The sequence below is a fragment of the Streptomyces sp. NBC_00224 genome (assembly GCF_041435195.1).
GTDB lineage: Bacteria > Actinomycetota > Actinomycetes > Streptomycetales > Streptomycetaceae > Streptomyces.
Genome location: NZ_CP108106.1, coordinates 4,685,796 through 4,742,284 on the forward strand (window position 1 = coordinate 4,685,796; position 56,489 = coordinate 4,742,284).

General features: G+C 71.8%; 51 protein-coding genes (2 of these 51 cut by a window edge). 22 read left to right on the forward strand and 29 right to left on the reverse strand.

The annotated features are described in order from the left end of the window. The 3 genes from OG965_RS20860 to OG965_RS20870 form a co-directional block, all read left to right on the forward strand. Nucleotides 1-899 carry the 3' portion of an APC family permease gene (locus tag OG965_RS20860; protein ID WP_371653602.1) on the forward strand. 583 nt of this gene lie to the left of the window's left edge, so only the last 899 of its 1,482 coding nucleotides appear in the window; the start codon falls outside the window, past its left edge; its stop codon occupies nt 897-899. Between the two features lie 54 nt (nt 900-953). Continuing rightward, nucleotides 954-1,913 (forward strand): hypothetical protein, encoded by a 960-nt coding sequence (locus OG965_RS20865; protein WP_371653603.1) that lies wholly within the window; start codon nt 954-956, stop codon nt 1,911-1,913. A gap of 208 nt (nt 1,914-2,121) precedes the next feature. Next, a complete protein-coding gene (locus tag OG965_RS20870) occupies nt 2,122-3,414 on the forward strand; it encodes a VWA domain-containing protein (protein WP_371653604.1) in 1,293 nt (430 codons plus the stop codon). Nucleotides 3,415-3,609: 195 nt separating this feature from the next. Here OG965_RS20870 and OG965_RS20875 read toward each other — a convergent pair whose 3' ends face one another. Next, nucleotides 3,610-4,740 (reverse strand): sensor histidine kinase, encoded by a 1,131-nt coding sequence (locus OG965_RS20875; RefSeq protein ID WP_371653605.1) that lies wholly within the window; start codon nt 4,738-4,740, stop codon nt 3,610-3,612. Continuing rightward, complete coding sequence (locus OG965_RS20880) at nt 4,737-5,390, reverse strand: response regulator transcription factor (protein WP_371653606.1); 654 nt, start codon at nt 5,388-5,390, stop codon at nt 4,737-4,739. Before OG965_RS20880 ends, OG965_RS20875 begins: the two co-directional genes overlap by 4 nt. 157 nt (nt 5,391-5,547) lie before the next feature. Between OG965_RS20880 and metG the strand changes: the two genes are divergently transcribed. Together metG and OG965_RS20890 are read left to right on the forward strand one after the other, a co-directional pair. Further along, nucleotides 5,548-7,155, forward strand: coding sequence for a methionine--tRNA ligase (metG, locus tag OG965_RS20885; protein ID WP_371653607.1), 1,608 nt, complete (start codon nt 5,548-5,550; stop codon nt 7,153-7,155). A gap of 131 nt (nt 7,156-7,286) precedes the next feature. Then, nucleotides 7,287-7,436, forward strand: coding sequence for a hypothetical protein (locus OG965_RS20890; protein ID WP_371653608.1), 150 nt, complete (start codon nt 7,287-7,289; stop codon nt 7,434-7,436). A gap of 15 nt (nt 7,437-7,451) precedes the next feature. Here OG965_RS20890 and OG965_RS20895 read toward each other — a convergent pair whose 3' ends face one another. The 4 genes from OG965_RS20895 to aspS all read right to left on the reverse strand — a co-directional run bounded on the left by OG965_RS20895 (nt 7,452) and on the right by aspS (nt 11,620). Further along, nucleotides 7,452-8,267 carry a L,D-transpeptidase family protein gene (locus OG965_RS20895; protein WP_371657010.1) on the reverse strand — a complete coding sequence of 272 codons (816 nt, stop codon included), beginning with the start codon at nt 8,265-8,267 and terminating at the stop codon, nt 7,452-7,454. Between the two features lie 35 nt (nt 8,268-8,302). Next, nucleotides 8,303-9,106: a hypothetical protein gene (locus tag OG965_RS20900; RefSeq protein ID WP_371653609.1), complete on the reverse strand. Its 804-nt coding sequence runs from the start codon at nt 9,104-9,106 to the stop codon at nt 8,303-8,305. Continuing rightward, nucleotides 9,099-9,605: a SigE family RNA polymerase sigma factor gene (locus tag OG965_RS20905; protein ID WP_371653610.1), complete on the reverse strand. Its 507-nt coding sequence runs from the start codon at nt 9,603-9,605 to the stop codon at nt 9,099-9,101. The genes OG965_RS20900 and OG965_RS20905 overlap by 8 nt, the downstream gene beginning before the upstream one ends. Nucleotides 9,606-9,841: 236 nt before the next feature. Further along, nucleotides 9,842-11,620, reverse strand: a complete 1,779-nt coding sequence (gene aspS, locus OG965_RS20910; RefSeq protein WP_371653611.1) for an aspartate--tRNA ligase — start codon at nt 11,618-11,620, stop codon at nt 9,842-9,844. Between the two features lie 107 nt (nt 11,621-11,727). Between aspS and OG965_RS20915 the strand changes: the two genes are divergently transcribed. Continuing rightward, nucleotides 11,728-13,896 carry a SpoIIE family protein phosphatase gene (locus OG965_RS20915; RefSeq protein ID WP_371653612.1) on the forward strand — a complete coding sequence of 723 codons (2,169 nt, stop codon included), beginning with the start codon at nt 11,728-11,730 and terminating at the stop codon, nt 13,894-13,896. Here the strand turns inward: OG965_RS20915 and OG965_RS20920 are convergent. The 3 genes from OG965_RS20920 to OG965_RS20930 all read right to left on the reverse strand — a co-directional run bounded on the left by OG965_RS20920 (nt 13,830) and on the right by OG965_RS20930 (nt 16,732). Continuing rightward, a complete protein-coding gene (locus OG965_RS20920) occupies nt 13,830-14,927 on the reverse strand; it encodes an AI-2E family transporter (protein WP_371653613.1) in 1,098 nt (365 codons plus the stop codon). The genes OG965_RS20915 and OG965_RS20920 overlap by 67 nt on opposite strands. 278 nt (nt 14,928-15,205) lie before the next feature. Continuing rightward, nucleotides 15,206-16,162 carry a pirin family protein gene (locus tag OG965_RS20925; protein WP_371653614.1) on the reverse strand — a complete coding sequence of 319 codons (957 nt, stop codon included), beginning with the start codon at nt 16,160-16,162 and terminating at the stop codon, nt 15,206-15,208. Nucleotides 16,163-16,282: 120 nt separating this feature from the next. Then, a complete protein-coding gene (locus tag OG965_RS20930) occupies nt 16,283-16,732 on the reverse strand; it encodes an SseB family protein (protein ID WP_361376051.1) in 450 nt (149 codons plus the stop codon). Nucleotides 16,733-16,854: 122 nt separating this feature from the next. On the opposite strand from OG965_RS20930, the gene OG965_RS20935 reads away from it, so the two are divergent. Together OG965_RS20935 and OG965_RS20940 are read left to right on the forward strand one after the other, a co-directional pair. Then, nucleotides 16,855-18,684 (forward strand): acyl-CoA dehydrogenase, encoded by a 1,830-nt coding sequence (locus tag OG965_RS20935; RefSeq protein ID WP_371653615.1) that lies wholly within the window; start codon nt 16,855-16,857, stop codon nt 18,682-18,684. 121 nt (nt 18,685-18,805) lie between these two features. After that, a complete protein-coding gene (locus tag OG965_RS20940) occupies nt 18,806-20,095 on the forward strand; it encodes a M18 family aminopeptidase (protein ID WP_371653616.1) in 1,290 nt (429 codons plus the stop codon). Nucleotides 20,096-20,327: 232 nt separating this feature from the next. On the opposite strand, the gene OG965_RS20945 is transcribed toward OG965_RS20940, so the two are convergent. Next, nucleotides 20,328-22,118, reverse strand: a complete 1,791-nt coding sequence (locus tag OG965_RS20945; RefSeq protein WP_371653617.1) for an NHL domain-containing thioredoxin family protein — start codon at nt 22,116-22,118, stop codon at nt 20,328-20,330. Nucleotides 22,119-22,158: 40 nt separating this feature from the next. On the opposite strand from OG965_RS20945, the gene OG965_RS20950 reads away from it, so the two are divergent. After that, nucleotides 22,159-22,662 (forward strand): LURP-one-related/scramblase family protein, encoded by a 504-nt coding sequence (locus tag OG965_RS20950; RefSeq protein ID WP_371653618.1) that lies wholly within the window; start codon nt 22,159-22,161, stop codon nt 22,660-22,662. 64 nt (nt 22,663-22,726) lie between these two features. On the opposite strand, the gene OG965_RS20955 is transcribed toward OG965_RS20950, so the two are convergent. Next, the gene (locus tag OG965_RS20955; protein WP_371653619.1) at nt 22,727-23,524 is read right to left on the reverse strand and encodes a carbon-nitrogen family hydrolase; all 798 of its coding nucleotides are present in this window, start codon (nt 23,522-23,524) and stop codon (nt 22,727-22,729) included. 140 nt (nt 23,525-23,664) lie between these two features. On the opposite strand from OG965_RS20955, the gene OG965_RS20960 reads away from it, so the two are divergent. Then, complete coding sequence (locus OG965_RS20960; RefSeq protein WP_371653620.1) at nt 23,665-24,489, forward strand: maleylpyruvate isomerase family mycothiol-dependent enzyme; 825 nt, start codon at nt 23,665-23,667, stop codon at nt 24,487-24,489. A gap of 28 nt (nt 24,490-24,517) precedes the next feature. On the opposite strand, the gene OG965_RS20965 is transcribed toward OG965_RS20960, so the two are convergent. The 5 genes from OG965_RS20965 to pdhA (OG965_RS20985) all read right to left on the reverse strand — a co-directional run bounded on the left by OG965_RS20965 (nt 24,518) and on the right by pdhA (OG965_RS20985) (nt 30,178). Then, complete coding sequence (locus OG965_RS20965; RefSeq protein ID WP_371653621.1) at nt 24,518-25,831, reverse strand: nitrate/nitrite transporter; 1,314 nt, start codon at nt 25,829-25,831, stop codon at nt 24,518-24,520. Further along, complete coding sequence (locus tag OG965_RS20970; protein ID WP_371653622.1) at nt 25,828-26,511, reverse strand: GntR family transcriptional regulator; 684 nt, start codon at nt 26,509-26,511, stop codon at nt 25,828-25,830. Before OG965_RS20970 ends, OG965_RS20965 begins: the two co-directional genes overlap by 4 nt. A 126-nt stretch (nt 26,512-26,637) precedes the next feature. Continuing rightward, entirely contained in the window at nt 26,638-28,029 is a 1,392-nt protein-coding gene (locus tag OG965_RS20975; protein ID WP_371653623.1) for a dihydrolipoamide acetyltransferase family protein, read from the reverse strand. 14 nt (nt 28,030-28,043) lie between these two features. Continuing rightward, complete coding sequence (locus OG965_RS20980; protein ID WP_371653624.1) at nt 28,044-29,024, reverse strand: alpha-ketoacid dehydrogenase subunit beta; 981 nt, start codon at nt 29,022-29,024, stop codon at nt 28,044-28,046. A 2-nt stretch (nt 29,025-29,026) separates the two neighbouring features. Beyond that, entirely contained in the window at nt 29,027-30,178 is a 1,152-nt protein-coding gene (pdhA, locus tag OG965_RS20985) for a pyruvate dehydrogenase (acetyl-transferring) E1 component subunit alpha (protein WP_371653625.1), read from the reverse strand. A gap of 332 nt (nt 30,179-30,510) precedes the next feature. On the opposite strand from pdhA (OG965_RS20985), the gene OG965_RS20990 reads away from it, so the two are divergent. From OG965_RS20990 to OG965_RS21000, 3 genes are all read left to right on the forward strand, one after another. After that, nucleotides 30,511-31,170, forward strand: coding sequence for a response regulator (locus tag OG965_RS20990; RefSeq protein WP_371653626.1), 660 nt, complete (start codon nt 30,511-30,513; stop codon nt 31,168-31,170). A 274-nt stretch (nt 31,171-31,444) separates the two neighbouring features. Further along, the gene (locus tag OG965_RS20995) at nt 31,445-31,861 is read left to right on the forward strand and encodes a pyridoxamine 5'-phosphate oxidase family protein (protein ID WP_371653627.1); all 417 of its coding nucleotides are present in this window, start codon (nt 31,445-31,447) and stop codon (nt 31,859-31,861) included. A gap of 15 nt (nt 31,862-31,876) precedes the next feature. Continuing rightward, entirely contained in the window at nt 31,877-32,878 is a 1,002-nt protein-coding gene (locus OG965_RS21000; RefSeq protein ID WP_371653628.1) for a phosphotransferase, read from the forward strand. Nucleotides 32,879-32,897: 19 nt separating this feature from the next. Here OG965_RS21000 and OG965_RS21005 read toward each other — a convergent pair whose 3' ends face one another. Beyond that, complete coding sequence (locus OG965_RS21005; protein WP_371653629.1) at nt 32,898-34,646, reverse strand: protein kinase; 1,749 nt, start codon at nt 34,644-34,646, stop codon at nt 32,898-32,900. A gap of 298 nt (nt 34,647-34,944) precedes the next feature. On the opposite strand from OG965_RS21005, the gene OG965_RS21010 reads away from it, so the two are divergent. The 3 genes from OG965_RS21010 (at nt 34,945) to OG965_RS21020 (ending at nt 37,686) form a co-directional block, all read left to right on the forward strand. Continuing rightward, a complete protein-coding gene (locus OG965_RS21010; protein ID WP_371653630.1) occupies nt 34,945-36,561 on the forward strand; it encodes a protein kinase in 1,617 nt (538 codons plus the stop codon). Nucleotides 36,562-36,634: 73 nt separating this feature from the next. Further along, nucleotides 36,635-37,069 (forward strand): hypothetical protein, encoded by a 435-nt coding sequence (locus OG965_RS21015; protein WP_371653631.1) that lies wholly within the window; start codon nt 36,635-36,637, stop codon nt 37,067-37,069. Nucleotides 37,070-37,158: 89 nt separating this feature from the next. Then, entirely contained in the window at nt 37,159-37,686 is a 528-nt protein-coding gene (locus OG965_RS21020; RefSeq protein ID WP_371653632.1) for a bacterial proteasome activator family protein, read from the forward strand. 301 nt (nt 37,687-37,987) lie between these two features. On the opposite strand, the gene OG965_RS21025 is transcribed toward OG965_RS21020, so the two are convergent. The 7 genes from OG965_RS21025 to pdhA (OG965_RS21055) all read right to left on the reverse strand — a co-directional run bounded on the left by OG965_RS21025 (nt 37,988) and on the right by pdhA (OG965_RS21055) (nt 46,004). Continuing rightward, nucleotides 37,988-38,965 (reverse strand): NAD(P)H-quinone oxidoreductase, encoded by a 978-nt coding sequence (locus tag OG965_RS21025; protein WP_371653633.1) that lies wholly within the window; start codon nt 38,963-38,965, stop codon nt 37,988-37,990. A gap of 10 nt (nt 38,966-38,975) precedes the next feature. Then, nucleotides 38,976-40,055 carry a TrkA family potassium uptake protein gene (locus OG965_RS21030; protein ID WP_371653634.1) on the reverse strand — a complete coding sequence of 360 codons (1,080 nt, stop codon included), beginning with the start codon at nt 40,053-40,055 and terminating at the stop codon, nt 38,976-38,978. 111 nt (nt 40,056-40,166) lie between these two features. Continuing rightward, entirely contained in the window at nt 40,167-41,534 is a 1,368-nt protein-coding gene (locus OG965_RS21035; protein WP_371653635.1) for a molybdopterin molybdotransferase MoeA, read from the reverse strand. Further along, complete coding sequence (locus OG965_RS21040; protein WP_371653636.1) at nt 41,501-42,352, reverse strand: DUF6457 domain-containing protein; 852 nt, start codon at nt 42,350-42,352, stop codon at nt 41,501-41,503. Before OG965_RS21040 ends, OG965_RS21035 begins: the two co-directional genes overlap by 34 nt. Before the next feature lie 147 nt (nt 42,353-42,499). Continuing rightward, nucleotides 42,500-43,858 carry a dihydrolipoamide acetyltransferase family protein gene (locus OG965_RS21045; RefSeq protein ID WP_371653637.1) on the reverse strand — a complete coding sequence of 453 codons (1,359 nt, stop codon included), beginning with the start codon at nt 43,856-43,858 and terminating at the stop codon, nt 42,500-42,502. Next, nucleotides 43,858-44,862 carry an alpha-ketoacid dehydrogenase subunit beta gene (locus tag OG965_RS21050; RefSeq protein WP_371653638.1) on the reverse strand — a complete coding sequence of 335 codons (1,005 nt, stop codon included), beginning with the start codon at nt 44,860-44,862 and terminating at the stop codon, nt 43,858-43,860. Before OG965_RS21050 ends, OG965_RS21045 begins: the two co-directional genes overlap by 1 nt. Beyond that, entirely contained in the window at nt 44,859-46,004 is a 1,146-nt protein-coding gene (gene pdhA / locus OG965_RS21055) for a pyruvate dehydrogenase (acetyl-transferring) E1 component subunit alpha (protein ID WP_371653639.1), read from the reverse strand. Before pdhA (OG965_RS21055) ends, OG965_RS21050 begins: the two co-directional genes overlap by 4 nt. Nucleotides 46,005-46,178: 174 nt before the next feature. On the opposite strand from pdhA (OG965_RS21055), the gene OG965_RS21060 reads away from it, so the two are divergent. After that, nucleotides 46,179-46,685: an Lrp/AsnC family transcriptional regulator gene (locus tag OG965_RS21060; protein WP_371653640.1), complete on the forward strand. Its 507-nt coding sequence runs from the start codon at nt 46,179-46,181 to the stop codon at nt 46,683-46,685. Nucleotides 46,686-46,828: 143 nt separating this feature from the next. Here OG965_RS21060 and OG965_RS21065 read toward each other — a convergent pair whose 3' ends face one another. Both OG965_RS21065 and OG965_RS21070 read right to left on the reverse strand, forming a co-directional pair. Continuing rightward, nucleotides 46,829-47,422 carry a TetR/AcrR family transcriptional regulator gene (locus OG965_RS21065; protein ID WP_371653641.1) on the reverse strand — a complete coding sequence of 198 codons (594 nt, stop codon included), beginning with the start codon at nt 47,420-47,422 and terminating at the stop codon, nt 46,829-46,831. After that, complete coding sequence (locus tag OG965_RS21070; RefSeq protein ID WP_371653642.1) at nt 47,419-48,945, reverse strand: 3-hydroxyacyl-CoA dehydrogenase; 1,527 nt, start codon at nt 48,943-48,945, stop codon at nt 47,419-47,421. The genes OG965_RS21065 and OG965_RS21070 overlap by 4 nt, the downstream gene beginning before the upstream one ends. A gap of 121 nt (nt 48,946-49,066) precedes the next feature. Here OG965_RS21070 and paaN point away from each other — a divergent pair, with 121 nt between their 5' ends. Next, a complete protein-coding gene (paaN, locus tag OG965_RS21075) occupies nt 49,067-50,740 on the forward strand; it encodes a phenylacetic acid degradation protein PaaN (protein WP_371653643.1) in 1,674 nt (557 codons plus the stop codon). 37 nt (nt 50,741-50,777) lie between these two features. Here the strand turns inward: paaN and OG965_RS21080 are convergent, their stop codons facing one another. The 3 genes from OG965_RS21080 to OG965_RS21090 form a co-directional block, all read right to left on the reverse strand. Next, a complete protein-coding gene (locus tag OG965_RS21080; RefSeq protein ID WP_371653644.1) occupies nt 50,778-51,476 on the reverse strand; it encodes a TrmH family RNA methyltransferase in 699 nt (232 codons plus the stop codon). Continuing rightward, nucleotides 51,473-52,672, reverse strand: coding sequence for an HTTM domain-containing protein (locus tag OG965_RS21085; RefSeq protein WP_371653645.1), 1,200 nt, complete (start codon nt 52,670-52,672; stop codon nt 51,473-51,475). Before OG965_RS21085 ends, OG965_RS21080 begins: the two co-directional genes overlap by 4 nt. 206 nt (nt 52,673-52,878) lie before the next feature. After that, entirely contained in the window at nt 52,879-53,811 is a 933-nt protein-coding gene (locus OG965_RS21090; protein WP_371653646.1) for a DUF5819 family protein, read from the reverse strand. A gap of 154 nt (nt 53,812-53,965) precedes the next feature. Between OG965_RS21090 and paaA the strand changes: the two genes are divergently transcribed. The 4 genes in view from paaA to paaD are tightly spaced (each overlapping or abutting the next) and all read left to right on the forward strand, a layout consistent with a single transcriptional unit that may run on beyond the window. Next, entirely contained in the window at nt 53,966-54,970 is a 1,005-nt protein-coding gene (paaA, locus tag OG965_RS21095; RefSeq protein WP_371653647.1) for a 1,2-phenylacetyl-CoA epoxidase subunit PaaA, read from the forward strand. Beyond that, a complete protein-coding gene (paaB, locus tag OG965_RS21100) occupies nt 54,967-55,254 on the forward strand; it encodes a 1,2-phenylacetyl-CoA epoxidase subunit PaaB (protein WP_101389119.1) in 288 nt (95 codons plus the stop codon). The genes paaA and paaB overlap by 4 nt, the downstream gene beginning before the upstream one ends. Further along, the gene (paaC, locus tag OG965_RS21105; protein ID WP_371653648.1) at nt 55,251-55,997 is read left to right on the forward strand and encodes a 1,2-phenylacetyl-CoA epoxidase subunit PaaC; all 747 of its coding nucleotides are present in this window, start codon (nt 55,251-55,253) and stop codon (nt 55,995-55,997) included. The genes paaB and paaC overlap by 4 nt, the downstream gene beginning before the upstream one ends. Beyond that, nucleotides 55,991-56,489, forward strand: the 5' portion of a protein-coding gene (gene paaD, locus OG965_RS21110) for a 1,2-phenylacetyl-CoA epoxidase subunit PaaD (RefSeq protein WP_371653649.1). The gene runs 20 nt beyond the window's last position; the window shows 499 of its 519 coding nt (coding positions 1-499); the start codon lies at nt 55,991-55,993; its stop codon lies beyond the right edge, outside the window. Before paaC ends, paaD begins: the two co-directional genes overlap by 7 nt.

Consider the following 56,489-nt stretch of genomic DNA (forward strand, 5'->3'; position numbering starts at 1 on the left):
GTTTCGGCCACTTCGACGGCCTGCGCGGCTTCGCCTCCGGCACCCTGATCGCCGCGTTCTACTACTGGGGCTGGGACGTCACCAGCAACCTCAGCGAGGAGACCCGCGACAGCCGCCGCACCGCCGGGCTCGCCGCCCTCGTCGGCCTCGCCGTCGTCTTCCTGCTCTTCGTCGGCTTCACCGTCGCCGTCAACATGACGCTGACGCCGGGCGCGATCGAGCAGCACGAGTCCAACGTCCTCGCCGTGCTCGGCGAGACCATCTGGCCCGGCGTCGGCGGCAAGCTCATGGTGCTCGCCGTGGTCCTGTCCACGATCGCCACCCTGGAGACCACGCTGCTCCAGGTCACCCGCTCGCTCTTCGCGATGGGCCGCGACCGTACGCTGCCCGCCGTGCTCGGCACCGTGCACCGCCGCTGGAACACGCCCTGGGTCGCCGTCGTGGTGGTCGGCGCGGTCGCCCTCGCCCTGTTCGTCGCCTCCAACGCGCTGGGCTCGGTCGAGGACATCATGGCCGACGCGCTCGCCGCGATCGGCCTCCAGACCACGTTCTACTACGGCCTCGCGGGCCTGGCCGCGGTCGTCGCGTACCGGGGGACGCTGACCAGGTCGGTGGGCTCCTTCGTCTTCGGCGGACTGTGGCCCGCGCTCGGCGCCGTCTTCATGTTCTGCGTCTTCGTCGCCTCCCTCACCCAGCTCAGCGGCGCCGCGATCGCCATCGGCCTCGGCGGACTTGCCGCCGGGCTCGCCCCGATGTTCTGGTACTGGCGGCGCGGCAGCGCCTACTACCGGCCTGCCGCCCTCGACGCCGGCCGGGCCATCGCCGTCGACGAGGGGTACGCGGCCTCCGGCGCGGGCCGCCCCGAGTACGCGGGCGCGGCCCTGCCGACGGACTTCTGATCGCCGGTCCCCGATTCGTAGACTCTCCGACCCATCGACCAGAGAGGGGTGTTGATGGCCGCTTCCCGCCGCCGGTCCTCCGCCGTCCGCTTCTGCCCGGACCTCGGTGACCGCGCGCTCGCCACCGCCCGGCACGACATCGTGATCGGGCGCTGGCAGGGCGTACGGGACCTGCTGCGGGCGACCGGCGAGAACTGGCCACTGCGCACCCACCGGATCCGGCTGCTCGCGCCCGCCGTCGCGGGCTCCACCGTCGTGGAGGCGTGGCGGGCCGCCGAGCCCGACAGCGCGGACGTGGCCGTACTGCGGGCCGCCACCGAAGTGGTCCGGGTCTTCCACCTGGCCATCGCGGCGGGGCGCGGCGCGGCGCCCGACCGGGACCGGCTCGACGTGGCGGTGATGGCCTGCCTGGGCGCGGCGGACGCGCACCCCGCCGACCCGATGCCGTGGGCGTCGCTGCTCACGGTGGCCCGGCTGTACGAGGGCGGGGTGGGGCGGCGCGATCTGCGCGGCTGGTGGGACGAGTTGCGCCGGCGCGACCCGTACCACGTGGAGGGCCATGTGCAGATGCTGCGCTACTTCTCGGCCCGCTGGCACGGGACGCACGGCACGATGTACGACTTCGCCCGGGACGCGGCGGGCGCGGCGCCCGCGGGCTCCGCGCTGCCGGTGCTCGTGCAGATCGCCCGGGTGGAGGAGTACCGGTACGCCGCCGAGGGCGCCAAGGGGCAGCCGGTGCGGGGGTTCGGGCAGCACTGGAGCGGCGAGCTGGCGGTCACCGAGCTGCGCCGCACCTACGACCGCTGGCTGGGCGGCCGCCCGCCCGGCCCGGTGCCGGTCGCCGAGGCGGCCGAGCTCAACTACCTTGCCCACGCCGCGTGTTGTGCCGGGCTGAGCCTGGAGGCGCGTTCCCTGGTGGGGCTGCTGGGGGAACGGGCGGCGCGGGTGCCGTGGGTGTACACGGGCGATCCGGAGCAGCAGATCACGCGCTGGCGGATGCCGTCGGGGACGTAACCGGTACGGCGTCGTCCGCCCCCTGCCGAGGTTGACCGGATCGGATCGCTAACCTTACGTGTCCACGCTCGTGGTCCCGCTCACGCGGCGTGGATGCGTGCGGATACGTAACTGGATAGCAACTGGATACGTAACGCCATGCAACGCACATCGCACCCAACTCATGCGAAAGGCCTCGCCCATGGGCATTCGGAGCTTGCTGCGCAAAGTGTTCGGACGCGATCGCGACGCGGAGAGCGCCGACCTGACGGCGGCTCCGGCGGCGGAATCGGCACCGGCCACGGCCACCGTGCCGGCCCCCGCCGAGGAGTCCGCACCCGCGACCCCGACGGTGCCGGCCCCGGCCCGGCGCGACCTCTCCCCCGCGGAGGAACTGGTCGCGGCGGCGTTCGACGCGTCCCCGTCCCGCCCGGCGGTCCCGGCCCCGGCGCGCCCGACGGAGGACACCTCCCCGGCCGAGGCCCCGGCCCCCGCCACGACCCCGGCCGGCTCCGACGTCCCGCAGCCGCGGGCCGAGTCCCCGCTGACGGAGCCCGCCCCGGCGGAGGAGCCGGAGGCTGTGGAGCCCGAGCCCGAGCCGGTGGTGGCGGAGGCGGAGGCCGTTGCGGTCGAGCCCGAGCCGGTGGCGGAGGCCGTCGAGCCCGAGCCCGTGGTGGCTGAGCCCGAGCCGGTGGCTGTTGTGGCCGAGCCCGAGCCTGTCGTCGTGGCCGAGCCCGAGCCCGTACAGGCCGAGGCCGAGCCGGAACCGGAGCCCGAGCCGCAGGCCGTGGAGCCGGACCCGGAGCCCGTCGCTGTCGTGGCGGAGCCCGAGCCCGAGGCCGTGCAGCCCGCCGCCAAGGCGTCCGCCGCCGTGGCCCTCCCCCGTGTCAAGTCCCGGGCCCCCGGCCTCGTGGAGCACTACAAGGCCGCCGGGGCGCAGCTGCGCAAGGCCGGGCTCGTCGGGGCGCGGGCCAAGGTGTACCTCGTACTCGACCGGTCCGGGTCGATGCGGCCGTACTACAAGGACGGCAGCGCCCAGCAGCTCGCCGAGCAGACGCTCGCGCTCGCCGCGCACCTCGACGAGGACGCCGCGGTCCACACCGTGTTCTTCTCGACCGAGCTCGACGGCACCGCCGACCTCTCCCTCGCCTCGTACGAGGGCGTCGTCGACGACGCGCACGCCGCGCTCGGCCGGATGGGCCGCACCAGCTACCACTGCGCCGTCGAGGCGGTCGTCGAGCACTACGAGAAGAGCCAGTACGACGGCCCCGCGCTGGTGGTCTTCCAGACCGACGGCGCCCCGGACGCCAAGGTGGCCGCCCGCCAGGCGCTCGCCGACGCCTCCGGCAAGCAGCTGTTCTGGCAGTTCGTGGCGTTCGGCGAGGACGACAGCAAGGCGTTCGACTTCTTGCGGAAGCTGGACGCCGAGAACGCCGCGTTCTTCCATGCGGGGCCCGTGCCGCGCGAGCTCGCGGATGCCGCGCTGTACGCCGGGCTCGTCGGCGGGTTCTCCCGGCGGTAGCGCTCCGCGCGGGTTCTTCACCTGCGGGCCGGTGGGGGCTGGTCGCGCAGTTCCCCGCGCCCCTAAAACCACCGTTCGTCTGCGGACCGTGCTGGGTTGCTCGCGCAGTTCCCCGCGCCCCTAAGGTGCGTCCCTTCGGGCCGTCCAGGGGATTGCCGCGCAGCGGCATTTCTAGGGGCGCGGGGAACTGCGCGCTCAGCCCACGGCGGGCCGCAGACGAGAACCGGGCAGACAGACCGTCACCGTCAAACCCCCCTCCGGGAGCGGCGCCGCCACCGCCGTCCCCCCGTGCGCCTGCGCGATCGAGCGGACGATCGACAGGCCCAGGCCCGCCCCCGGGCCCATCCGGTCGCGGCCCTCCCCCCGGCGGAACGGTTCGAACAGGGCGGGCACCTCGCCCCCGGCCACCTCCGCCCCGCCCGGGTTGGACACCATCAACCCGCCCTCGGAGACGGCCACTTCCACCCTTCCCCCCAGCCGGTGGTAGGCCACCGCGTTGGCCAGCAGGTTCGCGGTGAGGCGGGCCAGGAGCGCCCGGTTGCCGTGGACCGGGACCGGCCGCTCCGCCATGACCGTCACCGTCGGATACCGCGCCGCCTCCTCCCGTACCACCTCCGCCAGATCCACCTCCTCGCGCTCCGCCAGGCCCCGCTCGCCGCGGGCCAGCATCAGCAGGCCCTCGATCAGGGCCTCGCTGCGGCGGTTGTTGTCGAGCAGGGTCGCGCGGGTACGGGCGAGGTCGTCCGGCGTCGGGTCGTCCAGGCCGATCTGGATCGCCGCCCTCTGAGTGGCCAGCGGGGTGCGCAGCTCGTGCGACGCGTTGGCGATGAAGCGGCGCTGGCTGTCGAACGCCTTCTCAAGGCGTCCGAGCAGGTCGTCGATCGTGTCCCCGAGCTCCTTGAGCTCGTCGTCGGGACCGGTCGCGCCGATGCGTTCGTGCAGGTTGTCCGCCGAGAGGCGCTTCGCCCGCTCGGTCATCACATGGACCGGGCGCAGCAGCCGGCCCGCCGTGTACCAGCCGACGGCCACCGCCAGGAACGCCACCCCGAGCAGCGCCATCGACGACCACACCAGGGTCTGCCGGGAGGCCGCGTCGCTCACGTCCTCGCTGACCTGGCGCACGGTCAGCGGGGCGAGCACCGCGCCCTGGGTGCCGTGCGCCGCCGTGAACGGCTGGTCCACCGCGACCGTGGTCGCCCGGGTCGCGATGGTGGCCGCCTGCTCCTGCGTACCGGCCCGGGACAGCAGGTTCACCACCCCGAGCAGCACCGCCCCGAGCACCAGGAAGACCGCGCCGAAGACCAGCGCGACCCGGGTGCGGATCACAGCGCGTACCCGACGCCCTGGACGGTACGGATCAGGGCGGGCTCGCCCAGCTTGCCGCGCAGTTTGCTGAGGCAGACGCGGACCGCGCCGGTGAAGGGGTCGGCGTGGGCGTCCCAGGCCCGCTCAAGGAGCTCCTCGGCCGAGACCGTGCCGCCGTCCGCCTCCAGGAGGATCTGGAGCACCGCGAACTCCTTCGGAGAGAGGTCGAGCGAACGGCCCTCGCGGTCCGCCGTGCGCCGTACCGTGTCGAGCCGCAGTCCGAGCCGCTCCAGGACCGGCGGCACCGGTCGGGCGCTGCGCCGCCGCAGCGCCCGCACCCGGGACACCAGCTCGGGGAAGTCGAACGGCTTGCCCAGATAGTCGTCGGCCCCCAGGTCGAGCCCCTCCACGCGGTCCTCGGTGGACGCGGACGCGGTGAGCATCAGGATCCGGGTGCGGGAGGCGTCCGCGACCAGGCTGCGGGCCACCTCGTCGCCGTGCACCCGGGGCAGGTCGCGGTCCAGGACCACCACGTCGTAGTCGTGCAGCCCCAGATAGGCCAGGGCCGCGTCCCCGCTGTAGACGGTGTCGACGGCGAAACCGGCCCGCCGCAGCCCGGTGGCGACCAGCTCCGCGAGGACCTCCTCGTCCTCGGCGACCAGTACCCGCATGCTCTGTTCCCCTTGCCGTTCCCCGCTCACGTACGCGCCCCTTCTCCTCCCAGGATGCGTCCTTCGTACGGGAACGGATGTTTCGCGGACCTCTCCACCGGCCGCCGCGGGTTTATCCGGGTGAGTGGAGCTTCCCGCGGCCGTTAGGATTTCGACCATGGCGGCCACTGGATCCGAGAAGCAGGGGGCGAAGGCGTTTTACGTCTCGACCCCCATTTACTACGTCAACGACGCTCCTCACCTGGGCCACGCCTACACGACCGTCGCAGGCGACGTGCTCACGCGCTGGCACCGTCAGCGCGGCGAGAAGGTGTGGTACCTCACCGGCACGGACGAGCACGGTCAGAAGATCATGCGCACTGCCGACGCCAACGGGGTGACCCCGCAGGAGTGGTGCGACAAGCTCGTGGAGGAGGCCTGGAAGCCCCTCTGGGAGCACCTGGAGATCGCGAACGACGACTTCATCCGTACGACGGAGAAGCGGCACACCGACCGTGTGCAGGAGTTCGTCCAGGACCTGTACGACAAGGGCGAGATCTACAAGGGCGGCTACGAGGGCCCGTACTGCGTGGGCTGCGAGGAGTACAAGCTCCCCGGCGACCTCGTCGAGGCCGAGGACGGCACCAAGCTGTGCCCGATCCACAAGAAGCCGGTGGAGATCCTCAAGGAGGAGAACTACTTCTTCAAGCTCTCCGAGTACGGCCCGAAGCTCCTTGAGTTCTACGAGGCGAACCCGGACTTCATCCAGCCCGAGTCGGCCCGCAACGAGGTCATGAACTTCGTGAAGCAGGGCCTGCAGGACCTGTCGATCTCGCGGTCGGCCTTCGACTGGGGCGTCCCGATCCCGTGGGACGACAAGCACGTCATCTACGTGTGGGTCGACGCCCTCCTGAACTACGCCACGGCCGTCGGCTACGGCGCGAACCAGGAGAAGTTCGAGGAGACGTTCCCGGCCAATGTGCACCTGGTCGGGAAGGACATCCTCCGCTTCCACGCGGTCATCTGGCCCGCGATGCTGATGGCCAACGGTCTGCCCGTACCGGGCCAGGTCTTCGGTCACGGCTGGCTGATGGTCGGCGGCGAGAAGATGTCCAAGTCGAGCCTGACCGGCATCAAGCCGCAGGACCTGACCTCGCACTTCGGCGTCGACGCCTACCGCTGGTACTTCCTGCGCGCCATCGCCTTCGGCCAGGACGGCTCGTTCTCCTGGGAGGACTTCACCGCGCGGTACACCTCGGAGCTCGCCAACGACTACGGCAACCTCGCCTCGCGCCTGGCGGCCATGGTCGGCAAGTACTTCGGCGGCACGCTGCCCGCGGCGACGGCCTCCGGCCCGGCCGAGCAGGCCATCGCCGACGGCCTGACCAGGGCCGTCACCGAGGCGGACCGCAAGATCGGCGAGGAGCTGGACTTCCAGGGCGGCATCCTGGCGGTCTTCGACTTCGTGAAGCAGGTCAACGGCTACATCACGGAGCAGGAGCCGTGGAAGGTGGCCAAGGACGAATCGGAGGAGGGCCGGGCGCGCCTGGCGACCATCCTCTACACGGCCGCCGAGGCGCTGCGCGCCGTCGCCGTCCTGCTGAACCCCGTCATGCCGGACACCTCGCAGAAGCTGTGGGAGTCGCTCGGCGCCGAGGCCGCCGACCTCGGGCCGCTGGCGGACCAGCGGGTCCAGGACGCGGCCCGCTGGGGGCAGCTCCCGGTCGGCGCGACGGTGACGAAGGGCGCGGTGCTGTTCCCGCGTCTGGAAGAGAAGCCGGCTTAGGCATTACGCACGTGTGAAGGGCCCGGAACCGGACAGGTTCCGGGCCCTTCGCGTGCTCCGCGCGGTTGCGAGGCGCGTTCGGTGCGCGCACGCTGCACGTGAATGTGTACGTGCATGAGGGGGTGCGCGCCATGACCAGGAGTACGGACCAGCAGCGGGCCGAGGAAGAGGCCGAGCGCCGCGAGGAACTCATCCGCAAGGTCCGCGAGGCGAATCGCCAGAGCGAGAATCGCCCCACGGGCCCACCGTCCCCGGACTTACCGTCCCGCGACGAGGAGTGAGGCGGGCGAACAGGATCAGCGGGACAGGGCCGCCGCGTCCCCCATCACGACCACCGGGGTGCGCGCCGGGTCGAGCGCGCGCAGCAACTGCCGCATGCGGTCCCGGGGAAGGGCCACACAGCCGTGCGTCGGGCCGCCGTGGTCGACGTGCAGCCAGATCCCGCCGCCACGCCCGGCGCCCAGCGGCCGGGTCCAGTCCAGCGGGGTGGTGCCGGGCTTGCGGTTGTAGTTGACCGCCACCACGTAGTCGAAGGACCCGGCGAGCGGCTCGCCCTCGACGCCGGTGCCGCGCGCGGTGAAGGCGGAGCCGTGGTCGTACGGCAGCCGGGTGCCGGGGTCGGCGAGGCGGCCGCCCGCGTCGGTGAGGCCGAACACCCCGACGGGCGAGCGCAGATCGCCCGCCCGGTGCTCGCCGGTCCAGCCGCGCGCCGCGTTGCGGGCGGGCCAGGGCCCGTCGGCGGGCAGCCAGCCCTTGACCCGGTCGCGGGTGTAGAGGACGGCGGTGGCCCGGTCGGCGTCGGGCCCCTCGCCGGTGACGACGAGCGCCTGGGTGCTGGCGGCGGGGATACGGGCGCGGGTGGCGGGGCCGAGCGCGGGTATCTCGCGGGGGCGTACGGGTTCGGGCGCGGCCCGCCCGGCGTGCGCGCCGCCGCCGGAGTCGGTGACGGGGTCGGTGACGGGGTCGGTGACGGCGTCGGTGCTCACGTCGGCGAGCGTGCCGGTGCCGTCGCCCTCGTCCCGGACGCCCTGGCCGTCGTGGCCGCACCCGGTGAGCAGCAGGGCCGCCAGCGCGAGGGCGACCGAGACACCCCGGGCGGTACGAACGGACATGGCGGAGCCTCTCTTCGCGGCGCGGTCGATGGCGGTCACCTGCCCCTCCTCTTGGGGGTGGGGGCCTCGGTGGGCTGGGCGAGGTCGTAGGTCGCGCCGTCCAGGAGCGCGGCCGCCTCGGCGGCCTGCCGGTCGGGCCCGGTGCCGTTGACGCACAGGGTGGCGTACAGCACCGTCGTGGGATCCGCCGTCGCGCGCGTGGTGGTGTAGTAGGCGGTGGCGCCCACCCGGCGGCAGCCCGGCGGCACCTCCCGGGCGCGTTCCATGGGCGTCCCCGATGGCAGCGCCTCGGTACCGTCCCTGCCGCCCGGCAGCCCCCACAGCGACAGCAGCAGGCCGTCGGGGGCCAGCCGGTCCACCGGCTCGCACAGCACACCGGATCCGTCGGACTTCTTCAGCTCCGAGCAGGCCTGCTCGTACGACCTCAGCGGCTGCGCGGCCACATAGCCCGACGGCAGCGTCTTGGTCTTCTGCGCGGCCCCGTCGGGCAGCCGCAGCGCGGCCCAGGACGCGGGCAGCCGCAGCACCAGACCGCCGAGCTCGGGGAAGTCGGCCCGCACTCCGGCGGGTTCGGTCACCGCCTGCGGCGGGGACGCGGCCGGGGGCACCTTCTCCGGCTCGGTCCGCAGCGCGTCCGGCAGCAGCGCGCCGGCCGCCACCAGCGAGACCACCGCGACGGCCGCACCCCCGGCGGCCCGCCGCCGCCTGCGCCGCGCCAGCCGCCCGTGCACCTTGTCCAGGCGGGTCGCGGGGGCGGGCAGCCGGGGCACGGCCCGTTCGAGGAGGACCCGCAGCGCCTGCTCGTCGTCGTCCGGCCCGGGGAAACGGTCGTCACTCATGGCGCTCCTCGATCAGTACGGGCAGCAGCGTCCGCAGGGTGCGCAGTGCCTTGGCGGCCTGGCTCTTGACCGTGCCCGGCGCACAGCCGAGCACCGCCGCCGTCTCCTCGACACCCAGGTCCTCGAAGTAGCGCAGCACCACTACCGCGCGCTGGCGGGCGGGCAGCGCGCGGACGGCCGCCGCCAGCGACTGCTCCAGGTCCACGCCCTCGTACGCGTCGAACTGCCCGGCGGCGTCCGGGAGTTCGCCGTGCGGGACCTCGCCCCGCCAGCGCCGCCGCCACCAGGAGGTGTACGTGGTCACCAGCGTCTTGCGCAGATACGCCTCGGGGTGGTCGTCGGCTATCCGGTGCCACTTCGGCCAGACCTTGGCGAGCGCCGTCTGGAGCAGGTCCTCCGCCAGGTGCGCGTCGCCGGTCAGCAGCCAGGCCACCCGCAGCAGCCGGGGTCCCCGGGCGGCGACGAACTCCTCGAATCCGTCGGGTGCGTCGGGGGCCATCGTCGTGTCCTCGTCTGTCTGTCCGGGCTCTCACACCTGTCGAACGCGGTGGGGTGCCGGGCGGGTTGCCCCGGACACGAAGAAGGGCCCGGATCCACAGTGGATCCGGGCCCTTCGCCGTAGGAGGAGTGCGTACGTCTGCGGGCCGCCCCAGGGGGATTGCCGCGCAGCGGCATTCTTAGGGGCGCGGGGAACTGCGCGAGCAACCACACACCACCCGCAGACGAACCCCGGGCTTACTTCTCCGTGCCCTTGGCCGCGACCGGCTTGCGGAGCTGGATGTTGAGCTCGCGCAGACGCGACTCCTCCAGCTCGCTGGGCGCGCCCATCATCAGGTCCTGCGCGTTGCCGTTCAGCGGGAACGCGATCGTCTCGCGGATGTTGGGCTCGTCCGCGAGCAGCATCACGATGCGGTCGACGCCCGGGGCGATGCCACCGTGCGGCGGGGCGCCCAGGCGGAACGCCTTGAGCATGCCGCCGAACTCGCGCTCCACGGTCTCCCGGTCGTAGCCCGCGACCTCGAACGCCTTGAACATGATCTCGGGCTCGTGGTTACGGATCGCGCCCGAGGACAGCTCGATGCCGTTGCAGACGATGTCGTACTGCCATCCCAGGACGTCCAGCGGGTCCTGGGTCTGAAGGGCCTCCAGGCCGCCCTGCGGCATCGAGAAGGGGTTGTGCGAGAAGTCGATCTTGCCGGTCTCCTCGTCCTTCTCGTACATCGGGAAGTCGACGATCCAGCAGAACCGGAAGACGCCCTCCTCGAACTGGCCGGAGCGCTTCGCGGCCTCGACGCGGACCGCGCCCATGATCTTGGAGACCTCGTCGTACTCGCCCGCGCCGAAGAACACGGCGTGCCCGGCGGCCAGGCCGAGGCGCTCGGTGAGGACCTTGATGTTCTCCTCGGTGAGGAACTTCGCGATCGGGCCCGCGAACGTGCCGTCCTCGCCGACGCGGATCCAGGCCAGGCCCTTCGCGCCGTGCTCCACCGCGTACTCGCCCAGGCCGTCGAAGAACTTGCGGGACTGGCCCGCGACGTCCGGCACCGGCAGCGCGCGCACGTGCTTGCCCGCGAACGCCTTGAACTCCGAGCCCTCGAAGACGTCGGTGATGTCGACGAGTTCGAGCTTGGCGCGCAGGTCCGGCTTGTCGTTGCCGTACTTCAGCATCGACTCGCGGAACGGGATGCGCGGGAACGGCGAGGTGACGTGGCGGCCGCCGCCGAACTCCTCGAACAGCTCGGTCATGAGCTTCTCGATCGGCTGGAAGACGTCCTCCTGCTCGACGAAGCTCATCTCGACGTCGAGCTGGTAGAACTCGCCCGGCGAGCGGTCCGCGCGGGCGTCCTCGTCGCGGAAGCAGGGCGCGATCTGGAAGTAGCGGTCGAAGCCCGAGATCATCAGCAGCTGCTTGAACTGCTGCGGGGCCTGCGGCAGCGCGTAGAACCTGCCGGGGTTCAGCCGGGACGGGACGACGAAGTCGCGGGCGCCCTCGGGGGAGGTCGCGGCGAGGATCGGGGTCGCCATCTCGTTGAAGCCGAGCGCGGTCATCTTGTGGCGCATCGCCGAGATGACGGCGGAGCGCAGCATGATGTTGCGGTGCATGCGCTCGCGGCGCAGGTCGAGGAAGCGGTACTCCAGGCGCCGCTCCTCGTTGACGCCGTCCTCGGCGTTGATCGTGAACGGCAGCGGGCCGGCCGCGCCGAGCACCTCGACCTCGCCGACCTCGATCTCGACCTCGCCGGTCGGCAGGTCCGCGTTCACGTTCTCCGCGCCGCGCGAGACGACCTTGCCGTCGATCCGGACGACGGTCTCCTTGGAGAGCTTGTCCAGGACCTCCGCGCCGGCCGTGCCGGGGCGGGCGACGAGCTGCGTGATGCCGTAGTGGTCGCGCAGATCGATGAAGAGGATGCCGCCCAGGTCTCGGCGATTGTGCAGCCAGCCGCTCAGCCGGACGTCGGCGCCGACGTCGGAGGCGCGGAGCTCGCCGCAGGTGTGGGACCTGTACCGATGCATTTCTTCATCCAGTTCTTCGCGTGACAGGCGGGAAACAGTCCCTCCAGGTTACCGGCCGGGCCGTACACCTCTCGCCGGTATATATCGGGCTGCCTACAGTGGGGATCATGCGCACCGAGGACGTCCTGGCTGCGATCGCCACCGGGCTGTGGCGCTGGGACAACGCGTCCGGAACGGTCACGCTCGACGCCGAGGCCGCCCGCCTGCTCGGCCTGCCCCCCGAGCGGGCCGTACTCACCGAGGCCGCCGTGCGCTCCCGCTTCCACCCGGTCGACTGGAACGAGGTCGACCAGATCGTGGCCCTCGCGGTCGCGGAGGGCACCCTCGCCGAGGCCCGGATGCGGATCATGGACGAGAACGGCCGGGTGCTGCGTACGGTACGCAGCCGCTCCAAGCCGCTGCGCAAGGACACCCCGGACGGGGTGGACTACGTGCTGGTCGGCACCCTCCAGGAGGTCGCGGGGCCGCAGCCCGGCACCACGGCCGCGCACACCCCCATCACCGGCGACTGGCGCCGCTCCCGCGAGGCGTTCCTGCTGGACGCGGGGCGGGCACTGGCCGAGGCCCGCTCCACGGCCGAGGTGCTGCGGGTGGCCGCCTCCCTGTCCATGCCGGGCTTCTCGCCGGACGGGCTCGCCGTCTTCGGGGTCGCGGGCGACCGCCTCTCGATCATCGGCCACCACGGGCACAACCCGGGCGACGACGGCCCCTTCGCGGACATGCAGCTCGACACGGACTACCCGGCCGCCGACGTCGTACGGACCGGCCGGGCCATCTACCTCCCCAGCCCCGAGGAGTACCGCCGCCGCTACCCGGCCACCTGGCCGCTCGCCCAGCGCTTCGACCGCCAGTCCTGGGCCTTCCTGCCGCTGATCGTGGCCGGGAGGACCATGGGCACCTGGATGGCGGCCTTCAAGCACCCGGTGGCGTTCACGCCCGACGAGCGCTCGGTCCTGACGACGGTGGCGCGCATGCTGGCCCAGGCGCTGGCGCGGGCGGGCGAGGCCGAGTCCGAGCGGGAGCTCTCGCTCGGCCTCCAGCGCTCGATGATGCCCACGCTCGGCCCCGAGATCCCGGGGATGACGGTCGCCGCGCGCTATGTGCCGACCGGCGGCGGGCTCCAGGTCGGCGGCGACTGGTACGACATGATCCCGCTGCCGTCCGGACGGTTCGCCCTGGTCATCGGGGACGTCCAGGGGCACGACGTACGGGCCGCCGGGCTGATGGGCCAGCTCCGCATCGCCCTGCGGGCGTACGCGAGCGAGGGCCACCGCCCCGACGCGGTCCTCTCGCGCGCCTCGCGCTTCCTGTACGGGATCACCGAGTCGTACGGGGAGTCCTACCGGGGCGACGACGACCACCCGCGCTTCGCGACCTGCCTCTACATCGAGGTCGACCCGGCGACCGGCACCCTCGACATCGCCCGGGCCGGCCACCCGGACCCGGTGATCCGCACCGCCGAGGGCACGGCCCTGATCCGCCAGACGTCCGGCGGCCTCCCCCTGGGCATCGAGGCGGACTCGGACTACCCCACCACCCGGCTCGTCCTGGAACCGGGCGAGACGATGATGATCTGCACGGACGGCCTGATCGAGACCGGCGGCCACGACATGGCCTCCGGCTGGACCCGGCTGCGCCCGATCCTGGAGGAGGACAACGGGGACAGCCTGGAGAAACTCGCGGACGCCCTGGTCCAGGCGGTGCACGGCCCGCCCTCGCACCACACGGTGGGCCCGCTGGCCGACCGCCGCGAGGACGACATCGCGGTGCTGCTGCTGTGCCGCAACAGCGATCTGTGCGGCTGCGGCACGGCCCTGGGCGCCGGGGCCGTCCCGGCCCGCCGCACCGCCGTGACCGTCGCCCAGACCGAGCCGCACCGCATCGCGGGAGTCCGCCGCGAGCTGCGCGAGCTGCTGCACGACTGGGCGGACGACGAGCAGGTGGACGCGGCGGTCCTGATGGTCTCCGAGATGGTCACCAACGTCCTGGTCCACACGGACGGCCACGCGCTCCTGGTCGCCGAGGCCACCGGCACCCCGGGCACGCGCCGGCTGCGGGTGGAGGTGGCCGACGCCAGCGACGACCTGCCGCACAAGCGCCGCCCCGGCGAGATGGCGTCCAGCGGGCGCGGCCTGGTGCTGATGGAGATGCTCGCGGACCGCTGGGGGGTCGACCCCAGGGGCGAGGGCAAGTCGATCTGGTTCGAGCTCTACGAGGGGCCGGACGGGGAGTCGGCCGGGGGGTCGGCCGGTCCCGGCGGCTCCTCGGTGGCGTAACGCTTCCGCAGCTCGCCGAGCACGCCGAACCCGGCGGCGGCGACGGGCACGGCGAGCAGCATCCCGACCAGCCCGGCCACACTGGCCCCCGCCGTGATGGCGATCATGATCATCGCGGGATGCATCTGCACGGTACGGCTCTGGATCATCGGCTGGAGAATGTGCCCCTCCAGCTGCTGTACGGCGAGGACGACCCCGAGCGTCCACAGCGCGATGGCGATGCCCCGGTCGGCGAGCGCCACGAGGACGGCGACGGCGCCGGAGACGAAGGCGCCGAGGTAGGGGATGTAGGCGCCGATGAAGACGAGCGCTCCCAGCCCCACGGCACCGGGCACCCTGAGGATCAGCAGCCCGACGGTGATGCAGAGGGCGTCGATGAGGGCGATGATCGTGGTCCCCCGCATGAACCCCTCCACGGCCTCGAAGGCGCGCCGGGCCATGGCCTCGACGGTGGGGCCGGTGCCACGCGGGGCAAGGGAGTGGGCGAGGCCGACGGCCCGGTCGGAGTCCTTGAGGAAGAAGAAGGTCAGAAGCAGCGAGAGAACACCGGTAGCGATGAGCGAGCCGACGATGCTGAGCCCGGTGAGCAGCCCCGAGGCGGCGGTGGCGCCGAACTTCCCGAGCAGCTCCTTGGCGTTGTCGGCGAGGCTCGACACCCCGTCGCCACTGGCGACCCCGAAGTGATCGGCGAGCCACCGGCCTGCTTGCCGCAGGGAGTCGATGATCTGGTCGCCGGTGTCGATGAGGGCGCTGACGACGACGTACCCGGCACCGCCGACGACGGCGACGAGCGCGACGCAGGTGAGCCCCGCGGCGAGCGACCGCCTCATCCGCAGCTTCAGCAGCTGCCGGAAGACGGGCCCGAGGAGGGCCGTCCCCAGCAGGGCGAGCAGTACGGGGGTGACGGCGGTCTTGAACACCACGCACAGCCAGATGGCGACGGCGGCGACACCGGTGACGAGCAGCACGACGACGCACCAGGCGGCGAGCCGCCGGGCGGGGTCGGGGAGCAGTGGCTTGACGCTGTCCACGGCCCCAGCGCACCACGCCGGGTCCCTTGGCGCGCGGGGGGTGCGTCCGCCCGAGTGTCCCCCACCCCGCCCCTTCCCTAAAGCCCTGGCCGGGCGGCTGGGTGCTTCGGCTGCGGACCGTGCTGGGTTGCGCGCGCAGTTCCCCGCGCCCCTGACTACCCAGGGGCGCGGGGAACTGCGCGACCAGCCACACACGGCCCGCAGACGAACGGGGTCCGGGGGCCGCAGCCCCCGGGAAACGAGCCTCCACCCCCCACCCACCCCCGGTGGGGCCCGGCTCACATGCCGTGGACCGCCGGGATCGTCCCCAGACGACCCTTCTGGAAGTCGTCGAACGCCTGCTGAAGCTCGTCGCGCGTGTTCATCACGAACGGCCCGTAGTGAGCCATCGGCTCACGAATGGGCCGGCCGCCAAGGAGCACGACCTCCAGATCCGGCGTGTGGCCGTCCTGCGTCGCGTCGGCACGGACGGTCAGCGACCCACCGTCCCCGAAGACGGCCGTCTGCCCCATGTGGACGGGCCGGCGCCCCGTACCCACCGACCCCCGCCCCGCCAGCACGTACGCCAGCCCGTTGAAGTCCGACTGCCACGGCAGCGTGACCTCCGCCCCGGGCCGGATCGTCGCGTGGATCATCGTGATCGGGGTGTGCGTGATCCCAGGCCCCTCGTGGCCGTCCAGCGAGCCCGCGATCACGCGGAGCAGCGCACCCCCGTCGGGCGAGGTGAGCAGCTGGACCTGGCCGCCGCGGATGTCCTGGTAGCGCGGGTCCATCATCTTGTCCGCGGCGGGGAGGTTCACCCACAGCTGGAGGCCGTGGAAGAGGCCGCCCGAGGTGACGAGGGACTCCGGCGGCGCCTCGATGTGGAGCAGGCCGGACCCGGCCGTCATCCACTGGGTGTCGCCGTTCATGATCGTGCCGCCGCCGCCGTTGCTGTCCTGGTGGACGAAGGTCCCGTCGATCAGGTAGGTCACGGTCTCGAAGCCGCGGTGCGGGTGCCAGGGCGTGCCCTTGGGCTCACCCGGCGCGTACTCCACCTCACCCATCTGGTCCATCATGATGAACGGGTCGAGGTACTGGTAGTTGATCCCGGCGAACGCGCGCCGCACCGGGAACCCCTCCCCCTCGAAGCCGCCCGGCGCCGTGGACACGGCAAGCACGGGACGCGGCACCGCACCCTCCGGCGCGGCCACTCGCGGCAGGGTGAGCGGGTTTTCGACGGTCACAGCAGGCATGGGACGGCCCTCCTCGCGGGATGCTCAGCATCCAAAGTAGTTGAATGGTGAACAGTCGGCAAGGCGTACTCATTCCACCCACCCCGAGCATGGCGCTCGGAACCGTCTATTTGGCCGGAATCAGCCGTACATCCGCCGCATCGCGAAGTCCACCATCTGCTCGACCGCCTTCGCGTCGAACACCATCCGGTGGTCGCCCTCCATGTCGAGGACGAAGCCGTACCCGGTCGGCAGCAGGTCGATGACCTCCGCGCCGGTGATCACGAAGTACTTCGACTCCTTGCCCGCGTACCGCCGCAGCTCCTTGAGCGACGTGAACATCGGGATGACCGGCTGCTGGGTGTTGTGCAGGGCCAGGAAGCCGGGATTGTCGCCGCGCGGGCAGTAGACCTTCGAGCCCGCGAAGATCTGCTGGAAGTCCTCGGCCGAGAGCGAGCCCGTGGTGAACGCCCGCACCGCGTCCGCGAGCGAGGGCGGCGACGGCTCGGGGTACAGCGGCTGCTCCCCGTAGGAAGGCTGCGGCTGGGCGTACTGCTGCTGAGCACCCTGGTTCTGGTCGTAGCCGTACATGGGCGCAAGAGTAGTGCGCCACATCTGGGCCCAGAGGGGTTGCGTCTTATTACCGACGGGTAGCATCATCGTAGCTACTTGCTGGTATTGATGTAACCGATCCTGCTTACGGAGCCGTCGCCATGGGGCACTACAAGTCGAATCTCCGCGACATCGAGTTCAACCTCTTCGAGGTCCTCGGACGCGACAAGCTGTACGGCACCGGCCCGTTCGCCGAGATGGACGTCGACACCGCCAAGACCATCCTCGACGAGATCGCGCGTCTCGCCGAGAACGAGCTGGCCGACTCCTTCGCGGACGCCGACCGCAACCCGCCGGTGTTCGACCCGGAGACCAACACCGCGCCGGTCCCGGCGTCCTTCAAGAGCTCCTACAAGGCGTTCATGGACAGCGAGTACTGGCGCCTGGGCCTGCCGGAGGAGATCGGCGGCACCGTTTCGCCGCGCTCCCTCATCTGGGCCTACGCCGAGCTGCTCCTGGGCGCCAACCCGGCCATCTGGATGTACTCGTCCGGTCCGGCGTTCGCGGGCATCCTCTTCGAAGAGGGCAACGAGGCGCAGAAGAAGGTCGCCGAGATCGCCGTCGAGAAGCGCTGGGGCTCGACGATGGTCCTGACCGAGCCGGACGCCGGTTCGGACGTCGGCGCCGGCCGCACCAAGGCGGTCGAGCAGCCCGACGGCTCCTGGCACATCGAGGGCGTGAAGCGCTTCATCACCTCCGGTGAGCACGACATGGAGGAGAACATCCTCCACTACGTCCTCGCCCGCCCCGAGGGCCACGGCCCCGGCACCAAGGGCCTCTCGCTCTTCCTGGTCCCGAAGTTCCACTTCGACTGGGAGACCGGCGAGCTGGGCGAGCGCAACGGCGTGTACGCGACGAACGTCGAGCACAAGATGGGCCTCAAGGCCTCCAACACGTGCGAGATGACCTTCGGCGACAAGCACCCCGCCAAGGGCTGGCTGATCGGCGACAAGCACGACGGCATCCGCCAGATGTTCATGATCATCGAGTTCGCCCGCATGATGGTCGGCACGAAGGCCATCGCGACGCTGTCGACGGGTTACCTGAACGCCCTTGAGTACGCCAAGGAGCGCGTCCAGGGCAGCGACCTCTCGCAGTTCATGGACAAGACCGCGCCCAAGGTGACGATCACTCACCACCCGGACGTGCGCCGCTCCCTGATGACGCAGAAGGCGTACGCCGAGGGCATGCGCTCCCTCGTGCTCTACACCGCCGCCGTCCAGGACGCGATCCAGGTCAAGGAGGCCGCGGGCGAGGACGCGAAGTCCCTCGTCGGCCTCAACGACCTGCTGCTGCCGATCGTGAAGGGCTACGGCTCGGAGAAGTCGTACGAGAAGCTGTCGCACGAGTCGCTGCAGACCTTCGGCGGCTCCGGGTACCTGCAGGAGTACCCGATCGAGCAGTACATCCGCGACGCCAAGATCGACACCCTCTACGAGGGCACCACGGCGATCCAGGGCCAGGACTTCTTCTTCCGGAAGATCGTCCGCGACCAGGGCGCCTCGCTCAACCTCCTCTCCGAGGAGATCAAGAAGTTCCTCGCCGAGCAGTCGGGCCACGAGGAGCTGGGCGGCGCTCTCGACTCGCTGGCCAAGGCCGCGGTGGACCTGGAGGCGATCGTCGGCACGATGATCACCGACCTGACCGCCACCGGCGAGGACGTCAAGAACATCTACAAGGTGGGCCTCAACACCACCCGCCTGCTGATGGCGTCCGGTGACGTCGTCGTCGGCTACCTGCTCCTCAAGAGCGCGGCCGTCGCCGCCGAGAAGCTGCCGTCGGCCTCCGCCAAGGACGTCCCGTTCTACACCGGCAAGATCGCCGCCGCGAAGTTCTTCGCCGCGAACGTCCTGCCGGGCGTCGGCGCCGCCCGCGCGCTGGCCGAGACCGTCGACAACTCCCTGATGGAGCTGGACGAGGCGGCCTTCTAGTACGCCCCGTCACACCTTGACGGACCTCCGGCGGCCTCCTTCCAGGCCGCCGGGCCGAGGGCCCGCTTCCCGCTGGGGAAGCGGGCCCTTGTCTGTCAGCGGCCCTGGTTAAGGTGAACGCATGAGCACACCCTCCCGCTTCGACCGCGGACACACCGACGACCTGATGTCCTTCCTCGCGGCGAGCCCGTCGCCGTACCACGCGGTGGCGAACGCGGCCGCGCGGCTGGAGAAGGCCGGATTCCAACAGGTGCGGGAGACGGACGCGTGGGACGCGACGAGCGGCGGGAAGTACGTGCTGCGCGGCGGCGCGATCATCGCGTGGTACGTGCCGGAGGGCGCGGCGGCACACACCCCGTTCCGGATCGTGGGCGCGCACACCGACTCGCCCAACCTGCGGGTCAAGCCCCTGCCGGACACGGGGGCGTACGGCTGGCGCCAGATCGCCGTGGAGGTCTACGGCGGGACGCTCCTGAACACCTGGCTGGACCGCGACCTGGGCCTGGCGGGCCGCCTCACCCTCCGCGACGGCTCGCATGTCCTGGTCAACGTGGACCGGGCGCTGCTGCGCGTCCCCCAGCTGGCGATCCACCTGGACCGCTCGGCCAACGACGGCCTCAAGCTGGACCGGCAGAAGCACCTCCAGCCGATCTGGGGCCTCGGTGACGTCGCGGAGGGCGACCTGATCCGCTTCCTTGAGCAGGAGGCGGGGCTGGCCGAGGGCGAGGTCACCGGGTGGGACCTGATGGTGCACTCGATCGAACCGCCGTCGTACCTGGGCCGGGACAAGGAGCTGGTGGCCGGGCCCCGGATGGACAACCTGATCTCGGTGCACGCGGGCGCGGCGGCGCTGGCGGCCGCGTCCACGGCCGCGGACCTGCCGTTCATCCCGGTCCTGGCCGCCTTCGACCACGAGGAGAACGGCTCGCAGGCCGACACGGGCGCGGACGGGCCGCTGCTCGGCACGGTCCTGGAGCGGTCGGTGTTCGCGCGCGGCGGTACGTACGAGGACAAGGCGCGCGCCTTCGCGGGCACGGTCTGCCTGTCCTCCGACACCGGCCACGCCATCCACCCCAACTACGCGGAACGCCACGACCCGACGCACCACCCGCGCGCCAACGGCGGCCCGATCCTGAAGGTCAACGTCAACCAGCGTTACGCGACGGACGGTTCGGGCCGCGCGATCTTCGCGGCGGCGTGCGAGCGGGCCGGGGTGCCGTGGCAGCACTTCGTGTCCAACAACGCGATGCCGTGCGGGACGACGATCGGGCCCATCACGGCGGCCCGCCACGGCATCCAGACGGTCGACATCGGGGTGGCGATCCTGTCGATGCACAGCGCGCGCGAGCTGTGCGGGGCGGACGACCCGTACTTGCTGGCGAACGCCCTGCTGTCGTTCTTGCAGGGCTGACCCCCACCCCACGAGGGCTGCGCCACGGGGCCCGGTGTTCGTCTGCGGGCTGTGTGTGGCTGGTCGCGCAGTTCCCCGCGCCCCTAGGGGGCTGCGGTCACCGGGGTTGCCGAGGGATCGCCCCGCAGGGGCGCCTTCAGGGGCGCGGGGAACTGCGCGGCCAGCCCCCACCGGACCCGCAGACAAACAGGGGGCTGGGGGCGCAGCCCCCCAGTAACCGCACCGGTGGGGGCTAGCCGTCCATGCCCGCCAGGACCAGCGGCAACCGGTCCGTCGCCCCCGCCGTCAGGCGGACCGGCACCCCCCAGTCCTGCTGATGCACATGGCACGCCGGGTACTCGTTCGCCGGATCGTCGTCGCAGGACGCCGCCATCGCCGAGACGTGCAGGACCCCCTCCGGGACGGCGGGGTCGAGGACGAGGTCGCGGGACAGATCCGTCCCCGTACCCTCGCCCGACGACAGCAGCTCCGCCGGCGTCGAGGAGACGATCAGCCGCGTCGACGGGCCGTACCGCGTGTCCAGCTTCTGGCCGGCCGGGGCCTGGAAGACCACGTCGAGGCGGAGCGCGCCCGGCGCGACCTCGGTCGCGGCCCGCTGCGTACGGTGCGCCACCGCGTCCACCCGTACAGCGGACTCCGGCAGCCGCAGCCGCGTCAGCCGGTGCCGGGCCGACTCGACGACCACGATGTCGTCCCCGACGAGCACCGCGTCGCTCGGCTCGCGCAGGTCCGTGGCGAGCGTGGTGACTTCCCCGGAGGCCGGGTCGTAGCGGCGCAGCGCGTGGTTGTACGTGTCGGAGACCGCCACCGAACCGTCCGGCAGAGCCGTCACACCCAGCGGGTGCTGGAGGAGCGCCTGCCCCGCCTCCCCGTCCCGGTGCCCGAAGTCGAACAGGCCGGTGCCGACCGCCGTGCGCACGGCGTAACCCGAGTCGTCGCGCTCCACGTACCGCAGCGCCGAGTTCTCGGAGTCGGCCACCCACAGCCGGTCCCCGTCGGCCGCGAGGCCGGACGGCTGCGCGAACCACGCCTCGGCGGCCGGGCCGTCGACCAGGCCCTCCTGCGTCGTCCCGGCCGCGACCTCGACCGTGCCCGCCTCCGGATCGTACGTCCACAGCTGGTGCACCCCGGCCATGGCGATCCACACCTTGCCCTGCCACCAGGCGACGTCCCACGGCGAGGAGAGGTCCACCTCCAGGGCGGGCCCGGAGGTGGGCGAGCCCTGCCACCACTGCTTGCCGGTGCCCGCGACCCGCTCCACGGACCCGGTCTCCGGGTCGAGGACCCGCAGCGCGTGGTTGACGGTGTCCGCGACGATCACGCGCCCGTCCGGCAGCAGCGCAAGCCCCTGCGGCTCCTTGAAACCGCCGGACTCGCCGTCGCCGATCCGCCGTACGACCGTCTCGCCGTCCGGCTCCAGCTCCACCAGCTGGTGCCGCGTCGAGTCGGAGACCAGGAAGTTGCCCGAGCCGGGCAGGACGAGCGCCTTCCCGGGGAAGCGCAGGTCGGTGGCCTCCGGCTCCGGCGGCACGTACGGCCCGTCCCCGCGCCGCAGCGTCCCCTTCGCCGCGTGCTCGGCCTCCAGCTCCTCCACCAGCTTCGCGATGGCGTGAGCATGCCCCTCGCCCGCGTGCTGGCCGACGATGTACCCCTCGGGGTCGATCACGACGAGCGTGGGCCAGGCCCGGACCGCGTACTGCTTCCAGGTCGCCAGCTCCGGGTCGTCCAGGACCGGGTGGTGCACCTGGTAGCGCTCCACGGCGTCGACGACGGCCTGGTGGTCGGCCTCGTGCACGAACTTCGGCGAGTGCACCCCGATGATCACCACGGTGTCGCGGTGCTTCTCCTCCAGCTCCCGCAGCTCGTCCAGGACGTGCAGACAGTTGATGCAGCAAAACGTCCAGAAGTCGAGGATGACGATCCTCCCCCGCAGGTCAGCGAGGGTGTACTCCTGATCACCGGTGTTCAGCCAGCCGCCCTTGCCGATCAGCTCGGGGGCCCGAACGCGTGCACGTGTAGCCATACCCCCATCCAACCCCAAAAGCAGGGGTACGCATTCCGCCATGAAATATCTGGTGCGCGACAAGATCTTCGCGATCGGGGACGACTACTGGATCGAGACCGAGGACGGACGCCACGCCTTCCTCGCCGACGGCAAGGCGCTGCGGCTGCGGGACACGCTGGAGCTGAAGGACCCGACCGGACGGGTACTGATCACCCTGCGCAAGAAGATGTTCAGCATCAGGGACGCGATGACCATCGAGCGGGACGAGCGGCCGCTGGCCACGATCCGCCGCAAGCGGCTCTCGCTGCTGCGCAACCACTACCGCGTCGCCCTGGTCGAGGGCACCGAGCTCGACGTCTCGGGCAGGATCCTCGACCGCGAGTTCACGGTCGAGTACGACGGGGAGCTGCTCGCGCACGTCTCGCGCCGCTGGTTCCACGTCCGCGAGACGTACGCGGTGAACGTCGTCCGCGAGGACGCGGACGCGGCGCTGCTGATCGCGGTGGTGGTGTGCGTGATCCGGATGGACGAGCGGGAGCGGGGGCCGGACGGCGACGACTAGGGCTTGTCCGGCGGACGGGCCCCAGCCTCCTGGCTCACGTCACGCCCCGGCCCCCTGGCTCACCTCACGCCCCCGGCGTCCGCATCCCCAGTCTCCTGTCCTTCAGCGCCGGGAACTGCTCCCGTGTCGCCGCCACCTTCTCCGGGTCCAGCTCGACCGTGAGGACCTCCTCGCCCTCGCCCGCCTCCGCCAGGACCTCGCCCCAGGGGTCGACCACGATGCTGTGGCCCGCCTGCGGGACGCCCGCGTGGGTGCCGCCGGTGCCGCAGGCCAGGACGTACGCCTGGTTCTCGACCGCCCGCGCGCGGGCGAGCAGCGTCCAGTGCGCCAGGCGCCTGGCGGGCCAGCCGGCCGGGATCACGAAGGTCTGGGCGCCCGCGTCGACCAGGCCGCGGAACAGCTCGGGGAAGCGCAGGTCGTAACAGGTCGCCAGGCCGAGTGTCGTCCCGGGCAGCGCGACCGTGACCAGCTCCGTGCCCGCGCTCATCAGCACCGCCTCGCCCTGGTCGAAGCCGAAGCGGTGGATCTTCCGGTAAGTGGCCGTCAGTTCGCCGTCGGGCGAGAAGACCAGGGAGGTGTTGTAGAGCCCGCCGTCCGCGCCGCGCTCGGGGACGGAGCCCGCGTGCAGCCAGACGCCCGCGTCCCGCGCGGCCTTTGACATCGCCTCATGCGTCGGCCCGTCAGCGGCCCGTTCCGCCTCGACCGCGAAGCTCTCGTATGCGAAGGCGCCCACGGTCCACAGCTCCGGCAGCACCACGAGGTCGGCGCCCGCCTGCTCGCGCACGAGCGAAGCCGCCCGCTGCCTACGGGAATCGACCGATTCCTGTGGATCTACACCGAATTGGATGAGGGAGGCGCGCACACTACCACCGTCCTGGCATTCGAGTTGTCAACACGGGCCTACGATCGTCACACGAAAGCACTGCCGGGGTGCCTTTCGGCAGCGTAACTTAACTGCCACAGCGCCCAGCCCGCGTACGTACAGAACCGCCGAGGGGTCCCGTGACCGTCCATCCCAGCCTCCAGACCTACGCCGACGCCTGGACCCACTCCATCGAGGCGATAACCGAGCTGGTGATGCCGCTCGTCGAGGGGGAGTGGAACCGCGCCACACCGTGCCCGGCGTGGTCGGTGCGCGACATCGTGTCGCACATCATCGGGATGGAGTGCGAACAGCTCGGCGACCCGCGCCCGATCCACACGCTGCCGCGCGATCTCTACCACGTACAGAGTGAGTTCGCGCGCTACATGGAGATGCAGGTCGATGTGCGCCGGCACCACACCGCGCCGGAGATGACCTCGGAGCTGGAGTACACGATCATCCGCCGGGCGCGGCAGCTGCGCAACGAGAACCGGGCTCCCGACACCATGGTCCGCGCCCCGCTCGGTGCCGAGCAGACGCTGGAACTGGCGCTGCGGATGCGGGCGTTCGACGTGTGGGTGCACGAGCAGGACCTGCGGTGGGCGCTGGGCAAGCCGGGCAACCTCGACTCGCCGGGCGCGTACGTCGTCCGCGACATCCTGCTGCACACGCTGCCGAAGGTGGTCGCCAAGGACGCGGGCGCCCCGCCGAACTCGGCGGTCGTCTTCGACATCCACGGGCCGGTCGAGTTCCTGCGTACGGTACGGGTCGACGCCGACGGGCACGGCACGGTCGACGGCGCCCCCTCGCTCGGCCCGCTCGCCACGATCGCGCTGGACTGGGAGACGTTCGTACGCCTCGCCTGCGGCCGGGTGCGCCCGCACGCCGTCGCGGACCGGGTGAAGACCGAGGGCGACCAGGAGCTGGCGGCGGCGATCCTGCGGGACTTCGCGGTGACGCCGTAAGCCGGTCCGGCCGGTCCGGCGAGGGGTGCTACGCGGGTACGTGGACCGCCTCCACCCGGCTCGCCACCAGGTGTTCCCGCTCGCGGTGCGCCGCGCGGCCGCGCAGCCGCAGGATCTGTGTGACGCCCAGCGCCTGAAGGACGAACACCGAGGCGAACGCGATCCGGTAGTCGTCGCCGGTCGCGTCGAGCAGCACGCCCACCGCGAGCAGCGTCGTCATCGAGGCCGTGAAACCACCCATGTTGACGATCCCCGAGGCCGTGCCCTGCCGCTCCGGCGGGTTGGCCGGGCGGGCGAAGTCGAATCCGATCATCGACGCGGGACCGCAGGCGCCGAGCACCACGCACAGGGTGATCAGCAGCCACATCGGCGTGTGCGGCGCGGGGTAGGTGAGGGCGGCGGCCCACAGCGCGGCGGTCGCCCCGACCGTGCCGAGGGCGAGCGGCGTGCGGGCCGCGTGGTGGCGGGCGATGACCTGCCCGTACACCAGGCCCACCACCATGTTGGACAGCACGACCAGGGTCAGCAGCTCGCCGGCCGTCCCCCGGGAGTGCCCCTGCGCCTCGACCAGGTACGGCATCCCCCACAGCAGCAGGAACACCATGGCCGGGAACTGCGTGGTGAAGTGCACCCACATCCCGAGCCGCGTCCCCGGCTCGCGCCAGGACTCGGCGATCTGGCGGCGTACGTAGGCGGCCCCGGCGTGCGTGACGGGCGCGGGCTCGTGCCCCTCGGGGTGGTCGCGCAGGAACAGGAGCAGCAGGACGAGGACGACCACTCCGGCGAGCGCGCTGCCCGCGAAGGTGGCGGTCCAGCCGATCCCGTGCAGGGCGCGGGAGATGACGATGGTGGAGACGAGGTTGCCCGCCACCCCGAAGAGCGCCGCGACCTGGGCTATCAGCGGGCCGCGCCGGGCGGGGAACCAGCGCGAGCCGAGCCGCAGCACGCTGATGAACGTCATCGCGTCGCCGCAGCCGAGCAGGGCACGGGAGGCGAGGGCGGTGCCGTACGAGGGCGAGAGCGCGAAGCCGAGCTGCCCGGCCGTGAAGAGCACGACGCCCAGGGTGAGCACCTTCTTGGTGCCGAGGCGGTCGACCATGAGGCCGACGGGTATCTGCATCCCCGCGTACACGAGCAGTTGGAGTATGGAGAAGGTGGAGAGCGCGGAGGCGTTGACGCCGAACCGGTCGGCGGCGTCGAGGCCGGCGACGCCGAGGCTGGTGCGGAAGATGACGGCGACGAAGTAGACGCAGACGCCGACGCCCCAGACGAGGGCGGCGCGGCGCCCGCCGGGAGGGTCACCGGGCAGGGAGGCGCTGGCCCCGGACGCGGCGGGGCTCATCGTTCCTCACCCCGGACCAGGACCTTGACCCAGCTCAGGTGCTGGCGCACACAGTGCGCGGCGCGCTCGGCGTCCCCGGCCCGGATGGCGTCCAGCATCTCCTCGTGCTCGGCGATGTTCTTGGCGATCCGGTCGGGCTGGGCGTGCATCACGGCGACGCCCATCCGCAGCTGCCGGTCGCGCATCTGGTCGTAGAGCCGGGAGAGGATCTCGTTCCCGGCGTTGCGGACGATCTCGGCGTGGAAGCAGCGGTCGGTGACGGCGACGGCGGCGAGGTCGCCGGCCGCCGCGTTCGCCTTCTGCTCCTCCAGGAGCTCTTCGAGCCGGGCGATCAGCCGCGCGGGTGCGGGGATCGCCCGGCGGGCGGCGAACTCCTCGACCAGCAGCCGGGTTTCGACCACGTCGGCGGTCTCCTGCGCGGAGACGGCGAGGACGAGGGCGCCCTTCTTGGGGTAGAGCCGGATGAGCCCTTCCACTTCGAGCTTGAGCAGCGCCTCGCGCACGGGTGTGCGCGACACCCCGACGGCCTCGGCCAGCTCGCCCTCGGTGAGGAGCGTTCCGCCCTCGTACCGCCGGTCGAGTACGGCCTGCTTGACGTGCATATAGACGCGGTCGGCGGCGGGCGGCTGCTTGACGGAGGCTGGTGCGGGCGTGACGGCGGAGGCGGGAGCGGACGGCATGCGCACAGGATAGATACAACAGGTGTCCATCAGAAAGGGGCGTCCGGATGCCGAAACGCCCCTCGCCTCTGCGACAGCACGGCAGTGCCCCCGGACGCACCGGCGTCCGGGGGCACTCACACGCGCCTACGCCCAGGTGATCAGCCGCTTGGGCTGCTCCAGGATCGCCGCCACATCGGCCAGGACCTTGGAGCCCAGCTCGCCGTCGACCAGGCGGTGGTCGAACGACAGCGCCAGCGTGGTGACCTGGCGGGGCTTCACCTTGCCCTTGTGGACCCAGGGCTGGAGCTTGATCGCACCGACCGCGAGGATCGCGGACTCGCCCGGGTTCAGGATCGGGGTGCCCGTGTCGACGCCGAACACGCCCACATTGGTGATGGTGACCGTGCCGCCCTGCATCGCCGCCGGGGACGTCTTGCCCTCGCGGGCCGTCGACACCAGGTCGCCGAGTGACGCCGCCAGTTGCGGCAGCGTCTTGTCGTGGGCGTCCTTGATGTTCGGGACGATCAGGCCGCGCGGGGTGGCGGCCGCGATGCCCAGGTTCACATAGTGCTTGAGGACGATCTCCTGCGCCGCCTCGTCCCACGACGCGTTGACGTCGGGGTTGCGCTTGATCGCGACGAGCAGGGCCTTGGCGATGAGCAGGAGCGGGTTGACCCGCAGCCCCGCCATCTCCTTGTCGCCCTTCAGCTCCTCGACCAGCTTCATCGTGCGCGTCACGTCCACCGTCACGAACTCGGTGACGTGCGGCGCCGTGAACGCCGAGCCGATCATCGCCTGCGCGGTCGCCTTCCGTACGCCCTTGATGGGGATACGGGTCTCACGCGCGTCCGATGACACAACGGCCGCGACGGGCACGGGAGTTGTTTCACGTGAAACAGGGGCCGGTTCCGCCACCGGGGCGGCCGCCGCGTGGACGTCGTCGCGGGTGATGACGCCGTCCGGGCCGGTCGGGACCACGCTCGCCAGGTCGATGCCCAGGTCCTTGGCCAGCTTGCGGACCGGCGGCTTAGCCAGCGGCCGGGCGGCCGGGGCGGCGCCGTGGCCGTTCAGCTCGGCCTGTACGGCCTGCACGGCCATGGCCTGCTCGGGGACCGAAGCCCCCTTGCGCGGGCGGCGCTTGGTGGAGGACTCCGCGACCCCGTAGCCGACGAGGACCGGCTGGCGGCCCTTGGGCGCCTCGGGCTCCTCGGCGGCCGGGGCCTCGGCGACCGGCGCCTGGGCGGGGGCGGCGGCCTCGGCGGCCGGCTCACCGGAGCCCGGGGCCACGTCCACCGAGATGATCACCTCGCCGACGTCCACCGTCGTGCCCTCGGGGAAGCGCAGCTCATGCACCACCCCGTCGAACGGGATCGGCAGCTCGACGGCCGCCTTCGCCGTCTCCACCTCGCAGACGACCTGGCCGTCGGTGACCGTGTCGCCGGGCTGGACGTACCACTTGAGGATCTCCGCCTCGGTGAGCCCCTCGCCGACGTCCGGCATCTTGAACTCGCGGAAGCGGGCAGAAGTTTCAGTCATGGTCACGGGACTCCTCAGTACGCCAGCGAGCGGTCGACGGCGTCGAGCACCCGGTCCAGACCCGGCAGGTACTCCTCCTCCAGGCGCGCCGGCGGGTACGGGGCGTGGTAGCCGCCGACCCTGAGCACCGGTGCCTCCAGGTGGTAGAAGCTGCGCTCGGTGATCCGCGCGGCGATCTCCGCGCCCGCGCCGTAGAACACCGGAGCCTCGTGGACCACGACCAGCCGGCGGGTCTTCTCCACCGACGCCTGGACCGCGTCGAAGTCGATCGGGGACATCGAGCGCAGGTCCAGGACCTCGATCGACTTGCCCTCCTCGGCGGCGGCCGCGGCCGCCTCCACGCAGACCTTCACCATCGGGCCGTACGCCACCAGCGTCAGGTCCGAACCGGCCACGACCGTACGGGCCTTGTGCAGCGGGCCGGGGATGGCCTCGGTGTCGACCTCGCTCTTGTCCCAGTAACGCCGCTTGGGCTCGAAGTAGATGATGGGGTCGTCGGACTGGATGGCCTGCTGCATCATCCAGTACGCGTCGGAGGCGTTGGAGGGCGAGACCACCTTGAGGCCCGGCACGTGCGCGAAGAGCGCCTCCGGGGACTCGCTGTGGTGCTCGACCGCGCCGATGCCGCCGCCGTACGGGATGCGGATGACGACCGGCAGCTTGATCTTGCCGAGCGCGCGGGCGTGCATCTTCGCGAGCTGGGTGACGATCTGGTCGTACGCCGGGAAGACGAACCCGTCGAACTGGATCTCCACGACCGGGCGGTAGCCGCGCAGGGCCAGGCCGATCGCGGTGCCGACGATGCCGGACTCGGCAAGCGGGGTGTCGATGACCCGGCCCTCGCCGAAGTCCTTCTGGAGCCCGTCGGTGACCCGGAAGACGCCGCCGAGCTTGCCGACGTCCTCACCCATGATCAGGACCTTGGGGTCGTTCTCCATCGCCTTGCGCAGCGACTCGTTGATCGCCTTGGCGATGGGAAGCTTCTGTACGGTCATGGCTACTTGCCCTCCCCGTCCGCGAACGACGCCTGGTAGGCCGCGAACTGGGCCCGCTCCTCGTCGACGAGCGCGTGCCCGTCGGCGTAGATGTTCTCGAAGATGGCCATCCGGTCCGGGTCGGGCATGGCGCGGACCGCCTCGCGGACCTGCTTGCCGAGCGTCTCGGACTCCTCTTCGAGGGAGGTGAAGAACGCCTCGTCGGCGTGCCCCTCGTTCTCCAGGTACGTCTTCAGCCGCAGGATCGGGTCCTTGGCCTCCCACGCCTCGCGCTCCTCGTCGGCCCGGTACTTGGTCGGGTCGTCGGAGGTGGTGTGCGCGCCCATCCGGTACGTGAACGCCTCGATCAGCGTCGGCCCCTCGCCGCGCCGGGCCCGCTCCAGGGCGGACCGGGTCACGGCCAGGCAGGCCAGCACGTCGTTGCCGTCGACCCGGATGCCGGGGAAGCCGTAGCCCTGGGCGCGCTGGTAGAGCGGCACCCGGGTCTGCTTCTCGGTCGGCTCGGAGATCGCCCACTGGTTGTTCTGGCAGAAGAACACGACCGGGGCGTTGTAGACGGCGGAGAAGGTGAACGACTCCGCGACGTCGCCCTGGCTGGAGGCGCCGTCGCCGAAGTACGCGATCACGGCCGAGTCCGCGCCGTCCTTGGCCACACCCATGGCGTAACCGGTCGCGTGCAGCGTCTGCGAGCCGATCACGATCGTGTACAGGTGGAAGTTGTTGCTGTTGGGGTCCCAGCCGCCGTGGTTCACACCACGGAACATGCCGAGGAGGTTGGTGGGGTTGACCCCCCGGCACCAGGCGACACCGTGCTCGCGATAGGTCGGGAACACATAGTCGTCGTCGCGCAGAGCACGGCCGGAGCCGATCTGGGCGGCCTCCTGGCCGAGCAGCGAGGCCCACAGGCCCAGCTCGCCCTGGCGCTGCAGTGCGGTGGCCTCGGCGTCGAAGCGCCGGGTCAGCACCATGTCGCGGTAGAGCCCGCGCAGCTCTTCGGGGGTCAGGTCAACGTCGTAGTCAGGGTGCTCGACCCGCTGGCCCTCGGGCGTCAGCAGCTGTACGAGCTGGGGGTCGGCGACAGCCTTCCCGGCGCTGCTACCGGTGCGCTTGCTGCTGCGTCGCGGTTTGCGCGCGGCAGTGCTCTCCACGGTCACGTGCGTGCTCCTCCGTCTGTCCGGCCCCCGGGTTCGCCGGTGTGGCCAGTTGCGGCTCCTCGCCTGCTTCCGGTCGCGGTGCACGGGGGTGGGTGCGCCTCACCGGGAACCAGGCGTGACAGGTGCCCCGGCGAGCGCCCTGTCATAGGCACGTTACCCAGTGCTGCGCATTACTGCGAAACCCCATTTGACCTGCGATTTTGCTTGGATTTCCAAGTAAATCGAGAAAGTCGGGAACAACCACTGGTCACAGCCTTGCAGGCCGCCGGAACAACGGCACGTTATCCCGGTCACCTGCGGCACGGGAAGAGCGAATGTGTGAGACTGCTTCCGTGCGCGAACCAGGCAAAATCACCGTATTCCTGCTCGACGACCACGAAGTGGTCCGCCGCGGCGTCCACGAAATGCTCTCCGTCGAGGAGGACATCGAGGTGGTCGGCGAGGCCGGCACCGCGGCAGATGCCCTGGTCAGGATCCCTGCGACGCGTCCGGACGTGGCTGTGCTCGACGTCCGGCTGCCGGACGGGAGCGGCGTGGAGGTCTGCCGCGAGATCCGCTCCCAGAACGAGGACATCAAATGCCTGATGCTGACCTCGTTCGCCGATGACGAAGCCCTCTTCGATGCGATCATGGCGGGTGCGTCCGGATATGTTCTGAAGGCGATCCGGGGCAGCGAACTGCTTTCGGCCGTACGGGACGTGGCGGCGGGCAAGTCCCTGCTCGACCCGGTCGCCACGGCCCGCGTCCTGGAGCGCCTGCGCGACGGCGGCACGGCCAAGCGCGACGACCGCCTGGCGAACCTGACGGAACAGGAACGCAAGATCCTCGACCTGATCGGCGAGGGCCTCACGAACCGGGTGATCGGCGAGCGCCTGCACCTGGCAGAGAAAACGATCAAGAACTATGTCTCGTCGCTGCTGTCGAAGCTGGGGATGGAGCGGAGATCGCAGGCGGCGGCATACGTGGCCCGAATCCAGGCGGAACGCCACTGAGCCCTCGTCCGCAGGCCGCCTATGGCTGGTCGCGCAGTTCCCCGCGCCCCTGAGGGGCGGGCCTGCGGCCCCTGCCCCCGACTCCTCGAACGCCGGAGGGGTTGAATGTGCCTGTGCCCCCTTCTGCCTCAAGGGGCGCGGGGAACTGCGCGACCAGCCCACACCGGCCCGCAGACGAACGCCGGGCCAAATAGGCCCCTTCGGGACCTTTGGCCCCCGGCCCAGGGGGCGCGCGGCACTGGTTCGGGGGCGGGGCCGCGGACACAGTGGACCCATGCCCACCGAGGAGCGCCGAGCCATCACCCTGCTCAGCCGGGTCCCGTACGGCCGCATAGCCACCAGCATGCGCGCCCTCCCCTTCATCGCCCCCGCCCGCCACATCGTGGTCGACGACCGCGTCGTCCTGCGCATCCACGCCGGCCTCGGCTACCACCACGCCTGCCTCGGCAGCGTCGTGGCGTACGGCGCCGACAACCTGGGGGCGGGCGACGGGGACCTGTGGTCCGTCCAGTTCACCGGCACCGCCGAGCCCGTCGACCCCACCCCCGAGGAGCTCGAACTCCTCGGCCCGGCCCCCCACCGCGTGGACGGCGAGCCCTTCGAGCCCGTCTATCTGCGGATCGAACCCCAGTTCGTAACCGTCCACTCGTTGGACTATTCCACAGAGCGACACCTGCGCCACGCCGCGTGATCTAACATCTGGCGCGTGCCGCGCTCATATGCAACCCCGCCCGTGAGGGACCTGCTGCGCCGATTCGCCTCGCTGGGCGAGCCGCTCACCTGCGAACCCGTCGCCCAGGGCCTCCTCAACCGCGGTTACCGCCTCGCCACCACCCGCGGCGAGTTCTTCCTCAAGCACCACCTCGACGGCGACCACGAGGCCATCGCCCGCCAGCACGACGCCACCCGCCGCCTCCAGGCGCTCGGCGTGCCCGTCGCGCCCCCCGTACCGGACTCCGACGGCGACACCGTCACCGTCCTCGGCGGCCGCTGCTACGCCCTGCACCCGTGGGTCCACGGCCGCCACCGCGACGGCGCCCAGCTCAGCGCCGCCGGCTCACGGCGGCTCGGCGCGCTGCTCGGCCTCGTCCACATCTGCCTGGAGGAGGTGATGGAGGGGCGGGACGAGCACGCCGACCACCTCGGCGCCGACCCCGACGACACCTTCGCCCTCATCGACGACCTGCTCGCCCGCGCCCGCCGGCGCCGCCCCCGCGACTCCTTCGACGAGCTCGCCGAACACCGGCTGCGCGAGCGCCGCCACCTCATCGAGCAGCACGCCCACCGCCGCCCGCCCCCGCAGAACGCCGGCGGCTGGGTGCACGGCGACTTCCACCCGCTGAACCTGCTCTACCGCGGCAAGGAGCCCGCCGCGATCGTCGACTGGGACCGCCTCGGCGTCCAGCCCCGCGCGGAGGAGGCGGTACGGGCCGCCGCGATCTTCTTCGTACGCCCGGCCGGGGAGCTGGAGCTGGACAAGGTGCGCGCGTACGCCCGCGCCTACCGGGGAGCCACCGGCGCGGACCCGGCGGAGCTCGCCGCCGCCGTCCACCGCGTGTGGTGGGAGCGGCTCAACGACTTCTGGATCCTGCGCTGGCGCTACCAGCTCCAAGACCGAAGGGCCGACCCGCAGTTCCCTGCGGCGTCGGCCCTGGCGGTCTGGTGGACCCGCGAATACGAGGCGGTGCGCGAGGCGTTCGCGGGGTGAGGCACGAACGCCCGGCGCCTCAGGGCGCCTTGGGCGTGCTGCCGCCGGCGCTCTGACCCGCGGTCGTACCAGTGGTGGTGCCCTGGTTCGTCCCCGCGTTGGTACCCGCGGTCGTACCAGTGGTGGTGCCCTGGTTCGTCCCCGTGCTGGTGCCCGTCGTCGTGCCCTGGTCCGTACCGGACGTCGTCCCCTGGTCCGTCCCGGACGTCGTCCCCGTCGTCGTGCCCTCGTCCGTACCGGACGTCGTCCCCTGGTCCGTCCCGGACGTCGTGCCCTGGTCGGTGCCCGAGGTCGTGCCCTGGTTCGTCCCGGACGTCGTGCCCTGGTCGGTGCCCGGCGACGGCGAGTGCTTCTTGCTGCGCTTGGGCGACGGCGAGTACGGCGGCGGGTAGTTGCCGCCGGTCGTCGACGTCTGGTCCTGGCCGCGGCTGGCCTGGTCGTCGGGGCTCGGCGACGTCTTCGACTCGTCGGACGGCGAAGGGCTGTTGGAGACCGCCGGCTTCTTCGGCGTCTCCCCGCCGTCCTTCTTGTCCGCCGCCTTGATCGCGAACGCCACGCCCGCCGCGATCGCGATGATCGCGAGCACCACGAACAGGACGACCTTGCCCCGGCCTCCGCCGGAGCGGCGGCCGTTGCCGTTGTAGCCACCGTTGTTGTAGCCGCCCGAGCCGTAAGCCCCGTCGTACCCGCCGTCGTCCGGGTTCATCGGCGGCAGGATCGGACCGCGGAACTGCGAGGTCTCCCCGTGCACGGGGTGGCCCATGGCGGAGGTCGGCGCGGTCATGCCCATGGCGGGGGTGTGGGCGCCCTCGTGCATGAGCTCGACCGGACCGGTGTTCCAGGTGCCGGTGTGGCTGCCCTGCGCCTGGAGCATCTGCAATCCGTACTGGACCAGGCCGCGCATCTCCTCGGCGGACTGGAAACGGTCGTCCGGGTCCTTGGCGAGAGAACGCATGACGAGGCCGTCGAGTTCCGGCGGCGCCACATCGGCCACGTGCGACGGCGGAACCGGGGTGTCCTGGACGTGCTGGTACACCACTGACAACGGTGTCTCACCGGTGAAGGGCGGCCGCAGCGCGAGCAGTTCGTACAGCAGGCAGCCCGTCGCGTACAGGTCGGAGCGGTGGTCGACGGCCTTGCCGAGCGCCTGCTCCGGCGAGAGGTACTGCGGCGTGCCCATGACCATGCCGGTCTGCGTCATCGTCGACTGCGCGCCGTGCAGGGCGCGCGCGATGCCGAAGTCCATCACCTTCACGGCGCCGGTGTGCGTGATGATCACGTTGGCGGGCTTGATGTCGCGGTGCACGATGCCGTGCTGGTGCGAGTAGGCCAGCGCCTCAAGGACGCCGGAGACGATGATCAGCGCCTGCTCCGGCGGCGGTGCGTCCGCCTGGACCAGCAGGTCACGGATGGTGCGGCCCTCGACCAGCTCCATCACGATGTAGGGGACGGTCTGGCCGCCCACCGTGTCCTCGCCCGAGTCGTACACCGCCACCACCGCGTGGTGGTTGAGTCCGGCCACCGACTGCGCCTCGCGCGTGAAGCGGGCCTTGGAGACCGGGTCCTCGGCGAGATCGGGACGGAGCAGCTTCACCGCGACGGTACGGCCCAGACGTACGTCCTCCGCCGCGAAGACCTCCGCCATGCCGCCCCGGCCGAGCCGGTGGGTGAGCCGGTAGCGGCCGTCACCGACGAGTCCGCCGACCCACGACTCGTGGTCCTGCGCATCGGGCATCCCGGCGCCGTTTCCCTCGGGTTCGGGTGCCATCAGTCCTCGCCGTCGTGTCTGGCCGCGTCAGCGGTGGTTCCTTACGGTCTTACGGTTGTGCAGTAGTGCACGCTACAGCGTTCGTACAGGCCGCCGGTTCGGGATGGACCGGCCATCCAATCGGTTCCGCGTGTACCCATGCAAATTCCATGCGATTCCTGTAACGCTTACGAGACGCTTCTTGCGCGTACGGTCACGGAACGGGCACCCGGCTTGACGTGTCGGACCCCTCCGGCAGACTTGGCCTGAAAAATTCGAGGATCATCACTGGCCGTCGCGCCAAGGGGGATGCACAGTCATGAGCCAGGACGGCGCACAGGGCCGCTATGCAGGCGGCTCCATCGCGGGCGGGCGCTACCAGCTGCGCGACCTCCTCGGCGAAGGCGGCATGGCCTCGGTCTACCTGGCGTACGACGCCGCGCTGGACCGCCAGGTGGCCATCAAGACCCTGCACACCGAACTCGGCCGGGAACAGTCGTTCCGCGAGCGCTTCCGCCGCGAGGCCCAGGCCGTCGCCAAGCTCCAGCACACCAACATCGTGTCGGTCTTCGACACCGGTGAGGACGAGCTGGGCGGCGCGATGATGCCGTACATCGTCATGGAGTACGTGGAGGGCCAGCCGCTCGGCTCGGTGCTGCACACCGACATCCAGCAGTACGGCGCGATGCCCGCCGACAAGGCCCTCAAGATGACCGCCGACGTACTGGCGGCCCTTGAGGTCAGCCACGAGATGGGCCTGGTCCACCGCGACATCAAGCCCGGCAACGTGATGGTGACCAAGCGCGGCGTGGTCAAGGTCATGGACTTCGGCATCGCGCGCGCCATGCAGTCCGGCGTCACCTCGATGACCCAGACCGGCATGGTCGTCGGCACCCCGCAGTACCTCTCGCCCGAGCAGGCGCTGGGCCGGGGCGTGGACGCCCGCTCCGACCTGTACTCGGTCGGCATCATGCTCTTCCAGCTGCTCACCGGCCGGATCCCGTTCGACGCCGACTCGCCGCTGGCCATCGCGTACGCACACGTCCAGGAGGAGCCGGTCGCGCCCTCCTCGGTCAACCGGTCCATCCCGCCGGCCGTGGACGCGCTGGTGGCCCGCGCGCTGAAGAAGAACCCGAACGAGCGCTTCCCGAGCGCGGCCGCGATGCGCGACGAGATCGCCCGTATCTCCGCCAGCGGCCAGACCGGCGCGGCCCCGCTGATCACCGGCGGCGGCCCGGTCTCCAGCGGCCAGGGCGTCGGCTCGACGGTCTTCCCGCCGCTGGACGCCTCGGCCCAGCAGGGCTACCAGGGCAGCGTCCAGACCCCGTACCAGGCGAGCCCGTACGGCCCGCCGACGCCGGCCCCCACGCCCCAGCCGCAGCCCTCGTACGGCTACCCGCAGCAGCAGATGCAGCCGCAGGCACCGATGCCCGCGCAGCACACCCCGCCGCCGTACACGATGTCCCCGAGCGCCCCGGCCGGTGGTTCTTCTTCTTCGAAGAAGAACACCCCCGTGATCGTCGGCGCGATCGCGGTGGCGATCCTCGCGATCGGCGGTCTGGTCACGGCGCTGACGCTGAACAACGGTGGCGACTCGGACTCCGGCGGCGACAGCAAGGCCTCCGGCGAGAACGTCGCGGGCCACAAGGGCCCCGAGCGCAGCCGCACGCTGGAAACCACCAAGTGCACGAGCCCCTCGAAGTCCGCCCTCGACCCGTCGAAGGTCCAGGCGCCCGACTTCAGCTACAAGGACATCCTGTCGGTGAAGTCGTGCATCCAGGCGGCGGGCTGGAAGGTCAACACCGAGACCGTGGACAACGGCCAGTGGGGCCAGGACGTCGTGGTGACGCAGTTCCCGGCGTCGGGCGTCGACGTCGACCCCAAGACGGCCCAGTTCACGCTGACGCTGTCGTCGGGCAACCCGCCGCAGCAGTAGGGGACGCAGACCTGAGGCACCCGGGTGACGCACCCGGGATGCCCGGTTCGCCGGCTCATGTGACGCTGGCCCCATGGCTTCAGGGCTCCGGACGCGGCTCCGGACGCGGCTCCGGACGCTCGGCGCGGGCGCCGCGCTGGCGGGCCTGCTGCTCGTGACCCCGCCGGGCACACCCGCCTACGCCGAGGACCATGCGCCGCCCGCCGCCCCCTCCCCCCTGGACCAGCGTTTCGCGGGCAACCGGGCCGGGGAGGGCCGGGCCCGGCCGGGACGCCCGCCGCGGACCCTTCCGTACGTACCGGACGAGTCGGCGCAGCCGATCGCCGACGCGTTCCTGTCACCCACGCCGCCACCCCCGAGCGTCCAGCCGGCGGTGGCCCGCAAGAGCCGGCCGGCCCGTCTGTCCACCACGTCGGACCTACGGGTCCACGTCCTGTCGATGGGCGCCGGCCTGACCCTGACCGGCTTGGGCCTGGGCTTCCTGGCCCTGCGCCTACGCCGCCCCTGACGCACGCATTTCCCTCTCCCCAATGGGTGGATCACCTCTCTCCGGGGGCACAACGTGATGTGAGGCACGTGTGCGAGAGAATGGGCGGCATGGAGATGCCGAGGAACGAACAGTCGCCGGACAGCCCCCACATCCTGGTAGTCGGACAGGACGGCATGGCCATCGGCGGCGGTGACGACGAGTCGCGCGAGGTCCCGGTGACGGAGATGGTCGAACAGCCAGCGAAGGTCATGCGCATCGGCAGCATGATCAAGCAACTTCTGGAAGAAGTACGCGCCGCTCCTCTGGACGAGGCGAGCCGCGTACGCCTGAAGGACATCCACGCCTCCTCGGTCAAGGAGCTTGAGGACGGCCTGGCCCCGGAACTGGTCGAGGAGCTGGAACGCCTCTCGCTCCCCTTCACGGACGAGGCGATCCCCTCCGAAGCGGAACTCCGCATCGCCCAGGCCCAGTTGGTGGGCTGGCTGGAAGGCCTCTTCCACGGCATCCAGACGGCCCTGTTCGCCCAGCAGATGGCAGCCCGAGCCCAACTGGAACAAATGCGCCGAGCCCTCCCGCCCGGCACCTCCCACGACGACGAGGACGGGCCGGGGGTGCGGTCGGGGCCGTACTTGTAGGAGTGCGGCGGGGCTGCCAGGGCGCCCCTCAGGGGCGCGGGGAACTGCGCGACCAGCCACACAGACAGCCCGCAGACGAACTGGCAGCGGGGTGCAGGGGCGGAGCCCCAGCACCCCACCCACCCGAGCAGGGGCCGAGGCCCAACCTCGCGGGGGCCGGGGCACAGCCCGAAGCGGGGTGCAGGGGGCGGAGCCCCCGCCCAGGGGTCCGGGGAAGGAGTCCCCGGGAAACCCCCTGCCCCCCGGGAGGCCACGCGCCCGGAGCCGCGAATCTCTCAGCGGGAAGGGGCGGGGTGGGGGCTCAAACCACCAGCAAAACCTTCCCCACGTGCTCCCCCGCCTCCAGCACCCGATGCCCCTCCGCCGCGGAGCTCATCCCCAACACCCGGTCCACAACCGGCCGCACCCGCCCCGCGGCAACCAGCGGCCACACATGCTCCCGAACCGCCGCCACGATCGCCGCCTTCTCCACCGCCGGCCGCCCCCGCAGGGTCGTCGCCGTCACCGCGGCCCGCTTCGCCATCAGCGCCCCGAGGTTGAGCTCACCCTTCACCCCGCCCTGCATCCCGATGACGGCCAACCGCCCGTTGACCGCCAACGCCCGTACGTTCCGGTCGAGATACTTCGCGCCCATGATGTCGAGGATGACGTCCGCCCCCGCCCCGTCCGTCGCCTTGCGGAGCTCCTCCACGAAGTCCTGCTCGCGGTAGTCGATCAGCACGTCCGCGCCCAGCTCCGCGCACCGCGCCAGCTTCGCGGGCCCGCCCGCCGTGACGGCGACCCGCGCCCCGACCGCCTTGGCCAGCTGGATCGCCATCGTGCCGATCCCGCTCGCACCCCCGTGCACCAACAGCGTCTCGCCGGGCCGCAGGTGGGAGACCATGAACACGTTGGACCACACCGTCGAGACGGCCTCCGGCAGCGACGCCGCGACCGTCAGCTCCACCCCCTCCGGCACCGGCAGCAACTGCCCCACCGGCACGGCCACCTTCTCCGCGTACCCGCCGCCGCTCAGCAGCGCGCACACCTCGTCGCCCACGGACCACCCGGACACCCCGGTCCCCAGTGCGACGATCCGCCCGGAGCACTCAAGGCCCGGATACGGCGACGCCCCCGGCGGCGGCTCATAGTGCCCCTGCCGCTGCAGCACATCCGCACGGTTGACGGCCGCCGCCGCCACCTCGACGAGGACCTCGCCCTCGCCCGCCACCGGATCGGGCACCTCGGCCCAGACCAGCGCTTCGGGACCACCCGGCTCAGGAATCGTGATCGCATGCATGCGGCCGACGCTACTCCGCCGCACCCTCCGAGGCCGCCCCGCCCGCCCGTACGATCGTGATCAGCCGGTCCGTCAGCTGGAGCGGGCTGGCCCGTGTGTCGTCGTACGCCAGCAGCCGGTGGCCACGCAGCACGCTGACCGTGAGGTCCTCGGTCTCCCGGACCCCCCGCCCCACCTCGCTCTTCTTCACCGGCCGTTCGACGAGGTCGAGCCCGCTGCCCTGCTGGATCAGGTCCTCCATCACCGTTCCGGCGCTCGGGCTGAGCACGGACAGCCCGAGCAGCCGCCCCGCCGCACTCGCGCTGGTGATCACCGCGTCCGCCCCGGACTGCCGCAGCAGCGGAGCGTTCTCCTCCTCCCGCACCGCCGCGACGATCTTCGCCCCCCGGTTGAGCTGGCGTGCCGTCAGCGTGACCAGCACCGCCGTGTCGTCGCGCTGGGTGGCGATCACGATCTGACGGGCCTTCTGCACCTCGGCGCGGAGCAGCACATCACTGCGCGTCGCGTCCCCGACGACCCCGACGAACCCCTCCGCGTTGGCGGTCTCGACCACCTTCGCGCTCGGATCGACGACCACGACCTGCTCCTTCTTCAGCCCGGTCGCACACAGCGTCTGGATCGCCGAACGGCCCTTCGTCCCGAAGCCGACGACGACGGTGTGGTCTCGCAAGTTCGCCCTCCAGCGCTTGAGCCGCCACTCCTCCCGGGTCCGCTCCGTGAGGACCTCAAGAGTCGTACCGACCAGGATGATCAGAAAGAGCACGCGCAGCGGTGTCACCAGCAGGATGTTGGTGAGCCTGGCACTGTCGCTGTACGGAACGATGTCGCCGTAACCCGTCGTGGAGAGCGTGACGGTGGCGTAGTAGGCGGCGTCCAGCAGGTCGAGCCCGCCATCGGCGTTGTCGTGGTAGCCGGCGCGGTCGATCCACACGATGAACGTGGTCAGCACCAGCACGCCGAGGGCCATCAGGATCCGCTTGCCGACCTGCCGCAGCGGCCGGTCGACCACCCGGCGCGGCAGCTTCACCCGCCGGGTGACCAGGTTCTCGCCCGCCTGTCGGGCGATCGCGTCTTGGCCGGGCAGTTTCACGTGAAACACCGTTCAGTGGTGCGGGAGTTGGTGAGCAGGGAGGAATGTTTCACGTGAAACACCGTTCGGCAGTACAGGAGTTGAGGAACCGGGCGAGAGGAGCGGGGTGTTTCACGTGAAACATCCTTCGCCCGCCCCCAGTTGCCCCCAAGGCAGGTCCAGGATCTCGACCTCCTGACCGGCCCTCGCCCCGCCGGGTGGTACGACCGCCAGCCCGTCCGCCGCCGCGATCCCGCGCAGCATCGCCGGGCCGTTGTAGTGCAGCGGCACGACCTGGTCGGCCCGGTGCACCACGGGCACGAGCCGGGTGTCGTACGGATGCCCGTGGACTTCGTCGCGCAGCGCGGCGGTGTACGGGCCGGTGGACGCGGCACCGCCCGCGCGCCCCGCGAGCTCCCGCAGCAGGGGCTCGGCCAGCGTGAGCAGCGCCGAGACGGCCGCGAGCGGGTTGCCCGGCAGCCCCACCAGATGTTTCCCGGGGGCGATCCGGGCCAGCAGCATCGGATGCCCGGGGCGGACGGCGACCCCGTCCACCAGCAGCTCGGCCCCCATCGCCCGCAGCACGGGGTGCACATGGTCGACGGGCCCGGCCGCCGTGCCGCCGGTCGTCACCACCAGATCGGCCTCCGACCCGGTGATGGCCGCGAGCAGCACGTCGGCGTCGTCCTTGAGCCGCCGCGTGGCGACGACCTCCGCGCCGAGCATGCGCAGCCAGGGCCCCAGCATCGGGCCGAGCGCGTCCCGGATCAGTCCGTCGTGCGGCAGCCCCTGGGCCAGCAGTTCGTCGCCGAGGACGAAGATCTCGACGCGAGGCCGTGGCACGGTGTCCAGCCCGTCGTACCCGGCGGCCGCCGCCAGCCCCAGGACGGCCGGGGTGACCAGTGTGGACGCGGGCAGCAGCTGGTCGCCGGAGCGGCACTCCTGCCCGCGCGGGCGGATGTCCTGCCCGGTGACGACCTCCCGCTCGGCGTGGAGCAGCGCCTTGGCCTCGTCCGTGCGGGCGTGCTCGCTGCGGATGACGGCGGTCGCCTCGGCGGGGATACGTGCGCCGGTGGCGATCCGTACCGCCTCGCCGTCCGCGAGGGGGACGGGTGCGCCTTGCCCGGCGAGGATGCCGTCGGCCGCGCCCCGGATCCGCCAGGGCCCGGGGCCAGCGACGACCCAGCCGTCCATGGCGGAGGTGTCGAAGGACGGCAGATCGGTGAGGGCGGCGAGGGGAGCGGCCAGGCTCTCGCCGAGGGCCTCGGCGAGCGGCACCCGATGGCTGCGGCGGGGCGCCCCGCGCCCGGCCGCGACGGCGGTGTCCCTGGCCTTGTGCCAGGGCGCGGCGCGGTGGCGGGGCCCGGACCCCGGTGCGGGGCCGGGGGCGGGGACGGGAGCACTCACGAGGGCCAGCGCCTCCTCCACCCCGTCGTCGACGGGCGACACGGACGGCTCGGCGCCGGTCACGGGTTGAGCTCGTCCTTCTCGGCGGCCCACCGGTTGGCCAGGGCGGCGGCCTTGCGGGCCGCCTCGGCGACATCGGCGCCCTCCCCGCCCGCCTTGGCGGCCGCGTAGCCGACCAGGAAGGTCGTGAGCGGAGCGGCGGGCCGGGCCACGCCATGGGCGGCGTCTCTGGCCAGGTCGAGCAGCACGCCGGTGTCGACGTCCAGGTCGATGCCGAGTTCGTCCTTGACTGCGGTGATCCATTCGTCCAGCACGTTCCCATGCTCCCTGATCCGGGCCCGGGCCGCCGCGATGTCCTCCCAGGTGTCGCAGTCGAACGAGGCGAGGGGCTGGGGGGCGGGAAGGTGGACGAGGTCGAGTTCCCGGGTCAGCAGCCGCAGGGGGAGCCCGCCGAGGCCGCCGTGCTCGGCCGCGAGGAGAGCGAGCTCACGGCGGAGCGGCTCGGCCCGGTAGACGGCGACGAGCGGCTGCGCCCGCCCGCTCTCGTCCACGCACAGGACGCCTTCGCGCCCGCCCGTGCCGAGCGCGTCGAGGAGGCCCGTGACGGTGGGTTCGCCCAGGAAGGGAAGGTCGGCGGAGAGCGCGAGCACCGAGGGGGCGGTGGTCAGCCGCAGTCCGGCGTCGAGCGCGGCGAGGGGCCCACCGCCGGCCGGCTCCTCCCGCGTCCACACCACGGGCCGCGCCGTCGTCCGGCGCCCCCCGACCACCACGGTGACCCCGGCCCCGGCACAGGCGGCGAGCACACGGTCGAGCAGCGCCCTGCCCCCCACCCGCACCCCGGGCTTGTCCGCCCCGCCGAGCCGCCGCGCGGCCCCTCCGGCGAGCACGATGGCGTCATAGGGGGTCGTCATCCCAGCAGTATGCGGCGCGCGGGGTACGAGGGATATCGCCCGGGGTACGAGGGGGAGCCCCGGGGTACGAGGGGGAGCGCGCCCGGGCACAGGGGTAGCGGAACCCGCTACCCCTGCCCGGCTACAGCCCTCACTGCCTCTGCCCGGCTACAGCGACCGCAGCAGCACCGCCGGCTGCTCCACGCAGTCCGCCACGTACCGCAGGAATCCGCCCGCCGTGCCGCCGTCGCACACCCGGTGGTCGAACGTCAGCGACAGCTGGACGACCTGACGTACCGCCAGCTCGCCCTGGTGCACCCACGGCTTGGCCATGATCCGGCCCACTCCGAGCATGGCCGCCTCGGGGTGGTTGATGATCGGCGTGGAGCCGTCCACCCCGAACACCCCGTAGTTGTTCAGCGTGAAGGTGCCCCCGGTCAGGTCGCCGGGTGTCAACGTCCCCGCCCGGGCCGCCTCGGTCAGCCGCGCGAACTCCTCGCTCAGCGACGCCGCGCTGCGCGCCTGCGCGTCCCGGACGACCGGCACGACCAGGCCCCGCTCGGTCTGGGCGGCGAAGCCCAGGTGCACCGCCGGCAGCCGCACGATCTCCCGCGCCGCCATGTCCACTGTCGAGTTGAGCTCGGGATACCGGTCGAGGGCAGCCGTGCAGATCCGGGCCAGCAGGGCCAGTACGGAGATCTTCGGTCCGCCCACCGCGTTCATCGCGGCCCGCGCCGCCATGAGTTCGGTGGCGTCCGCGTCGACCCAGCACGTCGCGTCCGGGATCTCGGTCCGGCTGCGCGCCAGCTTGTCGGCGACCGCGCCCCGTATCCCGCGCAGCGGTATCCGCGTCCCGGCGGCGCCGGAACCGGCCGCCACCGGTGCGGGCTGGGCCGTCGTCCCGGCCGGTTCGGCCTCCAGCCGCAGCGCCGACTCCACGTCGCAGCGCAGGATCAGCCCGTCCGGCCCGGAACCGGCCAGCTCGCGCAGATCCACCCCGTTCTCACGGGCCAGCTTCCGTACGAGGGGCGAGATGACCGCCACGGGACCGCCGGCCGCAGCAGCGGGCGTGGAGACGCCCGTGACCGCCGGAGCGGCGGCGCGCGCGTGGCCCGGCGCGGCGTCCACCGGGGGCGCGGAAGGCGTCACCGGCACGGTGGCGGGCGGTGCGCCCACCGGCGCCGGGCGCACCCGGCGGCGCCGTCGCACGGCCTCGCCCGTCCCGTAGCCGACCAGCACATTGCCGGAGTACTCCGACGACTCGGCCTCGGCGGCCTCCGGCGCGCCGACGGCGACGGTCAGCAGGGGCGCGCCGACGGGCAGTTCCGTGCCCTCCTCGCCGAACCGCGCGGTCACCACGCCCCCGTAGGGGCAGGGCACCTCCACCATCGCCTTGGCGGTCTCGACCTCGACCACCGGCTGGTCGATCGCCACGACATCGCCGACCGCCACCAGCCAGCGCACGATCTCCGCCTCGGTGAGGCCCTCGCCGAGGTCCGGCAGCTTGAATTCCAGGACCTTGGGCATCAGCTCTCCGCCTCCCACTGCAGCCGCGCCACCGCGTCCAGGACCCGGTCCACGCCCGGCAGGTGGTGCTTCTCCAGCATCGGCGGCGGGTACGGGATGTCGAACCCGGCGACGCGCAGCACCGGCGCCTCCAGGTGGTGGAAGCAGCGCTCGGTGACCCGGGCCGCTATCTCGCCGCCGGGGCCGCCGAATCCGGTCGACTCGTGGACGACGACCGCCCGGCCGGTGCGCCGCACCGAGGCGCACACCGTCTCGTCGTCGAAGGGCACGAGGGAGCGCAGGTCGACGACTTCCAGGTCCCAGCCCTCGGCCTTGGCCGCCTCGGCTGCCTCCAGGCACACCGGGACGGAGGGACCGTAGGTGATCAGCGTGGCGCTGCGGCCGGGGCGGCGGACCACCGCCTTGCCGATCGGCGCCACTTCGGTGGGCGCGTCCGGCGACCACTCGGCCTTCGACCAGTAGAGCCGCTTGGGCTCCAGGAAGACGACTGGGTCGTCGGAGGCGATGGCCGCGCGCAGCAGCCCGTACGCGTCCTCGACGGTGGCGGGCGTCACCACGTGCAGCCCCGGGGTCGCCATGTAGTACGCCTCGGAGGAGTCGCTGTGGTGCTCGACGCCGCCGATCCCGCCCCCGTAGGGCACCCGGACCACCAGCGGCATGCCCATGGAGCCGCCCGTGCGGTTGCGCATCTTGGAGACATGGCTGATCAGCTGCTCGAACGCCGGGTAGGCGAACGCGTCGAACTGCATCTCCACCACGGGCCGCAGCCCGTACATCGCCATGCCGACCGCCGTGCCGAGGATCCCGGCCTCGGCGAGCGGGGTGTCGGTGCAGCGGTCCTCGCCGAACTCCTTGGCGAGCCCGTCGGTGATCCGGAAGACCCCGCCGAGCGTGCCCACGTCCTCTCCGAGGACATGGACCGAGGGGTCCTCGGCCATCGCGTCGCGCATGGCGCGCTGCAGCGCCTGCGCCATGGTGGCGGGCTTCGCCGCGACCGTGGTCATCGCTCCCCCTCGTCCTCGTTCTCGTGCGCCGCCAGCTCGGCCCGCAACTGGGCCTCCTGTTCGCGCAGCTGGGCCGTCTTCTCGGCGTAGACGTGCGCGAAGAGGTCCATGGGGTCGAGCTCCGCTTCCGCGTTCATCCGTTCGCGCAGGGCGGCGGCCATCGTCTCGGCGGCCTCGGCCGCGGCCTTCTTCGCGCTGTCGTCGAGGAATCCGCGGCTGGTCAGCTCGGCCTCCAGGAGCTGGATCGGGTCGTGGTCGCGCCACGCCGCCACCTCGGCGTCCACCCGGTAGCGGGTGGCGTCGTCGGCGTTGGTGTGCGCCTCGATCCGATACGTCACGGCCTCGATCAGCGTGGGGCCCCCGCCACGGCGGGCGCGCGCGACGGCGTCGGCCAGCACCTCGTGGACCGCCGCCGCGTCGTTGCCGTCGACCAGCCGGCCCGGCATCCCGTACCCGACGGCCTTGTGGGCGAGGGAGGGGGCCGCGGTCTGCTTGGCCAGCGGCACCGAGATCGCGAAGCCGTTGTTCTGCACGAAGAAGACGACCGGGGCCTGCCAGACGGCCGCGAAGTTCAGCGCCTCGTGGAAGTCGCCCTCGCTGGTGCCGCCGTCGCCGACCATGGCGAGCGCCACGACGTCGTCACCCTTGAGCCGGGCGGCGTGCGCCAGGCCCACCGCGTGCGGGAGCTGGGTGGCGAGGGGGGTGCACAGGGGGGCGATGCGGTGCTCGTGCGGGTCGTATCCGGTGTGCCAGTCGCCGCGCAGCAGGGTAAGGGCCTGTACGGGGTCGAGTCCGCGGGCGACGGCGGCGAGGGTGTCCCGGTAGCTGGGGAAGAGCCAGTCCTGCTCCTGGAGCACCAGCGCGGCGGCGACCTCGCAGGCCTCCTGGCCGGTGGAGGACGGGTAGACCGCGAGGCGGCCCTGCTTGGTGAGGGCGGTGGCCTGCGCGTTGTACCGCCGGCCGCGGATCAGCTCCGTGTACAGCCGCAGCATCAGGGCGCGGTCGAGCGGGGCGCCCGTGCCGAGCACGCGGTACGGCTCCGGGTCCGGGAGCAGCGGGGCGGGGTCGGTGCGGGGCCTCCAGGCAGGGGGAGGGGCGGGCCGGTAGGCGGCACCGGCACCGGGCAGCTCTTGGACCGTCATGACGAAGCACCTCCTCGTGGGAGCGGGAAGGAGGCACGACAGTGTGATGCGCCTCACCTACCGATTGTTCGGTCGAGAGCGCATTTTGGCTACAGGCACCGCGAGCCTGTGGACAAACGGTTCTGCACAGCCTGGGATAGAGACAGGTCGTCCATGCTAGGGAGGCGGGGGGACATGGCAGCTGAACAAATGGCCGACGAGGGCCAGGGCATCCAGGGCACGGCGGCGCGGCCGCTGGACGCCGTCGACCGCGACATCCTGCGCATGCTCCAGACCGACGGGCGCGCGTCGATACGCTCCGTGGCCGAGCGTGTGCACGTGTCCCGCGCCAACGCCTACGCCCGGATCAACCGGCTCCTTGACGACGGGGTGATCCGCGGCTTCACCGCGCGCGTGGATCACGAGAGGGCGGGCCAGGGCGCGTCCGCGTACATCACGCTCAAGATCGTGCAGAACTCGTGGCGCACGGTCCGCGAGCAGCTTCAGGCGCTGCCGGGCGCCGCCCACATCGCCCTGGTCAGCGGCGACTTCGACGTACTGCTGCTGGTGCACTCGCCGGACAACCGGGCGCTGCGCGAGCTGGTCCTGACCAAGCTCCAGTCGATCCCCGAGGTGCTGTCCACACGGACGCTGCTGGTCTTCGAGGAGACCGACCTGGACCCGGGCCCCGGCACGCCGTAGGCGGGTGCGGCCGTCAGGCGCGCTACTTCTTTCAGGTGCAGTACTTCTTGAGGAAGGCCTGCGAGGTCAGCCCGGGGCCGCGGCCCCGGGCGTCGTCCGGGGCCGTACTCGGTCGGCCCGAAGAGCGGGACGACGGCGTCGGGTCAGGGGTGCGTGCGCAGCCCGTCGAAGGCCAGGTGGACGATCGCCTCGGTGACCTGGGCGCGCTCCGCCTCCCCGTCGCGCTGCGGCCGGTACCACTCCACCAGGGAGTTGACCATGCCGAACAGCAGCCGGGTCGCCAGGCGTATGTCCATGTCGGAACGGAGGTCGCCGTCGGCCGCCGCGGCCTTGAGCAGGTCGGAGACGCGCTGGTCGAACTCCCGGCGGCGCTCCATCGCCCAGCGCTCAGTCTTGGTGTTGCCGCGTACGCGCAGCAGCAGCGTGACGTACGGAAGCTCCGCCATCAGCACTTCGACCGTACGTCGAGTGACGTACTCGACCCGCTCGATCGGCCGCCCGCGCGTGGCGCCCGGCTCGTCCAGGACGGCGAACAGGCCGTCGATGGCACGGCTGACGGCCCGTCGCAGCAGCTCTTCCTTGCCCGACACATGGTGGTAGATCGACGACTTGGAGATGCCGGCCGCCTTGGACAGGTGCTCCATGGACGTGCCGTCGTAGCCGCGCTCGTTGAATACCCGCACAGCGACCGTGAGCAGGGTCTCCGGGGTGTACGTGTCGCGCTTGGCGGTGGTCATGAGGCGGTCTCCTCGCCGTTGCTGTACGACTGCCGGTAGAGGGCGAGCGAGGGCGCGTACCGCCCGGTGGGGCAGCGCTCGTGCATCGCCGACAGCAGGTCGTACGCCCAGTCCTGGCCGAGCCTGCGGCTCCACTCGACGGGTCCGAGCGGGTAGTTGACGCCCAGGCGCATCGCGGTGTCGACGTCCTCGGCCGTGGCGACGCCCCGGGCGACCGCGTCGGCGGCGAGGTCCGCGAGCATCGCGACGGTACGGGCGACGATCATGCCGGGCACGTCCCCGATGACGCTGACCTTCTTGCCGAGCTTCTGGAAGAGGCCCACGGCCTCGCTCACCGCGCGCGTAGAGGTGTCCTCGCTCGCCGAGAGCGCGATACGGGTCGCGCCCCGGTAGTCGAGGGCGAGGTCGAAGTAGACGACGTCCGCGTACTCGACGGAGGTGCGCCCGTCGGCCGGGACGAGCTGGCCGTCGCCCGGCAGCCCGATGTAGGGGCCGCCCGACTCGACCGTCTTCACCTCGATGCCGGCCTCGCGCATCATCGCGACGAGCTCGGCGGCCGGGCCGAGGTCACCGACGACCGTGACGGCCTCGGGCGCGTCGGCGGGCTCGGCGGTGTGCGGCTCGGGCCGCACCGCGCCGTCCCCGTACGCGTACCAGCCGCGGCCGCTCTTGCGGCCGTGCAGGCCCGATTCGACCAGCCTGCGCTGGGCCAGCGACGGGGTGAACTTGGGGCTCTGGAAGAAGGACTCCCACACCGAGCGGGTCACGGCCTCGTTGACGTCCTGGCCGATGAGGTCGGTCAGTTCGAAGGGCCCCATGGCGAAGCCGCCGCTCTCGCGCAGCACGGCGTCGATGGTGGCGGGGTCGGCGCCGCGCTCCTCGTACACGGAGAAGGCTTCCGCGTAGAAGGGCCTGGCGATGCGGTTGACCAGGAAGCCGGGGGTGTCGGCGCACCGCACCGGGGTCTTGCCCCACGCCTTCGCCGTCTCGTACGCGCGCGTGGCGGCCGCCTCCTCGGTCGCGAAGCCGGAGACGACCTCGACGAGGGGGAGCAGCGGCGCCGGGTTGAAGAAGTGCAGCCCGACGAAGCGGCCCGGGTGGCGCAGGGCGCCCGCGACGGCCGTGACGGACAGGGAGGAGGTGTTGGTGGCGAGCAGGCAGTCCTCGGCGACGATCTCCTCGATCGCCGTGAAGAGCTCCTGCTTGACGTCGAGTTGCTCAAGGACCGCCTCGACGACCAGCGCGGCGTCCGCGAGCTCGGTCAGCTCCTCGGCCGGGTGCAGCCTGGCGAGTGCCGCGTCGCGCTCGGCCGATGTGATCCGGCCTTTCTCGACGAGCCGCTCCAGCCGGGCCGCGATGGCAGCCGCGGCCTCCCGCGCCCGGCCGGGGACGGCGTCGTACAGCCGCACGGGGTGCCCGGCCACCAGGGCCACCTGGGCGATGCCCTGTCCCATGGTCCCGGTGCCGACGACGGCGACGGCACGGTCCGGCCCGACGGCGGTGCTCTGTTCGATGGCGGTCATGACGCGATCCTCCCCGATGAGTTGTCCACAGGTTCGACGGACCCCCTTGTCCCGACCGATCGTTCGGTTACTCTAACTCTGTCCGCCCGTCCCTGCCCAGCTCGACGAGGAGTGGGTCCGTATGGCCGCCCAGCTCAGCCCCCAGCAGCTCACCGAGACCCACCGGGCCACGCTCGACCAGGCCCTGGAAGCGATCCGCACACGTGCGTACTGGTCCCCCCACCCCGAGCACCCCAAGGCGTACGAGAACGACGGCAAGGCCGCCTTCGACGCCCTGCTCGGCACCCGCCTCGACCTGGACCAGCCCGGCACCGACGACTGGACGGGCGCGGAAGTCTCCCCGTACGGGACCGAGTTGGGCATCACCTACCCGCACCCCGACCTGGAGGTGCTGCTGCCCGCGATGAAGGCCGGCATGGGCGCCTGGCGCGAGGCCGGGCCCGAGACGCGCGCCCTGGTGTGCCTGGAGATCATCTCCCGCATCTCCGCCCGCACCCCGGAGCTGGCGCACGCGGTCATGCACACCAGCGGCCAGGCCTTCATGATGGCCTTCCAGGCGGGCGGCCCGCACGCCCAGGACCGCGGCCTCGAAGCGGTGGCGTACGCGTACCAGGAGCAGACCCGCACCCCCTCGGACACGGCGCACTGGTCCAAGCCGCAGGGCAAGCGCGACCCGCTGGAGCTCAGCAAGACCTTCGTCCCCACCGCGCGCGGCATCGCGCTGATGATCGGCTGCAACACCTTCCCGACGTGGAACGGCTACCCGGGCCTGTTCGCCTCGCTGGCCACCGGCAACCCGGTCCTGGTCAAGCCGCACCCGCGCGCGGTGCTGCCGCTCGCCCTGACCGTCCAGATCGCCCGTGCGGTCCTGGCGGAGGCGGGCTTCGACCCGAACCTGGTGGCGCTGGCCGCCGAGCGGCCCGGCGAGGGCATCGCCAAGACCCTGGCCGTCCGCCCCGAAATCAAGATCATCGACTACACGGGGTCGACGTCCTTCGGCGACTGGCTGGAGGCCAACGCCCGCCAGGCGCAGGTCTACACCGAGAAGGCCGGCGTCAACACGGTCGTCGTGGACTCCACCGACAACTACAAGGGCATGCTCTCCAACCTGGCCTTCTCGCTGTCCCTCTACAGCGGCCAGATGTGCACCACCCCGCAGAACCTGCTGATCCCCCGCGACGGCATCAGCACGGACGCGGGAGCCAAGTCCTACGACGAGGTGGTGGCCGACCTCGCCGCCTCGGTCGGCGGCCTGCTCGGCGACGACGCGCGCGCCAACGCGATCCTGGGCGCGCTGGTCAACCCCGATGTGAAGACCCGCCTGGAAGCCGCTTCCGGCCTCGGCGAAGTCGCCCTGGCCTCACGGGAGATCGCCAACCCCGACTTCCCGGACGCGGTGGTGCGCACCCCTGTGATCGTCAAGCTGGACGGCGCCAAGCCGGACGCGGAGGCGGCCTACCTCTCGGAGTGCTTCGGCCCGGTCTCGTTCGCCGTGGCGGTCGACTCCACGGCCGGCGCGGTGGAGCTGCTGCGCCGCACGGTCCGCGACAAGGGCGCCATGACGGTCGGCGCGTACACGACGTCGCAGGAGGTGGAGCGCGCCATCGAGGACGTCTGCCTGGAGGAGTCCGCCCAGCTCTCCCTGAACCTGACGGGCGGGGTCTACGTCAACCAGACGGCCGCGTTCTCCGACTTCCACGGCTCGGGCGGCAACCCGGCCGCGAACGCGGCGCTGTGCGACGGCGCGTTCGTGGCCAACCGCTTCCGGGTGGTGGAGGTCCGCCGCCAGGCCTGACGCGCGCGCACCGGCGCCCGCACCGGACCCGGCCGCTTCAGAGCGCCGGGTCCGGGATCTCGGCGTAGCGCTGCACCCAGGCGTGCATCGCGATCGCGGCCGCCGCACCGGCGTTGATCGACCGGGTCGAGCCGAACTGGGCGATCGAGCACACCGCCGAGGCGTGCTCGCGCGCCTGCTCGGTGAGCCCCGGCCCCTCCTGCCCGAACAGCAGCACACACCGCCGGGGCAGCACGGTGCGCTCCAGCGGCACGGCGCCCGGCAGATTGTCGATGCCGATGATCGGCAGCCCCTCGGCGGCCGCCCACGCCGTCAGCGACTCGGTGTCCGGGTGGTGGCGTACGTGCTGGTAGCGGTCGGTGACCATCGCGCCGCGCCGGTTCCAGCGCCGCCGCCCCACGATGTGGATCTCCTTCGCCAGGAAGGCGTTGGCGGTCCGTACGACCGAGCCGATGTTGAAGTCGTGGCCCCAGTTCTCCACCGCCACATGGAAGTCGTGGCGGCGGGTGTCCAGGTCGGCGACGATCGCCTCGCGCGTCCAGTAGCGGTAGGTGTCGACGACATTGCGCCGGTCGCCGTGCGCGAGCAGCTCCGGGTCGTACCGCTCCCCCTGCGGCCAGGGCAGCGGGTGCGGCCCGACGCCGACCTCGGGCGCGTAGCCGTCGTCGTACTGAAGCGGCTCCTCGGCCGGGGCCTCGGCGGAAGGGGAAGGGCTGGGACTGGTCTCGCTGCTCACGCCACGAGCGTACGGGGCCGCTGCCCCTCGTCCGTACGCCGCTGCGGGGCCACCCGTGCCGCCAGCCGCTCGCGCAGCCGCCCGATACGGCCGCCCAGCCACCGCAGGAAGCCGGTGGGCAGGAACACCGCGTCCGCCGCGATCATCGCGAGCGAGAAGAACGGCAGCCCGAGCAGCAGGGCGATGCCCGCGTGCTCCATCATCATCGCCACCAGCAGGACGTTCTTGACCCGCCGATTGAAGAGCGTGAACGGGAACGCCACCTGGACGGCGACCGTTCCATAGGTGAGCAGCATGACGATCAGGCCGCTGCCGCCGAGGATGTCCGAGAGGGCGGGCCAGGGCGAGAAGTAGTCCAGGTGCAGCGGGTAGTAGAGCGCGGTGCCGTCCTGCCAGCGCGAACCCTGGATCTTGTACCAGCCGGCGGTCGCGTAGATCAGACAGACCTCGGCCATGATCACGACCATGGTGGTGTTGTGCGCGAGGTTGGCGACGACATCGAGCAGGGCGCGCGGGTCGCCCTGGGCGTACCGCCCGGCCGCCCACCACAGTGCCTGCACCACCCACAGACCCCAGAAGATCAGCAGCCAGCCCCCGCCGGCGTCGCCGAGCAGCGTGACGGCGACGAGAGCGACCCCGAGGACGGCCCACAGCACGGGCCCCACCCGGTCCGGCACCGGCTCGCCGGACTCGGCGGCGCGGGCGGCGGCCCGCTCGCGGCGCCGCGCGTCCAGCGACCAGACCTGGCCGCAGCGGGTGAGCACCAGATAGATCGCCATCAGGTGGATGACGTTGTCACCGCCGTCCCCCATGAAGACGGACCGATTCTGCAGCGACAGGACACCCACCATGAACAGCACGGACATCGTGCGGGTGCGCCAGCCGAGCATCAGCAGCGCGCTGGAGAGCACGGCGACGGCGTACACGACCTCGAACCAGAGCGTGCTGTCCGTCCACAGCAGCGCCGTGAAGGCGTGGTTGCCGGAGACGAGCCGCTGGGCCATGTCCCAGCTCCACGGGCCCTCGGGGCCGTACAGCTCACGGCGGTGCGGCAGCTCGCGCAGCAGGAAGAGCAGCCAGGTCGCGGAGAAGCCGATACGGACGACGGCGCTCTGGTACGGCCCGAGCGCGGCGCCCGTGACCCGGCGCAGGGCCTGGGCGGGCTTGGACTCGGGGGCGAGGACGTAGGCGGACACGTGGGAGGGGTGGGGCGTGGGGGCGATGTGAGGCGTGAGGGTGGTGTGGGCTGTCTGGGGTGATTGGTGCTCAAGGGACGCGTGCCAGCCCTGAGACTCAGGGGACGTACGTGGCGCATGAGTCTGCTCCCCGGTCACCCCACTCGTCGCACCGTTCACCGATCCGCTCACCGGCCCGCTCACCGTCGCTTCGCTCTTCGACTCGCTCATCGGACGGCCTCCGTGCGTGCTTCGGCGGAACCGGCGCCGGCCGGGAGGTCGGCGGGGGTTACGGTCCACCAGGGGACGACCCGGTAGTACGGCCGGGTGTCGATCTTCTCGTCGCTCCACCGCGGAGCCTTCACGGACGTCGTCACGGACCTGACCTGTACACGCTCGACGGTCCCGCCGTCACGCTGCGCGCCGAGGCGGAGCATCACGATCCGGTGGATGTAGCGGTCGGAGAGCTCGCCGCGCAGGCCGTTGGGCTTGTTGTCGTCGGTGTGGGAGTTGATGAAGAACTCCCAGCCCCGGCGCAGTTCGTTCTGCTGGGTGTGACTCGGCAGCGGGTTGCCGCGGATGCCGGAGCCGTCCCCGGCAGACAGGTCGATCCAGCCGGTCGTCCTGCGGTTCCCGTCCGCCATCCGGATCTCGGCACGTGCCTGGACCGCGATGTTCTGCTGCAGTGGATTGGGAGCGAAGAGCTTCCAGTTCTGTTCGAACTCGGGATAGATCCAGTCGTCGACGACCTTGCCGTGCTGCTTGGTGACCGTGTTGGACGGCGCGACATGCAGGAACACCATGGCGATGTGGACGACCCCCACGACGGCGACGACGGCCAGCGCAAGCGCGCCCGCCACCTGGTACGGGAGCGAGAGCCCGGCGATACCGGGCCCGGGCGAGCCGGGAGCGGCGGCCTCGGGAGCCGTGAGAGCTGCGGAGGCGGGAGCGGGCGCGCCGGGCGCGGGGGCGGGCTCGTCCGAGGCGCCGGGCGCGGAGGCGGGTGTGTCCGACGCGCCGGGCGGGGTCACGTCTTCGCTGTTCGGAGCGGGTGCGGCAGCGCCGGGGGCGGTCTGCGGGCCGCTGTCGGCGGCGTCGGACCCGGGCCGCCGGGCCTGCTCCTCCCCGTCCGGCACGTCCTTCTCGTCGTACGAATCCATCCCGCCCCGATCCCGGTCGGCTCCACTGGGTTATCCACAGGGTTGACACCCTACGGGCCGCCGACTCACCATTGAAGTCAATGAACCGAACGATCGGTCGGGAGCGAGTGGCCCGGCGGACGGCCCGCAATCGACAGCTCGGCAGGGGGCTCGGATGACGGCAGTGACCGCGGAGACCGGCACCAACAAGCACGGCTCACCAGCGGCGGACGAGAAGGACGCGTCGGCATACGCGGCGGCGTTCGACGCCGCCGTGGCCGCCGACGAGCGCATCGAGCCGCGCGACTGGATGCCCGAGGCCTACCGGGCCTCGCTGGTCCGCCAGATAGCGCAGCACGCCCACTCCGAGATCATCGGCATGCAGCCCGAGTCCAACTGGATCACCCGCGCGCCCTCACTGCGCCGCAAGGCGATCCTCATGGCGAAGGTGCAGGACGAGGCGGGCCACGGGCTGTACTTGTACAGCGCGGCGGAAACCCTCGGCGTCAGCCGCGAGGAGCTGCTCGACAAGCTCCACTCGGGCCGCCAGAAGTACTCGTCGATCTTCAACTACCCCACCCTGACCTGGGCCGACGTCGGCGCCATCGGCTGGCTCGTGGACGGCGCCGCCATCACCAACCAGGTCCCCCTCTGCCGCTGCTCCTACGGGCCGTACGCACGGGCGATGGTCCGCGTCTGCAAGGAGGAGTCCTTCCACCAGCGCCAGGGCTACGAGCTGCTCCTCGCACTCTCCCAGGGCACCCCGGAGCAGCACGCGATGGCGCAGGACGCGGTGGACCGCTGGTGGTGGCCCTCGCTGATGATGTTCGGCCCGCCCGACGACGAGTCGTCCCACTCGGCGCAGTCCATGGCCTGGAAGATCAAGCGGCACTCGAACGACGAACTGCGCCAGCGCTTCGTCGACATCTGCGTCCCGCAGGCCGAGGCGCTCGGCCTCGCCCTCCCCGACCCCGACCTGCGGTGGAACGAGGAGCGGGGACACCACGACTTCGGGGCGATCGACTGGACCGAGTTCTGGGACGTCCTCAAGGGCAACGGGCCCTGCAACGAACAACGGCTCACCCAGCGGCGCCGCGCCCACGAAGAAGGCGCCTGGGTCCGCGACGCGGCAGCCGCGTACGCGGCCAAGCAGCACAAGAACGGGGAGGCAACGGCATGACCGCACACGACTGGCCGCTGTGGGAGGTGTTCGTGCGCTCGCGCCGCGGACTGTCCCACACCCACGCCGGAAGCCTGCACGCCCCGGACGCACAGATGGCGCTGCGCAACGCGCGCGACCTCTACACCCGGCGGTCCGAAGGCGTCTCCATCTGGGTGGTGCCCTCCACCGCCGTCACCGCCTCCTCCCCCGACGAGAAGGACTCCTTCTTCGAACCGGCCGGCGACAAGCCCTACCGCCACCCGACCTTCTACGAGATCCCGGAAGGGGTGAAGCACCTGTGACAACCCCGACCCCGCAGAAGACGGCGGACACGCCGACGGCCGCCGTGGCCGCGCTGGCCCTCGGCGACGACGCGCTGGTGCTCTCGCACCGGCTGGGGGAGTGGGCGGGACACGCCCCCGTCCTCGAAGAGGAAGTAGCCCTCGCCAACATCGCACTCGACCTGCTCGGCCAGGCCCGCATCCTGCTCTCCCTCGCGGGCGACGAGGACGAACTGGCCTATCTGCGCGAGGAGCGGGCCTTCCGCAACCTCCAGCTCGTCGAGCAGCCCAACGGCGACTTCGCCCACACCATCGCCCGCCAGCTCTACTTCTCGACCTACCAGAAGCTGCTCTACGGACAGCTCGCGACAGGCGACAGCGAACTCGCCGGGCTCGCCGCCAAGGCGGTCAAGGAAGTCGCCTACCACCAGGACCACGCCGAACAGTGGACCCTGCGCCTGGGCGACGGCACCGAAGAGAGCCACCGGCGGATACAGCGCGCGTGCGAGGCGCTGTGGCGGTTCACCGGCGAGATGTTCCAGCCCGTCGACGGCGTCGACATCGACTGGCAGGAGACCGAGCGGACCTGGCTGACGTCCGTCACCTCAGTGCTGCAGCAGGCCACCCTCACCGTCCCCGAAGGTCCCAGGACCGGCGCCTGGGCCGCCGGAGCCGGCCGCCAGGGCCTGCACACCGAACCCTTCGGGCGGATGCTCGCCGAGATGCAGCACCTGCACCGCAGCCACCCGGGGGCGACATGGTGACCGGCACGGCCGCGGCCACGGCCGACATGACACCGCTGGAACAGGAACTGGCCCGGCTCGCCGGATCGGTCCCCGACCCCGAACTGCCCGTGCTCACCCTGGAGGAACTCGGCGTGCTGCGCGGAGTCCACCTGGAGAGCACCGGCAAGGTCACCGTCCAGCTGACCCCCACGTACACCGGCTGCCCCGCCGTAGAAGCGATGACCGCCGACATCGAACAGGTACTGCACGAGAACGGGATCCCGGACGTCTCGGTCGTCCGGGTGCTCTCCCCCGCCTGGTCGACCGACGACATCAGCGCCGAAGGCCGCCGCAAACTGGCGGAGTTCGGGATAGCGCCGCCCCGGCCCCACACCGCCGAGGGCCCCGTCGCCCTCACCCTCTCCGTGCGCTGCCCCCACTGCGGCTCCACCGACACCGAGCTGCTGAGCCGGTTCTCCTCCACGGCATGCAAGGCGCTGCGCCGCTGCGTGGCTTGCCGCGAACCGTTCG

Excerpts from the sequence above, each read along its gene's own strand:
- OG965_RS20865 (WP_371653603.1), top strand. The coding sequence starts at position 954 with ATGGCCGCTTCCCGCCGCCGGTCCTCCGCCGTCCGCTTCTGCCCGGAC.
- OG965_RS20880 (WP_371653606.1), bottom strand. The coding sequence starts at position 5,390 with ATGCGGGTACTGGTCGCCGAGGACGAGGAGGTCCTCGCGGAGCTGGTC.
- metG (WP_371653607.1), top strand. The coding sequence starts at position 5,548 with ATGGCGGCCACTGGATCCGAGAAGCAGGGGGCGAAGGCGTTTTACGTC.
- OG965_RS20890 (WP_371653608.1), top strand. The coding sequence starts at position 7,287 with ATGACCAGGAGTACGGACCAGCAGCGGGCCGAGGAAGAGGCCGAGCGC.
- OG965_RS20895 (WP_371657010.1), bottom strand. The coding sequence starts at position 8,267 with ATGTCCGTTCGTACCGCCCGGGGTGTCTCGGTCGCCCTCGCGCTGGCG.
- OG965_RS20900 (WP_371653609.1), bottom strand. The coding sequence starts at position 9,106 with ATGAGTGACGACCGTTTCCCCGGGCCGGACGACGACGAGCAGGCGCTG.
- OG965_RS20905 (WP_371653610.1), bottom strand. The coding sequence starts at position 9,605 with ATGGCCCCCGACGCACCCGACGGATTCGAGGAGTTCGTCGCCGCCCGG.
- aspS (WP_371653611.1), bottom strand. The coding sequence starts at position 11,620 with ATGCATCGGTACAGGTCCCACACCTGCGGCGAGCTCCGCGCCTCCGAC.
- OG965_RS20915 (WP_371653612.1), top strand. The coding sequence starts at position 11,728 with ATGCGCACCGAGGACGTCCTGGCTGCGATCGCCACCGGGCTGTGGCGC.
- OG965_RS20925 (WP_371653614.1), bottom strand. The coding sequence starts at position 16,162 with ATGCCTGCTGTGACCGTCGAAAACCCGCTCACCCTGCCGCGAGTGGCC.
- OG965_RS20930 (WP_361376051.1), bottom strand. The coding sequence starts at position 16,732 with ATGTACGGCTACGACCAGAACCAGGGTGCTCAGCAGCAGTACGCCCAG.
- OG965_RS20935 (WP_371653615.1), top strand. The coding sequence starts at position 16,855 with ATGGGGCACTACAAGTCGAATCTCCGCGACATCGAGTTCAACCTCTTC.
- OG965_RS20940 (WP_371653616.1), top strand. The coding sequence starts at position 18,806 with ATGAGCACACCCTCCCGCTTCGACCGCGGACACACCGACGACCTGATG.
- OG965_RS20945 (WP_371653617.1), bottom strand. The coding sequence starts at position 22,118 with ATGGCTACACGTGCACGCGTTCGGGCCCCCGAGCTGATCGGCAAGGGC.
- OG965_RS20950 (WP_371653618.1), top strand. The coding sequence starts at position 22,159 with ATGAAATATCTGGTGCGCGACAAGATCTTCGCGATCGGGGACGACTAC.
- OG965_RS20965 (WP_371653621.1), bottom strand. The coding sequence starts at position 25,831 with ATGAGCCCCGCCGCGTCCGGGGCCAGCGCCTCCCTGCCCGGTGACCCT.
- OG965_RS20970 (WP_371653622.1), bottom strand. The coding sequence starts at position 26,511 with ATGCCGTCCGCTCCCGCCTCCGCCGTCACGCCCGCACCAGCCTCCGTC.
- OG965_RS20975 (WP_371653623.1), bottom strand. The coding sequence starts at position 28,029 with ATGACTGAAACTTCTGCCCGCTTCCGCGAGTTCAAGATGCCGGACGTC.
- OG965_RS20980 (WP_371653624.1), bottom strand. The coding sequence starts at position 29,024 with ATGACCGTACAGAAGCTTCCCATCGCCAAGGCGATCAACGAGTCGCTG.
- OG965_RS20995 (WP_371653627.1), top strand. The coding sequence starts at position 31,445 with ATGCCCACCGAGGAGCGCCGAGCCATCACCCTGCTCAGCCGGGTCCCG.
- OG965_RS21005 (WP_371653629.1), bottom strand. The coding sequence starts at position 34,646 with ATGGCACCCGAACCCGAGGGAAACGGCGCCGGGATGCCCGATGCGCAG.
- OG965_RS21010 (WP_371653630.1), top strand. The coding sequence starts at position 34,945 with ATGAGCCAGGACGGCGCACAGGGCCGCTATGCAGGCGGCTCCATCGCG.
- OG965_RS21015 (WP_371653631.1), top strand. The coding sequence starts at position 36,635 with ATGGCTTCAGGGCTCCGGACGCGGCTCCGGACGCGGCTCCGGACGCTC.
- OG965_RS21020 (WP_371653632.1), top strand. The coding sequence starts at position 37,159 with ATGGAGATGCCGAGGAACGAACAGTCGCCGGACAGCCCCCACATCCTG.
- OG965_RS21025 (WP_371653633.1), bottom strand. The coding sequence starts at position 38,965 with ATGCATGCGATCACGATTCCTGAGCCGGGTGGTCCCGAAGCGCTGGTC.
- OG965_RS21040 (WP_371653636.1), bottom strand. The coding sequence starts at position 42,352 with ATGACGACCCCCTATGACGCCATCGTGCTCGCCGGAGGGGCCGCGCGG.
- OG965_RS21045 (WP_371653637.1), bottom strand. The coding sequence starts at position 43,858 with ATGCCCAAGGTCCTGGAATTCAAGCTGCCGGACCTCGGCGAGGGCCTC.
- OG965_RS21050 (WP_371653638.1), bottom strand. The coding sequence starts at position 44,862 with ATGACCACGGTCGCGGCGAAGCCCGCCACCATGGCGCAGGCGCTGCAG.
- pdhA (WP_371653639.1), bottom strand. The coding sequence starts at position 46,004 with ATGACGGTCCAAGAGCTGCCCGGTGCCGGTGCCGCCTACCGGCCCGCC.
- OG965_RS21060 (WP_371653640.1), top strand. The coding sequence starts at position 46,179 with ATGGCAGCTGAACAAATGGCCGACGAGGGCCAGGGCATCCAGGGCACG.
- OG965_RS21065 (WP_371653641.1), bottom strand. The coding sequence starts at position 47,422 with ATGACCACCGCCAAGCGCGACACGTACACCCCGGAGACCCTGCTCACG.
- OG965_RS21070 (WP_371653642.1), bottom strand. The coding sequence starts at position 48,945 with ATGACCGCCATCGAACAGAGCACCGCCGTCGGGCCGGACCGTGCCGTC.
- paaN (WP_371653643.1), top strand. The coding sequence starts at position 49,067 with ATGGCCGCCCAGCTCAGCCCCCAGCAGCTCACCGAGACCCACCGGGCC.
- OG965_RS21090 (WP_371653646.1), bottom strand. The coding sequence starts at position 53,811 with ATGGATTCGTACGACGAGAAGGACGTGCCGGACGGGGAGGAGCAGGCC.
- paaA (WP_371653647.1), top strand. The coding sequence starts at position 53,966 with ATGACGGCAGTGACCGCGGAGACCGGCACCAACAAGCACGGCTCACCA.
- paaB (WP_101389119.1), top strand. The coding sequence starts at position 54,967 with ATGACCGCACACGACTGGCCGCTGTGGGAGGTGTTCGTGCGCTCGCGC.